Here is a 57,671-nt window from a genome sequence, read left to right as displayed (position 1 = left end):
GGGAAGGCCTAAGGCGCGGTACTCGTAGTACTTGATCGGGTCCACCGAGGTGGTCAGGCGGTTGAGCTTGAACGGGATCAAACCCACCGAAAACGTTGCCATGGCCTCGACTGCACTGGCGTGGGAGCGCTCGGGGAGCAGCTCGATATTGGCAGGCAATACGCAAGGCGGCGGTGTGAAGAGGGGGCCGATCAGCCGGATCCGGTTTCCGGGATTGGCCTGCGCCAGTGCGACGACCAGGTCCCAATCGAACCAGCGTCCCAGCGTGCCGACATAACCCAGCACCTGTTGTTTGGCACCCAGGTCCAGGTTCTCGACCGGCGCCAGTCCGTGCATGTCACAGGCATTGAGGGCCAGTTCTACCTGGTCGGTCATGCCCAGCAGTCTGTCGCGAAGGGCGCTGGAGGACGCCAGTACTGAGGAGACCCGGCGAATGAGCTGCGCCTGTCGACGTTCCATGGAGGCGCGTGACAGGCCCTGATAAAACGCCGGGAAATCGTCCATGGCATCGTAGATAGTATGGCTTGTAGGGACTAGCGCCAGCAGTTGCAAAGCCAGTTCGGAAGGTTTGCCGATACACATCATGCACGGGCCGTCGGCGGAAAATGCCGCGGCCTCTTTGTACAGGTTGTGCCACAGCCGCTTGAGGAGCATTGTCGAGCCCGGAATAGGCTCGATGGGCAGGCTCCGGGGTTTACAGACCCGCAACCAGGGTGGAACGCTGACACTTTGCGGGTCGGCAACAGGCGGATTGCGCCTGAAATCGTTCAGCGTCGGTAAGCGCGTCGGGTACGGATCGATCCAGAGTACCGGCGCCCCGGTCTGGTTGTGATACCAGTTGACGAAGTGATGAGGGCGCTGGCTGAAGCTGGCCCATGGCACCGGGGACAGGTAGATCATGCGCATGGCTGGAAGTACTGCCGTAAAACGTCGACGATGCGCGCTGCGGCCTTGCCGTCGCCATAGGGGGAAACCCCACGTGCCATGCCCTGATAAGCCTGCGGGTCATCGAGCAGACGCTGTGCCTGTTCGACAATGGTGTCTGGGTTGGCGCCGACCAGCTTGACCACGCCGAGGTCGACCGCTTCCGGGCGTTCGGTTTCCTCCCGCAGTACCAGCACCGGTTTGCCCAGGGCCGGGGCTTCTTCCTGTACGCCCCCGGAGTCACTGATGATCAGGTACGAGCGCTTCATTGCCGTAATGAACGGTGCGTAATCCAGCGGCGCGCAAAGGATGATGTTCGGGGTCAGGCCGAGCAACTGGTGCGCGACATCCTTGACGTTCGGATTGGGATGGACGGGATAGAGGATCTGGATGTCCGGGTTGCGCTCGGCCAGGCGCTTGAGTGCCTGGCAGATATTCTGGAACGGTTCGCCGAAGTTTTCCCGGCGATGGGAGGTCACCAGCACCAGGCGTTTGCCAGGGTCCAGCTGGATGCCCAAGGCAGAATCTTGTGCGGCAGTCATCAGCAAGGCATCGATCACGGTATTGCCGGTCAGGGTGATATCGCTGGCGGCGACACCTTCGCGCAGCAGGTTGTCCACGGCGTGCTGGGTGGGCGCGAAATGCCAGCGGGTCAGTTTGCCGGCGATCACCCGGTTGGCTTCTTCGGGGAACGGATTGCAGAGGTCCCCGGTACGCAGGCCCGCTTCGACATGGCCAAAGGGAATCTGCAGGTAGAAACACGCCAGAGCAGCACTCATGACCGTGGTCGTGTCGCCTTGAGCCAGTACGACATCCGGTTGCTCGGCTTGCAGCACACCCTCGAGTTCAACCAGCATGCGTGAGGTCAGCGCCGTCAAGGACTGGTGGGGGCGCATGATGTCCAGGTCCAGGTCGGCGGTGATTGCGAAACCCTCAAGCACCTGGTCCAGTAGGCCTCGGTGCTGGGCGGTGGCGAGCACCCGACAAACGATATGTTCCTCGGCCTGGAGTGCCTTGATCACGGGCGCCATCTTGATGGCCTCCGGACGCGTACCGACGATGCAGAGTACCTTGCGGGTCATGCCTTGTGATTTCCTATCATTGTGACGAGTGAGCGTGCTATCCGGTCCGCGTTGGCCATGAGGGTCAGCGTGTGGGATTTTTCGGTAAGGCTGGGCAGGCAGGCACCGTCGACAATATGCACGCCGCAAAGGCCGGCGACTTCGCCAAGGCGGTCGGTCTGGCCGATCCTGGGGGTCGAGTGCATGGGCAGGGTGGCCGCGTAATGGATATCCGCCCCCGGCCTGCCGACGGTGAAGCTCATGGGCATCAGCAGCGCGCCCATTTTCCAATAGATCCGCCGCAGCTTTGCCTCGGCAGCCTTCATGAGCTCGGGAAGCTCGGGATGCACGTGGCCGCTGATGCGCAACGATCCGTCGGGGCGCAAAACCGCTGTGTTGTTGGACAGGTGCCCGGGAAGGAAGATATTTCCCACGAGACAAGCGCTGAGCAGGTTTTTCAGCAGTTCGATGCTGTAGCGTTTGCCCATGGGGATCCGGCTGACGAACTCGGTCATCGGCAAGCCTGTGGTGCTGAACGTCGAACCGAAAGCCGTTGCGTTGGACGACAACGCCAGGGCGAACGATAGCTGGCCCAGGCCAAATGTCGGCACCCTTGGAGTCCCGAGCATTTTCGGCAGCCATAACAGGAAGGCTGCCGTCGGCGATGACAGCAGTGGCACCGGGGCCCGGTGGTTCAGGCAGTTGAGGGCGAGCCTGGTGGAGGCCAGGGTGCCCGCCGCCAGCAGCAGGCGCGTGGCACGCAAGCGTCGGGCGCAGCGATGATCGGTAATCGCCCAGGCACCGTCCTGTTGCTGCAGATCGTCCACCAAAAAGTCCTGGACGTGCTGGAACCCTGGGTATTGCTTGAGTTTCTGCAGCTCTTGCGACGCGCTATACAACGCCTGGTTCTGACAGCCCCACAAGCAGTTCCCGGACAGATCGCAGGCCTTGCGCTCGTCCAGGGGCTGGCTCAAGACGGCGACCCTGGAGCGGCCAAGGCGAAACCCCAGGTCGGGAAACCCCGGGCGGCGCCGGGTGTACTGATCGAGCAGGCGCTGATGCAGCGTGTCCAGTGGCAAGGGCGGTTGCGACCATTCGTCGAGGCCGAAGTAGCTGGAAAGGTCGTCGTCGATCCCGCCACTGATACCGATCCGGCGAGCGACCGTTTCGTAGGACGCCAGCATTTCGGAATAATCGATGGGCAGCCCGGCAAAGTCACTGGCGCCCAGCGTCGCCACGCCGCAACCCCAGGCATTGGAGAGGCCGCCGGTTGCCAGAGAGCCTATGCCGATAAAGTTGTCGGTCTCGATGCGATTGCGGGCGCTGAACCCCTCGAAGACATGGGCATGGGTCGGCGTCTTCAGCTTGGGCGATACCGCGTCCAGTTGGTTCAGGGCGTGGAAGTTTTCACCGATCATCCATTTCCACTGGTGCTCGTCGTTTGCCCTGGCGCTGAGAAATGGACGCGTCGGCGGCGTCGCCGAGCCTGTATCGGCCTGGGCATCGACCATGAGGACTTTCAGGCCCGCCTTGACCAGCGGATAGGCCGCCGAAGTCCCGGCCGGGCCACTGCCGACAATGATCACATCAAATTCAGGTTTCACGGTGGGCTTCACTTCCAAGCAACAGCCGGCGGGCAAAGGGGCGGCCTAACAGCGCCGTTGTCTTCCCCGCCAGCGCCTTGACCGAGGTGAGTCCCAGCGCAACCAGCGTGGCGACAAGGCTGCGCGGTTGCCGGGCACCGAGAAATACCTGCGCGCCCTGGGTGCTGGCTTCGGCGATACCGAGTGCAACATGAAGGCGCCAGGACAGTTCCCGGCCCTCGGGCTGGAGCAGGACACCCGCATCGTCCAGGAGTGTCAGGAGTATCGGCCAGCGCATCATCAAGCGTGAATGGAGGATGGGATGGGTTTTACCCGCACGCTCCAATGCCCGGGTGTAGCGACTGACCAGGCTTCTTTGCGGCGGGTGTTTGAGCAGGTACTTCAAGAGGATCGCGGCTTCTTGCAGAAGTTTTCGGCGTTGCCCATGGCCGGAGCGATGCATGCCCTGGGCAAGGGGGCGCAATTGGATGCCGAGTTTTCGCAGGGAACGCTCGCTGTCCATGGGCGGCAGGTGGATGAGGGAAAAAATCCGTTCCAGCCCCAGTTTCGCGCCCAAGGATTGCCCGAGTGACAGGCGCAGTAGCCTGAGCAAGGCCACCGGCAGAGGGACTGGCAGGCGAGCGGCACGCACCCGGTGCGTCGCAATCGACATCAGGAAGCGGTCAAAGGCAATCGGCTGCACGGCGCCCAGGTTGAGGATCTCGGCGCGGATGTCGTCGCGCGCCAGGACCGCTAGTATCGAAGCCGCGAGGTCGTCGACATGAATGGGTTGTACGCAAGGCGCCGGCATGAGGATCGGCACAAACGGGCTTCGGCGAACCAGCCCTGATAGCACACCAAAGAGCCCGCGTTCGGGGCCGCCATACACTTGACCGGGACGGATCACGATGCCCCCGGCGGCCAGTACTTCTTGCTCGATACGCCATTTTGTCCGGCCGTAAACGCCAGGGGCCGTGGCTTCGGCGGTTTGGCTGGAGATGAAGACAAACCTGGCCGAGCCTTGTTTTGCGCAACGGATCAGCGCCTGGGCCGCCTGGACTTCGCCGTCTGCGTCGGTGTGAACACCTGTCGAGGTATCGGCAGCCAGATGGATCAGCGCCTGAGTGCCGGCCGGGCACTCGGGGGCCGGGCCTCGCAGGTCGTAAGGAAGCCAGGTATAGGGGGCGTGGCACGGTTGGCGCGTGGCGCAAATGACCTCGTGTCCGCTTGCCGCCGCGAGGGCTGACAAACGTTGTCCGATATAGCCTGTCGCCCCGGTAATCAGTAGCTTCATCGTCATGCGCCTTCGGTGCGGTCAGCGGAAACAGGCGGGCGCGTATCGGCATGAAACACGAACAGTTTGCTGATCCAGTAAGTCAGCACCACGCAGGCCACATCGCAGACAAACTTCACCGCGGCAGGGCTGTTGACGAAATACAGCCCCACGCTGAACAGCGCCGAAGCGAGAGGAATATTGATTGCAAGCAATGAGAAGTAGCGCACCGCTTGAGCCTTGCTGCTGGCGTGGCTCGATTGAAATGTGAAGTGCCGATGCAAGAAGAACGCGAACACACCCGCGACGCCTTTGCCGGCGATGTTGGCCAGGACGGGTTGATCCTTGAACAGCGCCATCAACAGCAAAAAAGTCCCCATGTCCAACCCATAGGCCATGAGCTGGATGGCGCCGTACCTGATAAAGGTCAAGGCTTCCTCCTGATGACCACGATGTGATGCAGCGCCAAGACTCGTTTCAACGGATACAGCAGCTTTTCAACGACCTTGAGCACAGGAATCAGCGCGTCAGGCAACAACTGGCGAAAGTTCAAGCCGCCGGAAATCAGGTAGCGCAGATAATTGCCGCAGATCTCCTGGTGAACGATTTCCAAGCCTGGGTGCTTGCGCTCGAACGCCTGCCTGTCGCGAACGAAGATGATGTAGCTGAGGGCCTGGTTGGCACCGTTCATGGGCCCGGTCGACGGGGTTTCCCAAGACGGGAAGTGCATGTCGAAGCCTTCGGACTTGAACAGGCGCTTATAGAGAAAGGCGGCAAAAGGGCCGTGGAAGGGCTCGATCAGAATGGCGCCGCCGCCGCTCTTGAGTGTTCTTTCCAGCTCTGTGAAGAACCGATCGGGATGAGGAAAGTGGTGAAAACAGTTCTGGCCATAAAAGGCCCGGACCGAGTGATCGTCCAGGCTCATTGCCTCGGCATTGAGCGCCATGTCCAGTCGCTCGGTAGCGACAATGTCCGTAGCCAGTACTTCAGGGTACGAATTACGCATGGGCGCGATGCCCGCCCCCAACTCCACCTCAAGACCCTCGACCTTGAAGTAGCGGTCTGCCAGGCGATGAAACGTGTGGTGGAACTCCACGAAGACTTCTCGAAGCATTCGCTTGCGCTCAAGCACTTTGCCGTGAAGCTCGAGGCGTTCGCTGCCATCGACGTCCAACGTCTTGAGCGAGGGGTCCGATAAAAAATCTCTCAGCGCTTTAATGAGTTTTCTTCCCGCAATGACGTTGCTTTACCACGCCTGGATTGCCGTGGTCGGCTGGGTACGGAGGCGATGTCATAACCGAGGAACGCCATGATCAACTGCAAGCCCATGAGCATGGGCAGCGCGCTGAGCATCACGGTTCCGGCTGGTGTCGCGATGCCATTTTGCGCCGATTCGAACCAGTGGTAACTGCCGAAGAGGATGCCGAACAAGAACATGAGAATCCCGATCGGCAGTTCGATCGAAGCCAGGGACATGTCGCGCAGATAATAGTTGTAGAGCACGCGCTTGGTGAAGTTTCGCAAGTGTTTGAACAGGAATTCACCCACGATTTTCGAGATCTTGAGATGACTGACTTCGTCGCCGTATCGGGCTTCCATCGGAATATCCACCACCACGGCACGCACGGTGTTCAGGCGAAACAGAATGTCGGTCTCGAAAAAGTAGCGTTGGCTGACTTTGTCCAGGGGCAGCAGCCGGGCGACGTCACGGTGAATCGCCGTGTAGCCGTTGGTGGGGTCGAACAGGTCCCAGTAACCCGTCGACAATTTGGCCATCAGCGATAGCACAGCGTTGCCGAACAGGCGAATACGCGGCATCGATTGGACTTCCTCCAGATCGAAAAACCGATTGCCCTTGGTGTAGTCGGCTTCTCCCGCCAGGATCGGTTCGATGAACAGCGGGATCAGGGTTGGGTCCATCTGACCGTCCCCGTCGACTTTGACGATGATACTCGCCCCCTCGGCGAGGGCTGCTCGATAGCCGGTCATGACCGCGCCGCCGACGCCTTTGTTGACGTCATGGGGCAATACTTTGACCCGGGGGTCGTTACAGGACGCCAGGACATGCCCGCCCGAGCCGTCCGGACAGGCGTCGTCAATGACATAGATGCGCCAGACCTCCGGCCCTATGGCCTCTATGACGTCCACTATATGAGCGGTGACCCGATAGCTGGGGATGACGACGGCGACGCGTTGTTCGTCCGTGAAAAGCGCTGTTTTTGAGTTCATCGATATCGCCCACTATTGCCTGAATGAAAGGGACTTGAACTCCAGGGGAGTGTCGGTATGGCCGGACGCATAAATGATCACGGACGTCGCGTTCGCAGGGGCAACCACGTTCATTTCATGGGTCTCCCATTGCGTGGTGCAGTCAAACGTCTCGATGCTGGTGGTAATGAAGTTGCCTTGCTCATCCATCCAATTGGCCTGGATTCTTCCGGCAGTGGCTGTCGTTGCGCAGCGGGCGGACACGCTGTTGATGTACGTCAGCCCTGGCGTCACTTCGACACGCTGTATCGCCGGTGTCTGGACGTTGACGGTCAGGATCTTGCGCGACGGGTCATAGGTCGAGGGTGATGTCAGGCTCCAGCCCTCGAGGCTGGACAGCTCTGGATTGAGCAGGTGTTCGTAGTGTGTGTCATTGAGCTTGCGCAGTTCCACGTCACCCAGCCTGGCATACGACGTGGACACATTGAGCAGCAGGTCCAGGCGCGCCTGGGGAAGAGACTTGAGGTCGATCACCAGCCAGTTCACCTGGCGCTGGCGCAAGCGTTGGGCAAGCTCCGATGGCGAGGCCGCCGCATCGAATTCGTTTTTCCACTTCAGGTTGTACCACGACGCGTAAAGGGCATCGCCATGCAAACCCGCCATCAAGGGTGACGCAAAGACCGCCACGGGCTGATGCCCGGTATTCAAGGCGTTGACAGTGTCGACCATGTTTCGGATGGGCAGCCGTTCCAATAGATAGGCATCCCGACCGGTCTTGCTCAACAGTGCGGAGGGGTTGATTTCGCCATAATAAGTCGCGGCCTGGATGAAACGGGTATTGGTCAGGATCAACATGGCACCGGCCAGGATGGCGAGGCTGCGCGGGAAAATCTTCGCGTCGGAAAAGGGCAGGGCCAGGATGACTGAGAACAGCGCGAAGGAGGGGAATACATAACGCAGGTAGGCGGTTGACTGGAACGTCAAGAACATCGCGCCGGCGCCGACCAGGAGAATGCACAGGGCTTTTTTGTTGCCGCTCAACAGCACGGCGATGGCAGCGGTGGGTAGCAGCAGCCATTGAAAGCCTGCCGCGCCAACTCGCCCCTCGATGAACTGAGGCGACTTGAAGACCATTCGATAGAGGGTGTCCCAGGTCACGCCGGTACCGAAAGTGGCCGGTGGTTCGAAGTTGATGTTCGGCCAGAGCGGCGAATGGAAAATGGCATTGAAAAACGGGAACACGGGGTTGCCGGTCAAGTACCCGGCTGAGAGGTAAGGGGTCGCGCCCGCCAGTATCAGGCCGACACTGCCCAGCAGGAGCGTCTTGACGATCCCTTGGACGGCCCAGGCCTTGCAGTGCAGCAAGAGGATCACCAGCAGGACCGGCAGGACGCTCAGGGTCACGGCTTTGGTCGCCAGGGCGAAACCCAGCAGGAGGCCGGCCAGGAGCAGTTGCGACAAGCGCTCCCTGGGATCGGGCGTGAAGCTTGAGACTTTCAGGATCGCGAGCGTCCCGGCCATCATGAAGGCGGTCCAGGCCGACTCTATATGCAGGCTGCTGCTCTCAGCGAAGGCGAGGGGTGTCGACAGAAAGATCAGGCTCGCCCAGCGGGCGCTGGTGGCAGAGCCGCCGGCCCAGAGGGTCATGTTGCGGATTTGCCAAGCCAGCAGCAAAGTGAATGCGCTGTTGCTCAGGCGCGAGGCCGTTTCGCCGGCCAGCATATAGACAATGCTATAGATCCAGTCGGCCAGCATGGGCATGACCGCCCATACATAAGTGCCTGCGTCGAACGACCATTGATGCCGCTGAGCCAGGTGTGACGGGACGAAAAGGTGCATGGCCAACGCGTCATGCCCGACCTCCGGCATGAAGGCGACCAGCACGTAAAGGCTGGCGAAGCTGCAGATCAGTACGTCGAGACCCGTCTGGAGGGGTGTTTGCACTGAACGACTGGCCTGGATCTGCCTCAGCAGTTCACCCCCTATCGACGTGACATGCCGGTGGCCCAATATGAGCGGCGTTAACAGCAGCGCGCCATACAGCCAGGGGTAGTTGATCGGCAAGTAGGCCGCCAGGCCTGTCAGCGTGCCGAACGTGCCCGCTCCCACCAGCAGGTGGACGCTCCAGTCGATCGAGGCTTCTTGCCTGAGCATCCACCTGCCGAGCACGATGCAAGACAGCGCGAACAGCGCGACGACAATGACCGGCCAGATCTGGGCGCAGGCAACGGACAGGCATGCCAGTAAACCCAGGCAAAGGATGAGCGGTGGTTTGCCAGTGAAGACGGTGAGGGCGGCCATGCCTGCCACTGACAGCAGTATCGTCCGGGCGGCGCTGTTCATGGACGCCAGTTCGAGCGTCGAAAAACCGTACACGCCGACCACCGCACTCGCCAGTAAAACCACCAACACCACTGCGTATTTCAGGCTGTATCTGGGCAAAATATCGTCTCGGCTGTTCAGCACCTCAGTGCCATGCAAAGGGGGTGCTTATACGTCTCGGTACGTGTGCGGGACCCAGGAACCCCATTTGCTCTCGTAGATCGCCCGGTTCTTTTCGAAAAGTGCCTGTTTTTTCCTGGCACCCAAAGTATTGAACGAGGCGGACAGATGGTGGTGGACGAAAACATCTTCGGCGCAGGCTGCGCGCATGCCACGACGCTGCACGCGGCGGCAGTAATCGTCGTCCTCGAAGAACCCCAGGCCGTACTCTTCGCACAGGCCACCGACTTGCTCGTAGGTCGAGCGCGGCAACATTACGCAGAAAAACGCCAGGGTGTTGATTTCGAACCACTCGCCCATGCGGGCGCGGGTCATTTGTGCGGCTTCGGCGGGCATGTCTTCTAGCCGGTCATAGCGGGTGCTGACTTTGGCCTCATTGCCGATGTTGTTGGTGATCGGACCGATGATGCCGATTTCCGTGTTGTCCTGCAGGTGGCGGATCAGGCCTTTGATCCAGCCGGCGGTGACGACCGTGTCGTTGTTCAGGATAACCAGATAGTCGCCACTGGCCGCTGCGAGGCCCAGGTTGTTGCCGGCGGCGAAGCCCTTGTTGTCCGGGTTGAGGATGACGATCCGGTCTGGATGTCCCTTGGCCCAGGCGGTGAGGTAGGCCGGGGTCTGGTCGCTGGAATGGTTATCGACGACGATGATTTCAAGGTTCGGGTATTGGCTTTGGGTCAACAGGCTATCGAGGCAGGCCTTGGTCAGTTCGAGGTTGTTATAGGTCAACACCACGACGCTGACTTTAGGCAGGGGTAACGTCGCGATGGCCTCGCGCAGGCTGGCGGCCCGATGCCGCCAGGTCTGGCTCCGGGCGAACGATTGCCGCGCCTTTAGCGTGGCGCTGGCCTCTGGGAGTGCCTCCAATACATCGCGCAGGGTCGAGATGAACTCAGTCGGCTGTTCAATCGCCCAGACCAGTTCGCCGAACTGGCTCAATTCCGGCAGTTTCACCGACACCACCGGTTTCCCCGCGCTCAGGTATTCATAGACCTTGACCGGATTGGTGGCGAGGGTCAGCGGCATGACCTTGAACGGAAGGAGGCAAACGTCCATGGCGTGGAGGTAGTAGGGCAGGGAGGCATAGGGGACTTCGCCTTCCAGGACCACATTCGGGCAGGCCTTGAAGTATTTTTTTGCCTGGACGGTATCGCTGCCGATCAACAGGATCAGGTGCTGCGGGAAGGACTGGGCGACACGCTTGACCAGGTCCAGATCGAACCATTCGGCAATGACGCCGTAGTAGCCGATGATCTTTCTGTTGGAAGGATCCCGGTAGACCTTGTCGGGACGTTGGCTGAAGAAACTGAACTCGCAGGCGTTGCGGATCACCTCTACGTTGCGGTTTTCCCGCTTGCCGTGCCGTTCGATCCAGTCGGAGGTGGCCACCAACAGATCCGCCCTGCGCATCAGGGCGATCTCAAGGTCGAGCATTTCCTGGGCAACGTTGCCGAAGCCTTCGTGATGGTCCATGCAGTCATAGACTAGCGTGGTGTTGGGGACACGCCTCGCCAACGGGAACCAATAGGCGTGCTGGACGATGCAATCCACGGCACCGACGTTCGCCGATTGCAGGAGCATGGCCAGCCCTTGGCATAACTGGCGGATCGCGGCCGCTGACGGCGGGGCATGATAAATGGCCGGTGCGCCACGTACCTTGAAACGGATCTGGAACAGCCGTTTGGAGCCTTCCAAAAGCTCTGCTTCGAAACCAGGGGCATCATCGTCGATAAAGTGGTTCGAGACATAAAAGGTCGTTTGTCCGGCCCGGGCCAACTCCTTGGCCAGGTTCTGTGGGCGCTGGATGCGGAAGTGCCAGTCAATCACGCCGAACATCAGGATCATGGGCCGCCCGTGACTAGACGGCACGGCAAGGTTTACGGGCGGTGGCAGAGGTTGCAGCGGGATGAGGCCAGCGGGTGCCGCTGATTCGCCTGGCGTTGCCTTGCCGGGTTTCAACCAGCTTCGAAGCCGACTCGCCAGTTTGCTTTTACGGTGTGCGGAGAGGGGCAGCCAGGCGTAGACCCGGCGCGACAACTTATACAGCTGCTTGCGTATCGAATAACGCAGCGGTGCGCGTTCAATGGCGTTGCCCCAGTCCGAAAGCTTGAACAGCTCAGCCTGCTTCGCCGCCAGTTGGGCGCGCAAATCCACCGCCCAATCGGAAAGCGCGACCGCCTCGCTTTCTTTTGTCTGGAGCAATGTCTCGGCGTCTTTCAGGCGCTGTTCGGCCAACCGCAGTTGCTCGCGCAGCCGCCCGGCCTTGCCTTCTTGAAGTGACAGGCGAGTGCGAAGCGCTTGTGAACCCAGGTTCAATTGTTTGATAAGCCGATCTCGATTCTCGATTTCCTTGACCAGCTGTAAGGCCTCAATGGATCTGGATTGTGTTGAGCGATTCAGTTGGTCAATGCAATCAACAAGACGGTTGATCTGGTCCATGCGGTTTTCTGGTCCTTTGGTCAATACGGCAACGCACACTCGGTCTTTCAGGATCGATGACTGGCTTCAATCACCAGCCAGGCCTCCAGCCGTGCAATGAATCAGCATAGCGGTTGCTGGACGGGGTGCCACGCGACAAACGTCATATGACGTCGGCGAAGCCCTTGCGTGTCCTCTGGAACCAGGCAAACCCGCAACAGGCAATCAGCACGGCGATTGCCGAGTAAACCGCCAGGTGCTCCCATTGCGGCGGCCTGCCCCAGAACATTACATCGCGAACCATTTCCACCGGCAGCGTCAGCGGGTTTGCCTGCAAGACGGCCTGATAGCTCTGTGGAAGCGTCGAGAGGGGATAGAAAATCGGAGAAAGGAACAGCATCGCGGTGATGATAATGCCGATGAACTGGCCGATATCGCGCAGGTACACACTTATCGAGGCGAGAAACCAGGAAATACCCAGCGTCAGCAACACCAACGGAAACAGCACCAGTGGCAGCAGAAGAGCGGTGACCGGTGGGGTACCGAACAGGACGATGTAGAAGACCAGCCAGGCCAGGAGGCTGACTGCCATGTGGAACAGCGCTGCGCCGAGGGACACCAGGGGCAGGGTTTCCAATGGGAATACAATCTTCTTGACGTAGTTGGTGTTGGCCAGCACCAGGCCAGGCGCACGGTTGATGCATTCGGAAAACAGGTTGAATACCAGCAGGCCAGCGAACAGCACCAGGGCGAATTCGCTCTTGGACTCACCGCCGCCAGACCAGCGGGCCTTGAAGACGACACTGAACACGAACGTGTAGACCACCAGCATGAAGGCCGGGGTGAAGAACGACCATAAAATGCCGAGCATGGAGCCTTTATAGCGACCGATGACTTCCCTGCGGATCAACACGTAGATCAAGATTCGATTGATCAGGACACTCTTGATCATGGCGACAGGGGACATGCTGAACGACTGCATCGGTGCTTGATCCTTAAGACAATATCGGATGCTTCTTGAGTGGCATCCTCATGAGGGTAGGCCAAGTGTAGATTCATTCGCAGTTTTTTATCCCATCTGTGCTTAACTCATCCGCAGTGCCCAACGAAGGACTGATCCAGTAACGCCGCAATAATGGCCGCGATTCATGGAAGGGTTTTACCGATGTCGTTTGAAGTGGCCATCAGCGCCGAAAACCTGAGCAAGTGTTATCAGATTTATGATGCGCCCAAGGACCGCCTGTTGCAGATGCTGGTGCGCGGCAGGAAGCGTTTCTATCGCGAGTTCTGGGCCCTGGACGATGTTTCCCTGACCATCGCAAGGGGGGAGACCGTCGGTATCATCGGCCGTAATGGCAGTGGCAAATCCACCCTGTTGCAGCTGATCTGCGGAACGTTGATGCCGACCCGGGGCAGCGTCCAGGGGCATGGCCGGATTGCAGCGTTGCTGGAGCTGGGGTCGGGTTTCAATCCGGAATTCACCGGCCGGGAAAACGTCTATGTGAATGCGGCGGTGCTGGGCTTGAGTCGCTCGGAAATCGACGCTCGCTTCGATGACATCGTCGCCTTTGCCAATATCGGCGATTTTATCGACCAGCCCACCAAAATCTATTCCAGCGGCATGCTGGTACGGCTGGCCTTCGCCGTTTCGGTCTGTGTCGAGCCCGAGATCCTGATCGTCGACGAGGCCCTCTCCGTCGGCGATGCATCCTTTCAGTTCAAATGCCTGAATCGGCTGGAGGAACTGGCGGCCAAGGGCACGACGCTGCTGTTCGTCTCCCATGACATGAGCATGGTCAAGCGCTTTTGCCACCGGGTCATCTACTTGCGCGCGGGCCGGGTCGTTGCCAGTGGCTCACCCGACGAAATGGCCGAACTGCACTTGCTCGACATGCGTGACGAGCAACGTCGCTGGGCCAGTGGCGGGGTCATGCCGGTAACGCGCAAGCCATTCATGGGCGAGCAGGAGGGGATGGCCTTTGGGACCGAAGAGGGGCATATCAGTGCCGCCTGCTTTACCAACACCCAGCAGCTTTGCTCCAGTTACCTGTATGGCGACGACATCGAGATTCGCGTCGAGGCCATGCTGCATGAGTCGATCACTCAACCCAACATCAGCTTCACCATTCAGGAAGCCAGGCTGCTGGTGATTGGTGGCGGTAACTTCGCACTGCAACCGGGGCCCGTCGAAAACGGTTGGCGGCGTACGGCGATTACAGTGCGCTTCCCGGCCAACCTCGCCGAGGGCCGCTATCATGTCACGCTCAAACTGTTGCACGGTGCGACGGAAGACACCTCACAACTGATCGAGAAGCAGGTCGCGCCATTGGCGTTCGACATGCTGCCGAACCACAAGCGTTTCCTGGGCATGGTCGACCTGGGGTTGCAGAGGATCGACCCTCGTCCAGCCGAGTCGCTTGCCAAGGCCTGTGGGACCCAAGGAGAGAAGGTTTTGACGGAACAGTTGGACGAGCGCACTTGGCAGGTCGCTATATTCGGTACCTTTGACGTAGAAAACTACGGCGATCTGCTGTTTCCGCTCATTGCCGAGGCGGAGTTGGCCCGGCGCTTGGGTTCAGTCAACCTGCATCGATTTTCCTATCACGCCAAAAAAACACCGCAATGGCCCTATGCGGTGACGTCGCTGACCGAGCTGCCTCATGTGGCGTCCAGCCTGGATGGTGTTTTGATCGGCGGTGGCTTCCTGATCCGCTTCGATAAAGTCGTTGCCCACGGCTATGGTCCGACGACCGCCAGTATCCATCACCCTACCGGTTATTGGCTGACCCCTGCGCTCATCGCGCAGCAGCACGGGGTCCCGGTCATGTGGAATGCCCCCGGGATGCATTGCAACAGTATCCCCGACTGGGCCAGGCCGTTATTGACGATGGCTCTTGAGCAAAGCCAGTACGTGGGAGTACGCGATGCACTGTCACGCGATACTCTCGGCGCGCTCACCCAACAGGCCGAGATCGAAGTGTTGCCCGATACCGCATTTGGCTTGCCCCACCTGATCGACGAGCAGCAGCCCTGCGCCGAGTTCATTCGCCTGCGCGAGCGCGCCGGGTTGATCGGGCCCTACATCGTGATCCATGCCATTCACGTGGTGGAGTCCTTTGTAAAACTGTTCGAAGACCACGCCGAGGCGTTCCAGGGCTATCAGTTTTTGGTGGTGCCGATTGGCCCCGTCCTGGGGGACGATCCGTCGGCCATTGCGGCGCGCCTGCCCCAGGCCATCACCTTGTCGTTCTGGCCGGAACCGTTGCTGATGGCGGAAATTATCAGCCAGGCCCAAGCGGTGATCGGCCACAGCTACCACCTGGCAATCACCGCCCTGGCGTTTGGTGTCCCGGTGTTTTGCTCGGCGGATCTGACGACGGGCAAGTACACGGCACTGGCGAAGTTCGACTCACTCCACGCGTTGCCGGACGTGGCCACGGTCGATCCGCAATGGTTTATCGCCCGTGTCGGCAAGACCCACCCATCGCCCGCGGCGCGTGCGGCGGCGGATCGGTTGGTCGAGCATTGGGATCGGGTCGCGGCGATCATTCGCCAGGGTAAAACGTCTGCCCAGCCGGTGTTGGGGGCCTTTCTACAGCATCTGCCCAACCTGCTCGAAGCCGCCGCCGAGGGCCGCGACCCCTTGCCGGCTGAATGTCCGGCAAGCCCTGTCGTGCCCGAGCCTGAGCTCATCGAGCCGCTGCACGACCCGGCAGTACAAGCGCTTGCCCAGCAGCAACAGATCGTTCAGCTCAGTCAGCAACTGGCGCTCAGTGACGCCAGGATGCTTGAGTTGCAGAACTCCAATTCCTTCCGAATGACCGCACCACTGCGCTCCATTGCCCGTGGTATCAGAAACCTGACAGCGAACAAGAACAGACAATGCTAGATCTCTCTCGTCTCACGCCAGCGGCTCTAAGGGCTCACCCGTTCTCATGGGCTGAAATCGGCAGCCTGTATTCGGTCGAGAACGCCGCCGCGTTGGCGGCCTCCTTTCCTCATGACCACTTCAAGACGGTGAGTGGTTATGGTGGTGAGAAGAACTATGACTATGAGGCCCGTGCCTTGGTGGGCATGGGCTCCAACACCATCGCTTTCCCTGAAGAACTGAGCGAGGCGTGGTTGAGGCTGGCCCGGGATCTTGGCTCGGCGGGCTATCGAGAGGCCATGTCGGAGCTGACCGGGATCGACCTGCGGGCCGTACCGATGGAGGTCAACGTCTTTCATTACGGTCCCGGCGCCAGCCTGGGGGCCCATCCGGACCTGCCCGATAAACTGGTCACCCATATCCTGTATTTCAATGAGTCCTGGGACCGCAATGACGGCGGGTGCCTGAATATCCTGCACAGCAATGACCCCAACGCCGTGGCGGCCGAGATCGAGCCCCTGGTGGGCAACTCGGCGATCCTGGTGCGCTCGGATCATTCCTGGCATGCCGTCACCCCGGTGGTGAGCGGCTGCCATTCTTCGCGCCGCAGCCTGACGGCAACGTTCTACCGACCGGGCTCCCAGAGTTCCATGTGGCCGCCGGGCGACCACACGCCACTGCATGGATACCCACGTGCTTAAGCTCGACAGCACCTTGATCGACCGCGACGCCGCCCTGGCTCAAAGAGACGCAGCCATCCATGAGCGCGATATCGCCTTGGCAAAAGTCGACTTCCTGCAAAATACCCGTTCGTGGCGTTTTACCCGACCCTTGCGTTCGCTTTTTCGGTGGATGCGTTATGGTTTTAGCGCAACGCAGGAATTTCCCGAGATAGCCGCTGCGATCGTCTACCCGACCGCACCGGAGCCGTTGCTGAACCCTGAGGTGGAACCGGATTTCACCACCAAAGGGCACCTGGATATCCTCTGCTTCGCCAACATTGAGTGGGCTGCACGATTCCAGCGACCGCAGCAGTTGATGAGCCAGTTCGCGAACAATGGTTATCGGGTGTTTTACATCGTCCCCTCCAGTGTGCCGGAGCAGGGACAGCCCTATCGATTGACGTCGGTGGCGCCCAACATTTTTGAAGTGGCGCTGCAACGTGATGTGCAAGAGGCGTATTACGAAAAAACAGTGACGCCTGAGAACCATCAGGCTTTGCTGCTCGCCATGACTGCGCTGGTCGCCGATATGCAGATAAGAACCGCCCTCTCGGTGGTACATATCGCCTATTGGAGCCCCGTGGCCCGCAGCCTGCGAGCCATGCATGGCTGGCGCATTCAGTATGACTGCATGGATGACTGGGATGGTTTTCCGAACATCGGTGAGCAACTGCTGAGCGAGGAACAGAGCCTGATTGCCCAGGCGGATCTGGTAACCGTTTCCGCCGCGTTGCTTTACCAGAAGTGGAGCGCCCACAACCCGCGCTGTGTACTGGTCCGAAACGCAGTGGATTTCGCCTTTTTCCGGCAGCATTGTTTCACCAATGATGTGCTCAGCGGGCTTGTCGGCCCGGTGATTGGTTACTACGGCGCCCTGGCGCAATGGCTCGACTATCCGTTACTGGCGGCGCTGGCGGACAGGCGGCCAGAGTGGAACTTCATCCTGGTGGGGGATATTTTCGTCGACGATCTGGCGGGCCTTGAGCACAAGCCCAATGTGCAGTTGCTGGGCAGGAAGCCTTATTCGCAAATGCCGCTTTACCTGGAGCATTTCGATGCCTGCCTGATTCCCTTCAGGCTCTACAACGTGACTCATGCGGTCGATCCGGTGAAGTTCTACGAGTACATCAGTGCAGGCAAGCCGGTGATCTCCACCCCACTGACGGAGATGAGCATCTATAAAGACTTGCTGTACTTCGCAACCGGGGTCGATGAGTTCATCGAACAGATCGAGCATGCCTTGGCCGAGAGCGACCTGGTCCTGTACAAACGACGCGTAGAACTGGCCCGGGCCAATGACTGGAAAGATCGATTCAATAGCATGCAACTGGCGATCGTCGGGCTGTACGAAAAAGTCTCCATCGTGCTTGTGACGTACAACAATCTCAATCTGACCGTTCAATGTGTAAACAGCATTCTGCGCAATACCGCCTGGCCCAATTACCAGCTCATTGTCGTCGACAATGGTTCGCAGGATGGTACGGGTGATTATCTTGAGCGCCTGCGCCAAGAGGTACCGACCGCGAAGGTCATTCTCAACCCGGACAACCGAGGCTTCGCTGCGGCCAATAATCAGGGCTTGCGAGAAGCCGACGGTGACATCCTGCTGTTGCTCAATAACGACACGGTAGTGCCTGACGGCTGGCTGGAACCGCTGGTCAGGCATTTGAGGGACCCGAGTGTCGGCTTGGTCGGACCGGTCACGAATGCGGTAGGAAACGAAGCGAAAGTCGAAGTTCCCTACACCGACATTCAACAGATGCAAGATTTTGCAGACCGCTACACCGAAGCCCACAAGGGACGGTCGTTCGATATCTCGATGCTCGCCATGTTTTGCATCGCCTTCCGCCGTGGGATCCTCGAAGAGGTGGGGTATCTGGATGAAGCATTCGGTATCGGGATGTTCGAAGACGACGACTACAGCCGTCGCGTGCAGGCGGCCGGTTACCGGACTGTCTGTGCCGAAGATGCGTTTATCCATCACTACGGGCAGGCATCGTTCAGGAAGCTGATCGCCAGCGGTGAGTACCAGGCCCTCTGGGACAAGAACCAGGCGTACTTCGAAAGCAAATGGGGGGCTTGGCAAGCCCATGTTCATCGCGCCGAGCCTGGTATCGAGACGCAGGAGAAGGGCTAGGTCGCGTTGGTCGTGAGGCTGTTTACAGTCGACATGAGTGGGAGCGAGCTTGCTCGCGATGACGTCGGCACAGGCAACATCACCGCAAACTGAACCACCGCTATCGCGAGCAAGCTCCCACACTCAATCTTCAGTAGACCCAAAATTCGCCTGAGGCTATTTCAGCGCCCGGGCAAGTCTTCGCCCATCAGGTGAAACGCCCTGGGCGCAAAGCCAAGCCGGTCACTGGCGTCGGAATGGTCGAATACCAGGTCCTGGTTCATGCGCGCCACCAACGCGCCAGAAAGATGTCGGTAGCGTGGCAGGCAGCGCATGATCGAAACGACCTGGGTTAACGCCTTGGCGGGGAGGGGCAGTGTTCGTTCGGGGCATCCCAGGGCCTGGAATATTCGTCTCACCATGGTGTGATAAGGCAACACTTCCCCTCCTGAGAGGTTATAGCCGCCACTGGGCAGGCCAGGCGTACTCAGGGCCGACAGGCACGCCTGGATCACGTCGTCAGCATGCACCGGCTGGCGCAGTCCGGTTGCGCCGTCGATGAGCGGAAAAAAACCGAAGCGTTGGATGAAACGGGCAATTTGCGAGATGTTCTTGTCGCGGCCAAAGCCATAGATCATGGTCGGTCGCAGGATCACCCATTCGATTTGCCGTTCGATCGCCCACTGCTCGAGCTGTTCTTCTGCGCGTACCAAGCGTTGCGCCAACGCCCTTTCCCGGGCGTCGGGCGATGCTTGTTTGGCAAAGCGGCTTGTGGAGGACAGCGCGACAACGCGTTTGACGTGGGCGCTGGCAAGGCGCTCCAGATAATCGGGTAATACCCAGATGGGGGCAAATGACAGGAAGGTATCCAGCGTCAGTCCGTGCCAGTTGTCAGCGTTTCTCCACGTCACATCGGGGCAGGACACCTTGGGCAGACTTCGAGTGAAGGCACTCGTTGGGTGACCGGTTTGTGCCAGCAATGGCAGGGTGCGCTCGCCCAGGAGGCTGGAGCCGCCCAATATTCCTATTCGCAACTGAGGTCTCTTATCAAGGGTTCCATGCATTTTTAAGCCGGGTAGTTGCGTGGCGAAGGATCATCAGACTGAACCGAAACCAGACCGCGATCACCACGCTGACCCATAGGGCTGCAGGGTATTTGCGGCGGAAAAACTTGCGATAGAAACGCAGGATCCCCAAGTGTTTGTGCCATTCGACGAAATAGGGACGATGACGGCTGCAGCCACCGAATACATGCGTCACCTGGGCATCCGGCACGAACAGAACGCTCCAGCCGGCCTGATGGAAGCGCATGCACCAGTCCAGGTCCTCGCAATGAAGGAAATAGTCTTCGTCCCACAACCCGACGCTCTCGATCGCTTCGCGCTTGACCAGCGTGCAAGCCCCGGAGATGGCTTCAACGACAATGGGGGCGCAGGGGAGCGGTTCCTTGTGCAATAAAAAGTCGGAAAACACCGATGGAAAAAATACTGAGAGCCGTGAAAGTCCGAAAGCCCGCATGAAGGCGCGTCTGGGCGTCGGAAACACCCGGCGTCCCCCGGCTTGCTCGCTACCGTCCGGATTGCACAGGAACCCTCCAACCATGCCGATCTCTGGTGAACTGCGTAGCGCCAGCAGCAAGCGGTCCATGGCATCGACGGCCAGCACGCTGTCCGGGTTCAAGAAAAATAAATTGGCGGCCGTTGACAGGCGGGCGCCTTGGTTGCACGCCACGGCGAAGCCGAGGTTGGCGGTGTTGCGTACGATTTGAAGTGAGTCGCCGGCAGCGTGGGTTCGTTCCAACAGCATCAGGCTATCGTCGTGAGAGTCGTTATCCACCACGATCACCCGGGAAGCGCCGGCGGTAAACACCGACCCTACACACGCCACCAAAAGCTCACCAGCGTTGTAATTGACAATGATCACATCACACTCGCCACGTAGAGATGATGTGCTCCATTCATCAATAGCGGGCAGTTCCATTGCTTCCAACTTAATCACTCCATTGCTCAAACCTGGATACGCATGGGATCGCAACTACTCAGGTTGGTATTCAAGATAGCAGGTCCACGGCCTTCGACCAGTTCCGACCAGCATGGTCAGAATGTCTGCCCCAAGGAAAATTGAAACACCTGCGTATCGGCGTTATCCGGGGTTCGGACCGGAAAGGCCACGTTGGCACTCAATGGACCCAGCGGGCTATACCAGGTCACCCCGACGCCTACCGAACTGGCCATCTGGCTGAGGTCGAGCCCGTCGCATCCCTGGGTGGTGCTCAGGTAGCACTTGTCGGAGTAGACGCTGCCGACGTCCCAGAACACTGAGGTGCGCAGGGATTTGTTGTCTTTGATAAAAGGCAGCGGGAACAGGTATTCCACGCCGCCGGTGATGAGTATGTTGCCGCCCAGCGACTCGGTGTCACGGTCGGAGTAGTACGCTTGGCCGGCGCTGGCATAGGTGCCGGTGGCCGGAGTGTTGCGCGGGCCGAGGGTGCCGCTCTCAAAGCCGCGCACCGAGCCTTCGCCACCGGCGGTGTAGTTTTCATAGAACGGCAGGCCGTCTGTCGAGCCGTAGCTGTTGCCGTAGCCGAGTTTGGTGTGCAAGCGCAGCGAAGTAGCGTCGCTGACCGGCAGGAAGGCCTGCCCGGTGTAGTCGATCTTGTAGAAGCTCAGGTCGCTGCCGGGCACGGTCACCATCAGGTTCAGGTTTTGCGAATGTCCGCGGGTGGCCAGCACGCCTTTGTTCAGCGTCGACTCCGACCAGCCGAGGTTGGCCTTGAAGTTGGTGAAGTCCTTGCCTTCACGCTCGATGAAGTCGTAGATCTCATCGGCGCTGTAGGTGCCTGGTTCGATGCTGTCATGTTGCACCGTCAAGCCGAAATTCAGCCGTGAGGTTTCATTGATCGGATAGCCGAGGGTGGTGCCGGCGCCGTAGCTATTGATGGAATAGTACGAATAGTCGTCATCGTAGTATTCGTTGTAGTCGGTGGCGTTGTAGAACACGTTGTAGCCCAGGCTCACTCCGTCCGGCGTGAAGTAGGGGTCGGTAAAACCGATGTTGTACTTGCTTTGGTAGGAGGAGCGGGTCAAGCCCAGGCTGGCGTAGTTGCCGGTGCCGAGAAAATTGTTCTGGGTGATCGAGCCACCGAGGATCAGGCCGGCACTTTGCGAGAAGCCGACACTGGCGCTGATCGAGCCGGAAGCCTGCTCCTCGACGCTGTAGTTCACGTCGACCTGGTCATCGACGCCCGGTACGGCCGGGGTCTCGACGTTGACTTCCTTGAAGAAGCCCAGGCGCTCGAGGCGGGTCTTGGACTGGTCGATCAGGTAGGTCGAAGCCCAGCCACCTTCCATCTGGCGCATTTCACGGCGCAGCACTTCGTCCTCGGACTTGGTGTTGCCACGGAAGTTGATGCGGTTGACGTAGGCACGCTTGCCCGGGTCCACGGCGAAGGTGATGTCGACGGTATGGTCTTCATCGTGGGGCTGTGGCACGCCGTTGACGTTGGCGAAGGTGTAGCCCTCGTTACCCAGGCGGCGGGTGATCAGCTCGGACGTGGTGGTCATCAGCTTGCGCGAGAACACCTGGCCCTTCTGCACCAGCAACAGCGACTTGACCTGGTCTTCGGGGACCTTCAGGTCACCGCTGAGTTTGACGTCACGAACGGTGTATTTCTCGCCTTCGTTGACGTTGACGGTGATGTAGACGTGCTTCTTGTCCGGGGTGATGGACACCTGGGTCGAAGCGATGTCCATGTTGATGTAGCCACGGTCCAGGTAGTAGGAACGCAGGCGCTCCAAGTCACCGGAGAGCTTTTCACGGGCGTACTTGTCGTCGTTCTTGAAGAACGACAGCCAGTTGGTGGTCTTGAGTTCGAACAGGTCGATCAGGTCTTCATCCGGGAAAACCGTGTTGCCCACCACGTTGATGTGCTGGATGGCCGCCACGGTGCCTTCGTTGATGTTGACCTTCAGGCCGACGCGGTTGCGCGGCTGCGGCACCACTTCGGTGTCGACAGTGGCCGAGTAGCGGCCCTGGGCAACGTACTGGCGTTGCAGCTCGTTACGCACACCTTCGAGGGTGGCGCGCTGGAAGATCTCGCCTTCGGCCAGGCCGGACTGCTTGAGGCCCTTCATCAGGTCTTCAGTGGAGATCGCCTTGTTGCCTTCGATCTCGATACTGGCGATGGACGGTCGCTCGACAACGGTGATGATCAATACGTCACCGTCGTGTCCCAGTTGGATATCCTGGAAAAAGCCGGTCTTGAACAGCGCGCGCGTGGACTCCACCAGGCGCCGCTCATCGGCGTTATCACCGACGTTCAACGGCAAGGCCCCGAACACACTGCCTGCGGAAACGCGCTGGAGGCCGTTGATGCGAATATCGGAAATCTTGAACCCTTGGGCGTGAGCCAGTGTGACATTGAGCAGCAGTGCAGCCGAGCAGAGCAGGCGCGAAAAATTCATCAAGATCTTATCCAGGACACATCGACAAGTGGTGTAGGTGGAGGCGGATATCTCACCGCAAGACGAGTCACCGCGGGAGCGAGCGGGCTGGTGGCGAGCAAGCATAAAAGTTCGCCGCGTTTGGTGCGGTTAACCCAATGTCAAGTTAGGTAAAGGTTTGCCCGCGGCGATGACGATGCGTGGCACACGGGCGATAATGGGCCGACACCTACTCAAGAGCGGCCCATGATCTCTGTATTGCTAGTCGACGATGACCAGGAACTGACGGGAATGCTCAGCCAATACCTGGAGCGCGAAGGCTTCGAGGCGACTGCGGTGCATACGGGGGAAGAGGGCGAGGTTCAAGCGCTGTCCGGTCGCTACAGCATCGTGGTGCTGGACGTGATGCTGCCGCGGCTGTCGGGTATCGAGGTGCTCAGGCGCATTCGGGCCGTGAGCCAGGTGCCGGTGGTGTTGCTGACGGCCCGTGGCGACAACATCGACAAGATCACCGGCCTGGAACTGGGGGCCGATGACTATGTACCCAAGCCCAGCTCACCGGGGGAATTGGTGGCGCGTTTGCGGGCGATCATGCGTCGGGTGCAGCCGGCGGATCGGTCAACCAGCGAAGTGATCAGGACCGGGCCGTTGGTCCTGTGGCCCGGCAAGCGCCAGGCGCTCTGGCAAGGGCGCGAGCTGGGGGTGACCAGTACCGAGTTCAGTTTGCTCGAGGAGCTGGCCCGCTGTGCCGGGCAAGTGGTGAGTAAACAGAATCTGTCGCTCAATGCCTTGGGCTGTCCCTTGACGCGTTATGACCGACGCATCGATGTGCACATCAGCAGCATTCGCCACAAGTTGGGGCCGCGTCCCGACGCCAAGGCCTGGATCCAGAGCGTGCGTGGCCTCGGTTACCTGTTGATTGCCGAATGATGAAGCCCAGCCGACTGTTCTGGAAACTGTTCCTGGCGTTCTGGCTCGCCACCAGCCTGACCTTCCTGGTCGGGTTGGGCCTGCTGATGATGGGCAGTTCCAGGCCAGGGGATCCTCATCTGGAAACCATCCTGGCCGCTGAAGGACAGCTCCTGCGCCAGTTTGGCGTGGAGTCGGGCCGGCAACTGCTGGCGGTTTGGGAGCACCCTGCTGACCAGGCCGTTGGCGTGTATGACAGTACCGGTCAATTGCTGGCCGGGGCACCGGTTGCGCAACCGGCTTACACGCGATCGGTCATCGGCAAGGACGGCGCCGCACTGTTGCTCAAGTCGACCCATCCCCTGGCTCAAGAGCGCGACAAAGGGCCAAGCCCCTGGACGCCGTTGATCATCGGCACGGTCATGAGCGCGCTGTTCAGCGGTTTCATGGCGTTCTACCTGGCATGGCCGCTGGCCTATCTTCGGCGCGCCATGAGTGACGTGGCCCAAGGACGCTTCGAAACCCGGGTCAAGCCGATCATGGGCGCGCGACGTGATGAAATCGTCGATCTGGCCGAAGACTGCGACCGAATGGCCAACCAGTTGAAGCTGTTGGTAGAAGCCCAACAACACTTGTTGCACGACATTTCCCACGAACTGCGCTCACCGTTGACCCGCATGCAGGCGGCCATCGGGCTGCTGCGGCAAGATCCGGCTCGCCAGGAAATGGTGGAGCGCATCGACCGTGAGTCGGTGCGCATGGACACGCTGATCGAGGCCTTGTTGACCCTGGCGCGTCTGCAGGGCCGACCAGAGAGTATCGAGCGCGAGCCAGTCGATATCGTCGAGTTGCTGTCGCTAATCGTCGAGGACGCTCGATTCGAAGCGCAGATGAAAGGGTGCCAGGTCAGTCTGCAGGCGTGCCCGGGGTTTGTCAGTCGGGTCAGCGGCGAGCTGTTGTATCGGTGTTTCGAGAACGTCATTCGAAACGCGGTGCGCCATACCCGGCCAAACACCACGGTGATGGTCGTGGCCCAGGTCAATGGCGGCGTAGACGGCCTGACGGTGCAGATCAGCGATCAGGGCCCGGGGGTTGAACACTCGCGGCTACAGAGCATCTTCAATCCGTTCGAGCGTGGCTTGAACGAAGCCAGTGCCGGCTTTGGCCTGGGCCTGGCCATTGCCTCGCGGGCCGTGGAGATATACGGCGGCACCATCCACGCGCGCAATGAGCCGTCCGGCGGGTTGACCGTGGAAATCAGCTTGCCCCGTTGGGCATGATCTTTACACGATATTACATTGGCTTGACGGCTCTGTACGCCCCGCCTCAGTAGACTTTGCGTTCAAACTCAAGCAGCGTTTGCTGACGTTTCAGCGTGGAGGTGGTCATGTTTCTGGTTCATAAGAAGGGCTTCGTCCCCGGCAAGAAAATGGTCGACGGTCTGGTGCCCTACGACTTCTTCTGCGAAGACAATCCGGGCCTCAATCTGTTTGTCTTCACTGGCTCCGCCACGCCGGGCAAAGTGGTCGAGGAACAGACACTCTGGGGGTTTACCCGTCTTGAACGTTTTGAAGCGTTGACCGGCACGCTGGTGTCGAACAAAAAACAGCAAGGCTGGTTCCAGAAGGTCAATGTGCTCACCGGCCCCGCCCAGAACGGTACTCAAGGCGTGAAGTTCCAACGGGTGCTGAAAATCATCAAGCACACCGATGCATCGAGTCGTGTGACCAGCAAGGCCGACTACGAGATCCAGACAGACGAAGGCGACACCTACTTCACTCGTCGGCCTGCTGCGGGGGGCAGTGCGCAAACCATTATCTATTCGGCGGATCAATAGAGACCCTCAGCATCTGTGCCGCTGACCCTCCGCTATCGCGAGCAGGCTCGCTCCCACAGAGGATTGTGGGTGTTCACAGCATCCGCACACGACGCAAGGGCGCTCGTCAAGGCAGCCTGCTTTGGCAGGCTTCAGACGTCGGCAAGCTGAAACCGATAACCCACGCCATACAACGATTCGATGGGGTTTTCCGCCGGGCAGGCCTGTTCGAGCTTGCGCCGCAGATTGCGGATATGGCTGTCGACGGTGCGATCAGTGACCACCCGGTGATCGGAATAGATCCTGTCGAGCAACTGATCCCGGGAAAACACCCGCCCCGGGGACTGTGCCAGCGTGCTGAGCAGGCGCAGTTCCAAGGGCGTCAGGTCCAGGGCGATGCCATCGAGTGACGCTTGGTAGCGGTCTTCGTCAATCAGCAGGCGCGCGGGTTGGTTGACCACCAGTTGCGGGCTGCGGCGCAGGATCGCCTTGACCCTGGCCACCACTTCCCGAGGGCTGAAGGGTTTGCAGATGTAGTCGTCGGCCCCCAGGTCCAGCCCGAGCAGGCGATCCACTTCCTCCACGCGGGCGGTGATCATGATGATCGGCACGGCACTGAAGCTGCGTAGCTCCTGGCACACTTGCAGGCCGTCGCGCCCTGGCAGCATCAGGTCGAGCAGAATCAGCCGCGGTTCGTGGGCCCGGACTGCCGGCACCACCTGTAGCCCGTTGTCCAGGCATTGAACCGCATAGTCGGCGGCGACCAGGTAATCACGCATCAGTGCGGCCAGCTTGGGTTCGTCTTCGACGATGAGGATCGGGCTGTCATTGACCATGCTTCAGGCGCTCCGTGGCAGGCGCAGGGTCAGCCAAAGGCCGCCCAGCGGCGAGTGATCGGCGCTGAGGCTGCCGCCATGGGCCAGGGCGATGCTGTGACAGATGGCCAGCCCCAGGCCAGCGCCACCACTGGCGCGATTGCGTGAGGTTTCGCCGCGGTAAAAACGCTCGAACAACCGTGATAACTGGGTGGCATCGACCCCGGGACCGGAGTCCAGGAAGTCGACGCGCACGGTGTCGCCCTCGTCGGCGGCTCGAATACGCAGCACACCGCCCTCGTCGGTATAACGCACGGCATTTTCCAACAGGTTGCTGAACAGCTGCTGCAAGCGCTTGGGGTCGGCCTCCAAGCGTAGCGACGGGGCTGGCAGTTCCAGCTCCAGGCTCAGGTGTCGGGCATTGCAACGCTCCTGGAACATCGCCACGCAACTTTCCAACAGCTCGTTGAGATCGCATTCGCTCTTGCGGTAGGTCAGCGCGCCGACATCGGCCAGGGACAGTTCGTAGAGATCATCCACCAGTTTACTGAGCATGCTGACTTCGCCTTGCAGTGACTTCATCGAGGACGGGTCGAGGGTGCGTACGCCGTCTTCGATGGCTTCCAGTTCACCGCGCAGCACCGACAACGGGGTACGCAGTTCGTGGGACACATCGGCCATGAATTCCCGACGCATTTTTTCGTTGCGTTCCAGCGTATACGCCAACTGGTTGAAATCCCGGGCCAACTGACCGACTTCGTCATTGGACGCCACCGACACTCGGTTACTGTATTCACCGGCGGCCAACCGGTGGGTGGCGGCGGCCACGCGCTTGACCGGGTCAAGCAGGGTGCGGGCGATCCACCAGGCAATCAGCATTGCCAACAGTAACGAGAGTACGCCCACCGCCAGGCTGGTGCGCACCAGGTATTGACGAAAGCGTTCGCCGCCAGCTTCGGTCACGTTCTGGAACGGCGTCACCGCCAGCCAGCCGACAGTCTTCCCTGCGACTTGCACCGGGCGCATCAAGGCGTCGTTGGCAATCGCCGAGTAGCCCATTACCAACTGTTTCTGCTGATCCAGCAGGGCGATACGAAACACCGCGCCGGTCAGATCGGACATCGGCATGGGCGGCCGTTCTGGGTGGGTGGTGTTTTCGCCCGGCTCCGGACGCAGCAGTTCGAACCAGCGATCGGGCTGGTTGCGCAGGAATTCCCAGTTGCCTTCGCGCTCATAGGCGCTGGCCAGGCGCGGCAATACCGGCGTCATGCGCAACAGGGCTTGTTCGTTGAGGTAGTCGAGAAAGCCTTTGCCAAAGCTCCAGCCGTTGGCCACGCCCATGCTCAGGATGACGAACAGCACGCTGGCCAGTACGGCAATAAACAGCTTGGTGGAGATGCTCAGTTTCATGGGCTCGGGCAGGTCGGTGAGTGGCCCGTCCATTTAGGCCCTGGCGCCACGAAGATTCAAGGGCGGCGGGCAATCTTCAATTTTCCTGCACATTTGCCTCGCAGTATGGCGCCTGGCTTGAACCATCCGTCTTGCAGAGGCATTTATGTCGACCAAATTATTCGCCAAATCCCTGGTGACCGCCGCCTTCCTGGTGTGCTTGATCGTGTTGTTCATGTTGGGCGGTTGCTCCGGCGAATCCGCGCCTACACCCGAACCGCCCAAGGTCTCGGTGATCACCGTGCAACCGCAAAGCCAGGCGCTGACCACTGAGTTGGCCGGACGTACCCAGGCGTTCATGGTCGCCGAGATACGCCCGCAGGTCGGCGGTATTGTCCAGCAGCGGCTGTTTGTCGAAGGGGCAGAGGTCAAGGCCGGGCAGGCGCTGTATCAATTGGACGCGGCGTCCTACAAAGCCGCCTTGGCGCAAGCCCAGGCGAGCCTGGCCAAGGCCCGCGCCACTCTGAAGTCGGCCCAGGCCACGGCCAGGCGTGACGCGCAACTGGCGAAAATCGATGCCATCAGCCAGCAGGACAACGAGGATGCCCAGGCCAGCCTGCTGACCGCCGAGGCGGAGCTGCAAGTGGCCCAGGCCGATGTCGACACCGCACGCATCAACCTGGCGTATACCCGCATCAGTTCCCCTGTCAGCGGGCGCATCGAAACCTCGACGGTCACTCCGGGGGCACTGGTAGTCGCCAACCAGGACAGCGCACTGACCACGGTGCAGCAGTTGGACCCGATGTATGTAGACGTCACCCAGTCGACCACCGAGCTGCTGCGCCTCAAGCGCGACTTGGCCAGCGGCGTGCTGCAAAGCAACGGTGAAGGCGAGACGCGGATCAGCCTCAAGCTCGATGACGGCAGTCTCTACGCCCATGAAGGGCGCTTGAAGTTCAGTGGGGTCAGCGTCAACGAGGGCACCGGCACAGTGACCTTGCGCGCGCAAATCGCCAACCCGGACCGGCTGTTGCTGCCGGGCATGTATGTGCGGGCGGTGCTGGAGCAGGCGCGGGATGACAAGGCCATCCTGATCCCACAGAAGGCGGTGACCCGCAGCGCCAGCGGCGCGACTTCGGTACTGGTGGTGGTCAATGGCAAGGTCGAGCAGCGCGTGCTGAGCATCGATCGCGCCGTGGATAACCAGTGGTGGGTCACGGCTGGGCTTAACGCGGGAGACCAGGTGATTGTCGAGGGCGGGCAAAAAGTCCGGGTCGGTGACGCCGTGGTGGCGCAGAACGCCGGCACCCGCAGCCGTACGCAGAAAGCGACCCCTGTCGCCATCGCGCAGGAGGGCTGAACATGGCACGTTTCTTCATCGACCGGCCGATTTTCGCCTGGGTCATCGCCATCGTCATCATGCTTGCCGGCGCGCTGTCGATCAGCCAGTTGCCCCTGGAACAGTACCCGGACATCGCGCCGCCGACGGTGCGCATTTCCGCGACCTACACCGGCGCCTCGGCCAAGACCGTGGAAGACTCGGTGACCCAGGTCATCGAGCAGCAAATGAAGGGCCTGGATAACCTGACCTACATGTCGGCCTCCAGCAGTTCGGACGGCAGTGCCAGTATCAGCCTGACCTTCACCGCCGGCACCAACCCGGACGTGGCCCAGATGCAAGTGCAGAACAAGCTGCAACAGGCCGAGTCGAGGCTGCCGCAGTCGGTGCAAAGCGAGGGCCTGACCGTGACCAAGGGCGGCTCGGATTTCCTGATGATTGCCGCCCTGGTGTCCGACAACCCGAGCGTCACTGGTACCCAGATCGGCGATTACATTTCCAGCACCTTGCTCGATTCCATCAGCCGCCTCGACGGTGTCGGCGATGTGCAGACATTGGGCTCCGGCTATGCCATGCGTATCTGGCTGGACCCGGCCTTGCTGGAAAAATATGCGCTGATGCCCTCGGATATCAGCAGTGCCCTGGAGGCGCAGAACACCGAGGTTTCCGTCGGTCAACTGGGGGCCATGCCGGCGGTGAAGGGGCAGCAGTTGAATGCCACGATCAGCGCCCGCAGCAAGCTGCAAACCGTCGAAGAGTTTCGCAATGTGGTGGTCAAGTCCTCCAGCGACGGGGCCGTGGTGCTGCTTGGGGATGTGGCGCGGGTCGAGTTGGGCAGTGAAAGCTACGACGTCAGCTCTGCCCTCAACGGCAAGCCTGCTGCCGCCATGGGCGTCCAGCTCGCCGCCGGGGCCAACGCCCTGAGCGTGGGGGAAGCGGTGAAGGCCAAGCTCAAGGAACTGGAGCCGTTCTATCCGGCGCAGATGCAACTCAAGAACGTGATTGCCTACGACACCACGCCCTTTGTCAGCCTGTCCATCGAAGAAGTGGTCAAGTCACTGGGCGAGGCCATTGTCCTGGTGGTGCTGATCATGTTCCTTTTCCTGCAGAACCTGCGGGCCACGCTGATCCCGGCGATCACCGTACCGGTGGTGCTGCTGGGCACGTTCGGCGTACTGGCGCTGTTCGGCTATTCGATCAATACCCTGACCATGTTCGCCATGGTCCTGGCCATCGGCCTGCTGGTGGACGATGCGATCGTGGTGGTGGAAAACGTCGAGCGGGTAATGGGCGAGCGACGGTTGTCGGCCCTGGACGCCACGCGCCAGTCGATGGATGAAATCACCAGCGCCCTGGTGGGCATCGCCTTGGTCCTGAGTGCGGTGTTTATTCCCATGGCGTTTTTTGGCGGTTCCACGGGCATCATCTACCGGCAATTTTCGGTCACGATCGTCTCGGCCATGGTGCTTTCGGTGTTGGTGGCCATGACGCTGACGCCGGCCTTGTGCGCGACGCTGCTCAAGCCGTCCGACGGTCATGGTGCCCAGGGCGGTTTCTTCGGCTGGTTCAACCGTACCTTCGAACGTGGTGCCGAGGCCTATAAAGGCCAGGTAGGCGCTATTTTGCAACGTGGGCGCCGCAGTTGGCTGGTGTATGGACTGTTGGTGCTGGCAATGGCGCTGGGGTATGCCAGCCTGCCGACCTCGTTTCTGCCCGATGAAGACCAGGGCATCCTCATGGCCCAGGTGCAGTTACCGGTGGGGGCTACGGACAGTCGCACCCAGGCGGTCGTCGAGCAGTTCGAAAGCTACCTTCTCGAGCAACCGGAAGTCGAGGCGCTGATCAGCATTTCCGGTCTGGGCATGAACGGCAACAGCCAGAACGCGGCCCGCGCCTTTATCCGGCTCAAGGACTGGAGTGAACGCACGGGGGCGGGGCAGGATGCGGCCGCCATCGCCCAACGGGCGACCCTGGCACTGTCGAGCATCGCCGATGCCAATGTGTTCGTCATGCAGCCACCGGCCATACGGGGCCTGGGGCAGACGTCCGGCTTCGATCTGCAACTCAAGGACCTCGGTGGCCTGGGACATGATGCGCTGGTGGCGGCGCGGGAGAAACTCATCGATCTGGCCAACAAAGACCCGCGCCTGCTGGGGGTACGCAGCAATGGCCTGGACGACGCACCGCAGCTCAAGGTCAGTATCGATGATCGCAAGGCCGGCGCCTTGGGCCTGAGCACCAGCGACATCAACACCACTTTGTCCACGGCGCTGGGCGGCACCTACGTCAATGACTTCCTCAACCAGGGCCGGGTGAAGAAAGTCTACGTCCAGGGTGAGGCCTCGTCGCGGATGCAGGCGGCCGACCTGGAGCACTGGTTCGTGCGCAACAGCAATGACGAGATGGTGCCGTTTTCCTCGTTTGCCAGCAGTTCGTGGAGCTATGGCTCGCCGTTGCTGGAGCGCTATAACGGCAACGCTTCGCTGGAGGTGGTTGGCGACCCGGCGCCCGGGGTCAGTTCCGGGGACGCCATGGATGCGGTGGAAGCCATCGTCAAACAGTTGCCCGAAGGCATCGGTTACGAATGGACCGGGCAGTCCTATCAATTGCGTCTATCCGGTTCGCAAGCGCCGTTGCTGTACGGGATCTCGGTGCTGTTCGTATTCCTCTGCCTGGCCGCGCTCTACGAGAGTTGGTCGGTGCCTTTCTCGGTGTTGCTGGTGGTACCGCTGGGAGTGGTGGGGGCGGTGCTGGCGACCCGTTTCAGTGGCTTGAGCAACGACGTGTACTTTCAGGTCGGGCTGTTGACCACCGTGGGGTTGGCGGCCAAGAACGCGATTCTGATCGTGGAATTCGCCAAGCACCTGCAAGAACAGGGCAACAGCTTGCGCGAGGCGACGCTGATTGCCGTGCGGCAACGCTTGCGGCCCATTCTCATGACGTCCCTGGCGTTCATGTTCGGCGTCTTGCCCCTGGCCCTGAGTACCGGTGCCGGTTCCGCCGGGCGCCAGGCCATTGGGACCGGTGTGCTGGGAGGGATGTTTTGCGCCACGGTGCTGGGGATCTTTTTCGTACCTCTGTTCTTCGTGCAGATCCGTCGGCGTTTCGAGCGCGTTTCCCCGGTTTCGACCTCTGTTCCATCCGCTCAATCAGGTGACGCATGATCAAGTTCCGCTGGCCCTTGCTGGCCATTCTCACGCTGCTCGGTGGCTGCATGAACCTGGCGCCGCAGTATGAACGCCCAGAGGCACCGGTCTCCGAGCAGTGGTTGCCAACCACCAGTACGCCCAAGGGGGAGGTGAGTGCCGACATCGAGTGGCAGCACTTCTTCACCGACAGTCGCCTGGCGCGCTTGCAGGCCCTGGCGCTGAGCAATAACCGCGACCTGCGCCTGGCCGTCCTGAACGTTGAAAAGGCCCAGGCGCAATACCGCATCCAGCGAGCCGAGTCGCTGCCTTCGATCGATGCCAGCGTCAGTGGTACCCACAGTCGCACGCCCGGTTCGTTGTCCAACACGGGCTCGGCGGCCACCACCCATGACTACAGTGCGCAACTGGGGTTGAGCAGTTATGAAGTCGACCTGTTCGGCCGGGTGCAGAACCTTCAGGACGAAGCGCTGGAAGACTACCTGGCCTTGACCGAAACCCGGCGCAGCACGCAGATCAGCCTGGTGGCCGAGGTGGCGACCGCCTGGCTGACCCTGGCGGCCGACAACGAGCGTCTGCACCTGGCCCAGGAGACCTTGCGCAGTCAGCAGGCGACCTACGAACTGACCCAGCGCAGCCACGCCCTGGGCGGCTCCTCCGGTCTGTCCGTGGCCCAGGCGCAAACCACCGTGGAGTCGGCCCGGGTCGACGCGGCGGCGTATGAAAGCCAGATCCTGCAGGATCGCAACGCCCTGCGCCTGCTGGTAGGCAGCGACATTCCCGAAGAGCTGCTGCCGGGCGCGAACCTGGAGTCGGCCGCGGCGCTGGTGCAGGTGCCGGCAGAACTGCCCTCCAGTCTGTTGCAACGCCGCCCGGATGTGCTGGCCGCCGAGCACTCGCTCAAATCCGCCAATATCGACATCGGCGCGGCCCGTGCGGCGTTCTTCCCCAGCATCAGCCTGACGGCCAATGCCGGTTCCTCAAGCTCGGCCTTGTCCGGTCTGTTCAAGTCCGGCAGTGGTGCCTGGACGTTTGCCCCGAGCATCAGCCTGCCGATCTTCGATGCCGGCAGTAACCGCGCGACACTGGACTCGGCCAAGACCGAGCGCGAGATCCAGGTGCAGACCTACCAGCAAACACTGCAGAACGCCTTCAAGGAAGTGGCCGATGCCCTGGCGGAGCGCAGCACGTTGGATCGTCGCATCGAGGCCCAGCAGGCATTGACCGACGCCAGCCGCAAGAGCTTCGAGCTCTCCGACGCCTTATACCGCGGCGGTTCGCAAAGCTATCTCGAAGCGCTGGATGCCCAGCGCTCCCTGTACAGTGCGCAACAGGACCTGATCACCTTGCGCCTGACCGAGCAGAGCAACCGCGTGACGTTGTACAAGGTGATGGGCGGAGGCTGGAATCAAGGGTAGGGCGGGGGCGTAAAGCCAATGACCCGGACCTGTGGGAGCGAGCCGGCTCGCGATAGCGCCGGCCCATTCAACAGCATTGCAAGCTGATCCACTGCCATCGCGAGCAAGCTTGCTCCCACAGGGGATTTTGGGTGGATGCTGTACCTGAGAACCACGCGGAAAAAATTGTGGGAGCGAGCCTGCTCGCGATAGCACCGGCCCATTCAACCGCATTGCAAGTTGACCCACTGCCATCGCGAGCAGGCTCGGTTCCCACAGGGCTGAATGGGCAACAGCCTCAAGCCGCTGTCGATTTCTCCCGGCTGTCGCTCGCGGTGTCGCGAAACAGTCGAGGGGACATGCCGAAGGTCGATTTGAAATGCCGGCTGAAGTGGGAGCTGCTGCCATAGCCCCAGGCGTAGGCGATATCGGTGAGCGAACGATGGGCATGTTCCCGGTTGCGCAGGTCTTCGGCACAACGCGACAGGCGCCGCTGCCAGATGTATTCGCTGACACTGCACCCCAGTTCATCCTGGAAGGCGCGGTGCAGGCTGCGTACCGAACACTGTTCGGCGTTGGCGATGCGTTCGATGGTCAGGTCGCGGTCAGCCAGGTGGCGCTCGATGTACGCCTTGAGACGGTTCTGCTTGAAGAAGCGAAAGTCGTGTTCGAGTTGCTTTTCTTCCTGTTTGTTCTTCAGCGCGTTATCCAGCAGCCCGGTGATGCTGTCGCCGATCAGCCCGGCCGAATGGTTGTTCAGCAAGGGGTATTGGTTGTAGGCATCGCTGATCAGGTGCATCAGCATCCGCCCCAGTCCATTGCGACCGTTAAGGTGCATGTCGCCGGTTTGCGCGAGTTGCCCGGGTGCGCCTTGGAACAGCAGGATGAAATGTTCGCAGCCTTGCGTGCTGGTCACGTTGAAAGGTTTGCCGCAGTCGACCAGGAGCATTTCGTCAGGGGCCAGCACGCTGCTTTGTTGGCCCTGATCGAAATGACTGACGCCAGCCACCTGCATGATCAACATGCGCGGCGTGTCGAGGGCGTCGACCGCTTTGCTCAGGTGGCGTGAATAGCGATGGGCGCTGGCAGTCATTCGACAGAAGCGCAATTGGCCCAGGTCTCCGTACTCCAGCCGCCCCTGGAAGTTGCTGTCATGCAACGGATCAATGAAGGTCGATTCCAGCCGTTTTATATAGTCCGGCGTGCGCCCCAGATGATCGCTCATGAACTCTTTCCACTTCATCAGGCGATCGGAGCGAACAACCTGATCGGTGGACACGCAGGCTAGATGGTTCATTTTTCGCCTCTGTTTTTTATTGTTTTCTGGCGGACCGGGCCAAGGGTCGACTGGCCCGATCCGGGTCTGACCAAGGGTGCCACAGGCTCAGAACGGGTAGTGATGGCCTCCGGGCTGCCAGGTTACCCAATGGGCACGGGTAAACTCATCCAGAGCATAGTGACCGTTGAAGCGACCGAGGCCGGAGTTCTTTTCGCCACCGAACGGGGCATTGGGTTGGTCATCGACGGTGATGTCGTTGATGTGGGTCATGCCCGCCACGATGCCACGGGCGAAGTTCAAGCCACGGGCCATGTCCCGGGTGAACACGGCGCTGGACAGGCCATACTCGCTGGCGTTGGCCAATGCCAATGCATGGGTTTCGTTTTCGGCGACCAGCAACGGCAGCAGGGGGCCGAAGGTTTCATCGCGGGCCAGTTCCTGATCGGCGTCTACTTCACCGAAGACATGGGCGGGCAACACCAGCCCGGATGCCGGGCCGCCACAAAGGCGCTTGAGGCCGGCGCTGCGGGCCCTGTCGATTTTATGCAGCAGGCCGTCGAGCTGGTTCTGATTGACCACCGGCCCGATCACCGTATCCGCCAGGGCGGGATCGCCGGTCTTGAGATTGCGCACGCGCTCGACCACCAGCGCCGCGAAGTCGGCATACAGCGAGCGGTCGACGATCACCCGGTTGACGCTCATGCAGATCTGGCCCTGGTGCAGGAAACGCCCGACCACCGCGGCGTGCGCGGCAACTTCAATGTCGGCGTCATCCAGGACCACCAGCGGCGCGTTGCCACCCAGCTCCAGGGCCACGCGCTTGATGTGTTTGCCGCCAGTGGCAATCCGGCCGACATTGCGCCCCACATCCGTCGAGCCGGTGAAGGAAATCAGGCTCGGCACCGGGTGCTCGACGAAGGCATCGCCGATTTCCGAGCCCGCGCCGACCACGACGTTGAGCGTCCCCTGCACAAAGCCTGCTTCTTCAAACAGATGGGCAATCAGCAATCCGCCGGTCACCGCGGTGTCGCTGGCGGGCTTGAGCACAATCGTGTTGCCCAGGGCGAGTGCCGGCACCACCGAGCGCATGCTCAGGTACAGCGGGAAATTCCATGGGCTGATCACGCCCACCACACCCAAGGGCTCGCGAAAGACAAAACTCTGTTCGCCGGGCTTGTAGCTGGTCAGGATCCGACCTTCGACCTGCATCGGCATCGTCGTGCATTCACGCACCAGGTTCAGTGTGAATTGCCATTCCATGCTTGCCTTGATCCGGGTACTGCCGGACTCGCGGATCAGCCAGTCGATGATTTCTTCGCGGCGGTTCTGGATGACCTGGGCGAGCTTTTCAAGTTGTGCACCGCGCTGGGTGGGGTGCAGTTGTGCCCAAGCCGCCTGCGCCTGGTGCGCGGCCTGATAGGCGTCGTCGAGATCGGCAACCGAGGCCAGGGGCATCTCCAGCAGCGGTTCGCCATTGAAGGGGTTGCGGTCGTCCAGGCGGCGCGTGGAGCGCCCGGTACGCCAAGTGCCGTTGATGTATTGGTCGCCGTTGATGGCGTAGGGGGCGAGCGGTTGAGTCGTCATAATCTTTTACCCTTGGAGGCAGGTGGTCGCGTCGTTCCGACGTAAAGGTGCAGGCGTCGATGAAAACTGCTCAGCTTCTGATCCAGGCGCGGCCCCAGGAGTTGAGTGTGTATTCCTCCTGTGCCCAGACACCGGGCTGACGGCTGGCATCGGTGACTTCGAGTTCGGCCGAGAACTCCAGGCGGTTGCGATCGGCATCGACCACCATGAAGAACAGATTGTTGCCCGGCCCATGTCGGCCGGGGCCGAAGAAAATGGTGATGCGCTCCTTGGCGAAGCGATCCCCCCAGTCGCGGATGTCATTCCATTCGTTGGTTTCGTAACAGTGGTGGTCCCATTCGTTTTTCGAACCGCGGAAAAACGCCAAGGTGTGGTGCTCGTCGTCCGAGCGCAGGAAGCACGTCATGAGTTGGCCGGTCTGCTCATCCACGACGTTGTCCGAAACAGTGAAGCCCACCGTGTTGACGTAGAAATCGATCATGGCTTCCAGCTCTGTGGTCTGGAATACCACGTGCTGCAAGCGCCCCGGCATGCCTGGGCGAGAGGTCTGGCGAGCGGGGCGGGCGACGCCAAATATCGTTTGCCGGCCCTGGGGATCACGGATCAGGAAGGCTCCCGGCTCGAGCAGCGGCGAGTCGACCTCTTCGATGATGCCGCCATTGCCGAGCAGGCGAACCCGCAGTGCTTGCAGGCGAGGCTGATTGCCCAGGTCGAACGCCGCCGCGAGCAGGCCGCTGTGGTCGGCGGGCGACACGAGCATGGCGCGTTGCGGACCGCTGAGCACCCAACTGCCATCGGCTTGCGCCTGGCTATCCATGTCCAGCATCCGCCGATAGAAGTCGATTTGTCGCTGCGCGTCCTTGCTCGCCAGGTGCAGGTAGCACAGGCGTGCAGGTGTGGAAGTCTGGAGTGTTTGCATAACCACCTCTGTGCGTGAAGGTTCAATGAAAGACGGGCGCGACGCTTGGCTCGATTTCGCTGCTGTGGGCCAGGGCGATGCCGAACAGCGACTGCAACGATTCGGCGGCCTGGGTTTCGGTGGCCTTGTCGAAAATCGCCGCGATGTAGCGATCCGGGCGCAGCAGCACAAACGGGTGGGACTCGCCCAGCAAGGGCTTGAGCAGGCCTTCACGGTCCTGGAGCACCGTGCAGCCTGGGATCGCCGGCATGGCCTGGACAGACTCGGGCAGGATCAGGATGCGTCTGGCTTCAAGGTGGCTCCAGAGGCCATGCTTGAGCTCATCGACACGCTGGCGGGTCGGGTCGCCGTATTGAATCAAGGCGAAGCCGGCACCGATGGCGTCATCGAGCAGGTGTTCGTGGCCGTGGGCATCGGTGAGCATCGGTTGCGGGAACATCTGTCCGCAGGACAATGTGCCTGCCTGCCCCTCGGCCAGCACCAGGCCTCGGGTGAAACGAGGTTTGGGCTTGAAGCGCATTTGCAGGAAGTAATCGCGCAACGGCGGCAACAGGCCGATCAAGGCGAATGCCCCACTGATCAGGCGAGCGCGCAGGACGGTGGCCGGCGCCATGACCACGCCGAGGTTCAAGGCCAACTTGATCAAGGCCCACGCATGATCGCGACGCTCGCTTTCGTAGGACAGCAGTGCGCTTTGCGCCATTTTGCCCTTCAGCACGCCGATCAGTTTCCAGCCCAGGTTATGGGCATCGCGAACGCCGCTGTTCATGCCTTGCCCGGCATAGGGCGGGGTAAGGTGTGCGGCGTCGCCGGCGAGGAACACCCGCTGCACCTGCCACTTCTCGGCGACCCGGGCGTGGAAGGTGTAGACCGTCTTGCGCACGAGGGAAACCGGCGCGTCACCCTTGAAGGGGCGCAGCAAGGTTTGCAGGTGGGTTTCGTCGAGCGCCTGTTCGTCCGTTTCATCGGGCTTGAGCAGGAACTCGAATCGGCGTGTACGGTGGGGTCCGGGCACTTCGACCACCGGACGCCTGGCATCGCAATATACGCGGGTCTGCCAGAACGGGTCGTCGTCCTGGTCGGTATCGACCACCAGCCAGCGTGAGGAGAAGCTCGAGCCGACCATTTCGATCCCGAGCTGCTTGCGCACCGGGCTACGACCGCCGTCGCAGGCCACCAGGTAAGCCGCGTGGACTTCGATCATCTGCCCCTCGGCGTCACGAATCCGCGCACACACGCCGTGTTGGTCCTGACTGAATTCCACCAGCTCGTGGCTGAACCGTGCCGTCAGGCTGGCAAACCGTTCGAGGCCCATCCTCAGGGTGTTTTCAAACAGCGGTTGGCGAAACGCGTTGCGCTTGGGGAACCCATACAGCTTGCCGGTCGGTTCGACCTTGCCGAAGCAGCGCCCTCCGGGCCGGGTGTAGTAATGCACGCCGTAGCCAGGCACGACATCACGCAGCACGGCGGCATCCAGCCCGATGGCCTGCATGGTGCGCAAGGATTCGTCGTCGATTGAAACCGCCCGTGGTTCGGTCACGGTGCCCGGCTTGCGATCGATGATCAGGGTGTCCACGTCGGCTTGGCCGAGCAGGTTGGCCAGGGTCAGTCCGGTAGGACCGGCGCCGATGACCAGGACCTGAGTGTTGATGCGTTTGAGGGTTGTCATTGTTATTCCCTTGCGAATGGCTCAGCCCAGTGGCTTGGGGCGATTGGCGAGCGCGGCCATGCGTTGCGACAGTTCCTGTCCCAGGGCAAGGATCTGTTGCCCTTGCGTCTCTTCCTGGGCACTGTCGCGTTCTTGCACCGGGCGCACGCAACTGATGCTGCCGACGACTTTGCCATCGCCGTCGAAGATCGGCGCGGCCAGGCCATAGACGCCCGCGTCGACTTCGCCTGCGCTGGCTACATAGCCCTGGCGACGCAGTTGCTGCAGTGCGCGACGAAACGCCTCCCAGGTCTGGCCAAGTTGGCTGGCGCGAACCTCATCGGGATGGTCGAGAAACAGCTGGCTGTGTTGGCGCGAGGTCATGTTGGCGAGGATCGCCTTGGACGTCGCTCCCAGGAACAGGGGCCTGGGCGAACCGCGGGAGTAGCTGACCTCACTGAACAGATTGCCGTGCTGGTGAATGCACACGACCTGATCCTTGAACAGTCGGCAGATCAGCCAGACCTGTTGTTCGCTCCACTGCGGGAAGCTGGGCTCAAGCGATTGGGCGGCGCGCACGAGAGGGTCGCTCAGGCGCAACTGGCGGTCCCAGGTAATGATTCGTGCGCCCAGCGCATAACGGCCGGCTTCGACCTGGAACAACAGGTTGGCCTCGGCCAATTCGCGCACGTAGCGGTAGATCGTCGAACGGGTGAAGCTCAAGGCGCCGCCCATGTCATCCACTGCCCAGATCGGGTGCTGTTCGGTGAACAGGTCGAGTACCCGCAACATGCGCTCCAGGCTCGAGCCTTTGCTGTCGCCATCCTGCTCGGGCAGGTGTTCAGGAGTGTGTAGGTTTTCCATGTTCACTGCTCGTCCACGATGCTGTTGCGCAGGGTGCCGATGCCAGCGATCTCGACCTCCACCTGATCGCCCGGCTTCATCCACACCGGCGGTTCGCGGAACGCACCGACGCCGCCGGTGGTGCCGGTGACAATCACGTCGCCGGGGGCCAGTTCAGTGAAGGTGGAGCAGTATTCGATCAACTGGCGCACATCGAAAATCATGTCGCTGGTGCGGGTGTGTTGCATCACTTCGCCATTGAGGCGGGTGGTCAGCTCCAGGTCCTGTGGGTCGCCGATCTCGTCGCGGGTCACCAGCCAGGGACCGAAACCGCCGGTGTTCGGGAAGTTCTTGCCAGGCACGAACTGAATGGTGTGCTTCTGCCAATCGCGGACACTGCCGTCGTTGTAGCAGGCATAACCGGCGACGTAATCCAGCGCGTCGGCGTGCTTGACGTGGCGGGCCGCTTTACCGATCACCACCGCCAGCTCGCCCTCGAAATCAAGCTTGTGGGAGGCCGTTGGGCGAACGATGGGTTGCAGGTGGGCGGTCTGGCTGTCTGCGAAGCGGGTAAAGATCATGGGGTAGGTCGGCATCTCTCGACCGGTTTCGCGCACGTGGGTGGCGTAGTTGATGCCGATGCACAGCACTTTGCCCGGGTTGGGGATGACCGGCAGGAACGTCACGTCAGCCAAGGGAAGACGCGGCAGGCTTGCCAGGGGCTCGCGGGTCAGTTCGCCCAGGCGGTCGTTGGCGATGGCCTGTTTGAGGTCGTGGCCGAGGGTTGGCTTGAGCGATTCCAGGTCGATGACGTGATCACCTTCGACCACACCGTAGCTGCTACGACCTTGGACAACAAAGCTTGCGAGTTTCATGAAGGCTCCTGGGAAGAGGGAGGGTGCAATGAGGGTCAATCTAGTCTTGCTATAAAATCCTGTAAAGTGGGATTTATACAAAAATCCTAAAATATGGAATTTATGTTTTTTTTTGGCGAGGCTGTACCTTTGGCGGACCTGGGGAGCAGAGGGAGAGGCAGCAGGCAACCAACCGCAGATGGCTGGGTGTCGTAAGAGGTACGGAAAAGGGATCTAAATCTGTGGGAGCGGGCTTGCTCGCGAAGACGGCGTCACAAGCGACATTGATGTCGACTGTACTACCACCTTCGCGAGCAAGCCCGCTCCCACAGGGGATTTGCGTTTAATCGATTGGTGCCCAGCAGCCATGCAGCGACATGCGCATCCGGAACGGAATCCTGATCCGGGCAATGGGACCGCTGGCCATGTCACGGGAGTCCAGCACCACCAGCTCACTGCGCCCCTCTGCGATGAGGTTGAGCAGGGCAACGACGTAGCCATCGGCTTCCTCTGCATCCGCCGAGCGGGGAATGAAGATGGGCTCCTGGAAGCAGCCGCTGTCGCCAGGAAACCAGGCGTCGGTGCTGCCTGTCTTCAGGTTCAAATGGACCAGCAGGTTGAAGAATTGAAAGGGTATCGGGCCGTTCGCCGGGTTGTAGGGGCGCTGCGGATCGAAGGCGAGCAGGAAACCATGCTGGTACTTGCGACTGATGTAGCGGTCATCACACCTTGGAAACTCGCAGGGGTAATCCGTCAGCGGTTGCGGTTCAACGTCCTCCCCGGCGCCGTTCAGGTCAAAGGTCCAGCGCATCAGGCTGGCAGCCAGGGTTTCCGGCGGCGGGACATAACCATTGGCCTGGGGAAAGAAATAGAAGATGTTCCCGCCGGTGACCGGCATGTCGACATAGACCTTGTCGCCCTCATCGAATGCATTGAGCGTATGCCCCTGGAAACCGTCCTTGGGCCCCTTGAACCAACGCACATCTTGCGCATGCCCATTGCGCGGCACGACGGCGAACAACTGAGGCAGGTCGGGTTGCCACTGGAAATGCGCTCCACCGTTTTTCATGCGCTCGACGTCCACTGTCAACGGAATCAACGGGAACACAACGTACCGTTCGGTCACCGCGAAATCGTGCACCATTGCTGCATAAGGGGCCTGGAACCAGATCTCGTGCAGCAGTTTTCCGTCCGGTGAAATTTCGAAGTAGGCCAGGTCAGGCGTACCGTCGCCTTTGGCTTCATAACTGAAGGCCAGGAGATTGCCCGTCATCGGGTCGAGCTTGGGGTGGGCGGTGAATGTCGCGGATTTGATCTGCCCGTCAAAACTCCATTCGCCCAGGGTTTCCAAGGTCTCGCGATCCATCGCCCAGGGCAGGGCATCTTCCTTGAGTGCCAGCAGCACGCCGTTGTGTGGGATGACGGTGGTGTTGGCCGTGGTGTTGTTCTTCGCCGCGAGCGGGTCGTTGGTGAAGGCGTTGCGATAGACGCCATTGAGCGAGCGACCTTCACGGCGCTGGGCCAGCAAGCGATCGGTCTTCACGTAGCGACGGCGCAGCGATGCCTTGCCGTTGGCAAAGTGGAAGCGGCTGACCATGCCGTCACCGTTGAAAAAGATATCGGTGCCCAGCATCGGGGGATACTGCGGGTCTGGTGCGACTTGATAAAACGTCCCGTGGATCGAAGCGGGAAGGCAGCCTTCAATTTCCAGGTCGAACACGTCTGCTTCCACCCGGCTGGGCGTGTAGAGAGCGCCGGAAAACTCAGGGGTTTGAGGGAATGGAATACTCATCGGGCAATCTCGTCAATGTGCGGGTTCGTTGATGTTCAGGCCGATTGCGGGGACATCGCCGGCCCGGAAGGCTTCACGCCGCGGCGAAAGCGTGCAACGACCAGGCACGAGATCACCAAGGCTAGCAAATAGGCTGAAGCTGCCAGCCATCCGACCGCTCGGAAGTGGCCCTCGCCGACGACCAGTGCGGCCCCGAATGGTCCCAGCCCCTGGCCGATGAAAATCGCAGCGTTACCCAGGCCCGCCAATCGGCCGGAAGGGTCCAGTTCCGCCGCCATGGAAAGCAGGTACGGCAGGCTGAAAAACCAGACCATATGGATCAGGCAAGCCGTGCTGACAAACGCCACGGGGCTGGTGCCATAGACCATGATCAAGGTCGCCAGCAGCGCCGTGCCAAAGCTCAACAGTTGTGGAAACAGCAGGCCCAGGCGCCGTCCGATCAGCCCGGCCAGCCCGGCGCCCAGGGCACCGGCAAGGATGCTGCCACCGAGGATGCCGCCAATCTGCTGAGGCTCCAGGCCGATGCTCTTGCCGATACGTTCCTGGTAAACCCATAGGGCAGAGTGACCGAAAAACAGCAGCGCAAAGAGCATGATCAACAGGATCGACGTGAGGCCGAATGGCGGGATCGCGCCGCTGGTTGCGCGATGGGTTTGCGGGTAGCGTTCAGGCACCCTCCAGCAACCCGTCGCCGCGAGCACACTGGTGATCGCCAATAGTAGAAACGCCCCGTTAACACCGAATGACTTGAGGATCAGCGGCATGGACGTCACCAGTAACATCCCCCACAGCAGGTTACCGATGTTGATGACCGCGAAGGTCGCATCCTTGGACGTGCGCAGCGCCGCGGTGGCGTAGACGACCGCCATGACCGCGCCGCCGCTGGCGCCACAGATCATTCTGGAAACAAGCAGCCCGGCCTGGCTGTGAAGCTGCGTGCTGAGCAGATTGCCCAAGGCCAGGATCAACAGGGCCACCAGGGCGAAGCGGCAGCGGTCGACGCTGGCCATGAACAGGGCGCAGACGCCGCAGGCGATGGCCATCGCAATGAGTTCCGCGGCGAAGATAGCGCCGATTGCATTGAGTGGCAGGCCGAGCTGGTCGATCAAGGCACCGCCCAGGATCGGCTGGATCTGCAGCGTCCCCAGGGAAATGACCATCATCAGACAGATGGCGCCCAGTGATTTCTTGCTGTCGATGGAATCGAGTGCGTTCATGAAGCATCACCTCGGGTAATGGGCCCGCTCATGGGTGAGCAGGCGCATACGTCAATCAGAACGTGTGGACGTAGCGAGCCTGCACCTGGTAATCCGCCCGGGAGCGATTCTCGACGCCGGTTTCTTTATAGGTATTGAGCCAGAAGGCCTTGTCTTCGGTGATTTTCCAGAACAGGCCCGGGCCAATGCCCAGCACCTTTTCCCGGGAGTCGGTCAGGGTGTTGCCGTTGACCTTGTCATCGGAAATCTGCCGGAAGTAGTAGCCGTTGACGCCGACCGAGACCGTCGGGAACACTTCGTACGAGGCGGTGAAGTTGGCCCACGCCGACTGTCCCGACTGGGTGTCGCGCACCGATTGCCCTTCGAAGAACTGCGCCGAACTGCTGGCCGGATCATCGTTCTTGAAGTTGTACAGGTAGTTCAGCCGCCAGCTCACTTCCCAGCGAGGCGCGGGCATCCAGGTCGCTGCCCAGTAGGGGTTCAGGGAGAAGTAATTGGAGCCTGGGTTCAGGTCTTTGTGTTTGTCGTACTTGCCCGTTGGCAGGATGGTATCGAAGGCCATGCGCTGCACGAAGACCGGCCTGCCGCTGGCGTCGACGATCGGATCGAACTGGACCTGGGGCCCGACCGTGACGTCGCCCAGGCCTGTGGCGTTGTCCTTGAGCTTGGCACCGTTGTCACCGAAGTCGCCGTCCAGGGACACGACGGGCACCAGCAGGCTCCAACCCAGGTGCGCCCCGCCTGCGAAGGTGTCGGGTGAGTAGTAGCTCAGCTGGTTGATCATCGTAATGACGTTGATCTTCGGGTCATCGAAGGCGCCGTTCTTCTTGCCGCCGTTGGTCCTGATGCTGCTGGCGGTACTGAACTTCAAATAAGTCTGATGAGTCAGCCCGGGTGGCCCGGCAAAGCCGTCGTAGAAACTGGTGCCACCCAGGTTGATACCGCTGGGTTGGCTCACCGAAGGTGGAGGAGGGCCATCGGCTGCAAAAGCGGCCAATGACGCGAAGCTGAGTGCCAGGCACGCTGGCAGGGTTTTGGTCAGGCTCATTGAAGTGGCTCTATTCTTGGAATTGTGAGCGGGGGAATATCCCCTGGCACTTCGACTTTAAGTCCCGGTCGTGGGTGATGCTTGAGCGCAACGGCCAGAGTTGACTGGGAGCGCCAGCAACCGGGAGAAAACCGGTACGAACTTCTCAGCCGTCAGCGCCAACGGCGCGCCAGGCGGCCTCGGCCAACTGCTGCCGGTAGAGTTCAGGGCTGCGTTTGACGCGGCCAGAGAGCCAGGCGCGGCAATAGCTCTCTGCCGAACCGATGATCAGGGACGGGATCAGCTCAAAAGGCAGTTCCTGCAAATCCTGCTGGTGGGCCGGGTCGCTGAACCATTTCTTGAGTTCGGCGTTCCTGGCCAGATTCGCCTCGGCAAGCCGCTCCTTGAAGCTGCTTTGTGCGACCGCAAAGCGTGCCTGGTACTGGAACCGCGCCCAATCGGGTTGGCTGACCACCCAGTCCACGTAGCTGTACACCAAGGCCTGGACCCATTCCTGGGTCGACGTGACGGTGCTGAGGTAGCTATCCCTGAGCCGCGCCTGATCATCCAGGGCGGTCATGTACAACGCCGCGACCAAGCCTTCCTTGTTATCGAAATGGTGATAGATCGCCCCCACGCTCATCTGGCTTTCGGCACGGATGATATCGATGGTGGTCGCTTCGATGCCTTGCTGGTTAAACAGTGCCAGGGCGCATCGGAGGATGTGCCGCTTGGACTCGGCACGACGCCCTGGGTAGCAGCGCTCGAGGAGATCGACAGGTTCCATTTTTCGGCCCAGGCAAAAAGGGGCCATGGTAATTGAAACGAAGGCTCGGGACGAGAGATTGACAGGCTGCGTATTTACAGAATAATGTTCTGTAACAGAGCGATATTCTGTAATCGAGTAATGCTCTGTCCATGACTCCAGCCCACCCGACCAGAGATATCCCATGAGCCAGACTCTCAGCATGTACCAAAGCGTTGGCGCTTCCGCTTTCAGCAATATGGCCTGCCAGATGGCACCATACTTCGGCACCATCAACCCGGAAATTTCTGTATTGACCCCCGGCCGCGGCGAAGTGAAGGTGCCGTTTCGCAAGGAAATCACCAATCACCTGGCTTCCGTTCACGCGATCGCGCTGTGCAATGCGGCAGAGCTCGCAGGCGGCATGATGACCGAGGTGTCCATCCCCAGCGGCGCTCGCTGGATTCCCAAAGGCATGACCGTCGAATACCTGGCCAAGGCCAAGACTTCCATTCATGCGATTGCTGATGGCAGCGAAATCGACTGGGCGACCTCGGGCGACAAGATTGTCCCGGTCGATATCTTCGACGAGGGTGGCGTGAAGGTCTTCACGGCGCGCATCACCATGAACGTGAAAGTCGGCTAGGTCGCCCGCTCCATCATGCGTCGACCGTTTCTGCCAGATGCGCCATCAGCCACTGGCGGAAGCGGTTGACGCTTTGTCTGTTGGGGGCCCGGCCTTGGGGCTCCAGCAGGCAGAACTGCGCGTCGGTGCGCAGGATGGTTTGCGTCGGCCGCACGAGGCTGCCGGTTTGCAAATGGTTGCTGAGCAGGCCCGACCAGGCCAGGGCGATCCCCTGGCCTGCCAACGCCGACTGGATCAGCATGGAGTAGCTGTTGATATTGATGCGCCGCCGAGGTTCTGGCGCTGGGTAGCCAAGGCGTTGGAACCATTCTTTCCAGCCAATCCAGTCCCGGTGCTGGTCTTCCAGCCACAACCAGGTGCATCCACCCAACTGTTCCAGCGATTCGATCCCCGGGTGTTGCGCCAGATAGGCGGGGCTGCATACCGGGAAAATCTCTTCGTTGAACAACGGCGTGACTTTCATGTTTTTCGGTGGCGTGCTGCAGTAATAAAGCGCCAGGTCACAGTCCAGCCGGGAAAAATCACTGACTTGATCCGTCGCGATGATGCGCAGGTCAATCTCTTCATTCTGGCGTTGGAACTCCGATACCAACGGCAGCAGCCACAATGAGGCCATCGCCGTGCTGGTGACGACAGTGACCTGCTGTGCTCCTTGCCAATGGCGCATTCCCGCAGTGGCCTGGGCGATTTGCTGCAACGTATCGCGGATGCTTTCGTAATACTGGCTGCCCGAGGCGGTGAGGTTGATCTCACGGGTCGTGCGGGTGAACAGCGCGGTGCCCAGATAGTCTTCTAGCAAGCGAATCTGACGGCTGATGGCGCCTTGAGTGACGTTCAGCTCGCGCGCCGCCACGGTGAAGCTCAAGTGGCGGGCGGCGGCCTCGAACGCCACCAGGCTGTTGAGGGGCGGCAAGGGTTGCAGTTTCATCAGGCTGGGTCACTGTCTTATAAGGGTTGAGCGCACGGAGATTGTTCAGACGCCAGTGTGCAGTGACTACCTTATTAGCGATGCAAGGCTAAAGATCAAGGACCAGGTCAGACGTGGGCTTGCTGCAGCACAGCAAACGCAGGCCTTTGTCGATTTCCCGTTGCCGGATACCGCCGTTGTGGTTCATGTCCACCGTACCCTGTAGCAGGGCGGTCTTGCAGGTGCCGCAAACGCCTTGGCTGCAAGAAGAAGGTACGATTGCGCCGGCCTTTTTCGCGGCGCTCAGCACGGTCTGGTTGCCCGGCATGCTGAAGGTCTTGCCCGAGCGCGACAGGGTCACCGTGAACACGTCCTGCTGGTCGAGCGAAGGGGCTTGTTCGATCAGCGGCTCTTCGTTCAGTGCCGCAATGTCGAAGCTTTCCTGATGGTAGTGGCTGAAATCGAACGCCGCTTCCCTGAGCAGCGACTTGACCGCTTCCATATACCCCTGGGGCCCGCAGGTGAAGATTTCCCGTTCCTGGAAGTCCGGTACTTGCTGGCTTAACAACGGTAAATCGAGCCGACCTATCGGTTGCTGCCATTGAGCGGTATCGCCCAGACCTTCGCAAACACTGATGACCCGCAGTCCCGGCATGGCGGCCTGCATGCGCCTCAACTCGGCGTGGAAGATGATGTCTGCGGGGGTGCGAGCGCTGTGCACAAAAACGATGTCGAGGTTACCGGCCATGTCGCAGGCAGCCCGGGTCATCGACATCAAGGGTGTCACGCCCGAGCCGGCGGACAGGTACAACAACTTGCTCGCAGGATGGCCGACCGGGGTGAAACTGCCAGCAGGGCCGGAAGCCTTCAGGTGGTCCCCTGGCTTGAGGTTGTCATGCAGCCAATTGGACACCGTTCCCCCCGGCACGCGCTTGACGGTAATGGAAAACGCAAAGGGCCGGGTGGGGGATGACGACAGGGTGTAGCAGCGGGCGATGGTCTGCCCGCCAATGACCGGCGAGATCGTGATGAACTGGCCAGGCTCGAAGCTCAGTGCGCTGAAGTCCGCACACCGAAAGATGAAGGTCCTGACGTCATGGGTTTCCTGGCGCACCGCGCAGCATTGCAGGTTTTTCTGTTCACCGCTGTGCCATTGCGAGCCGAATGTGCCCCAGGTTATCGGGTCGGTAAAACGTTGAACCGCGCTGGTGGTTGCGGGGCGCGTCAGGTTTTCGTAAGTCGTCATGTTCATTCCTCACACGCCATGGGCGGCCAGACGCGCCGCGTACCAGCGAGAGAACTGGTCGACATAGGTTTCGGTAAAGGCCGAGAACGGCCCGGGCGTGTAGGCAGGGTCCTGGGTGCCGCTGTGGGTGATGCCGACGAGGCTGGCGTCCTGCAGGTTTGTCGCAGCCCAGACTTCGGTCAGCTTATCCACTTGGTAGTCGACGCCTTCGATGGCATCGGCATGGACCAGCCACTTGGTGCGCACCAGGGTTTTATCGGGCGCCAGTGGGATGATGTAGGACACCACGGCATGGTCGCTCATGACATGGGTCCACGAGTTGTGCGTCCAAAGATGCACGTCGCCCAGGTCGCGACGGGTGAGGTCGCCAAACAGCCGGGTGCAGGCCACGCGGGTATCGAGGGTCTGGGATTCGCCGTTGCCGGCGATGACCAAGCGTTGGGAGCGAAACTGAGTGACGGTGTCTTCCCCCAAGTATTCGACGGCGTCGCAGATATAACCTTCGCTCTCCCAGTTGTTCTTGGTGTCGGCATTGCGGCGGTGATACTCGTCCAACGCTTGAAGTGAATCCTCCCCCAGCCCATCGGTGCAAAAACCGAAATCTTCAGGCAGGAACGACGCGGTCAATTCAGGATGGGTGGCGGCGCAGTGGTAACACTCGCGGTTGTTTTCTATCACCAACTTCCAATTGCCGTTCTCGATGATTTCCGATTCGTAGGCGATCTTCGAGTGGCTGATGTCGTATTGGGCGAAGCGCGGTGTCATGACCTGGTCAAGGTACAGGATGTCTTCTGGCGGTTCGTCGCCCAGGCAGACGAAAACATGGGTGCCGATGACCCGAGTATGCACGGGGATCAGGCTTTTGCATTTGGGGTCGAAACCCTGGCCCATGTGCGCCGCATGTTTGAGGCTGCCATCCAGGTCGTAGCTCCACTGGTGGTAGGGGCAGACCAGCATGCCCACCGTCGATTTGCCGGCCTGTTTCAAGCGAGCCCCGCGGTGACGGCAGACATTGCGAAATGCCTGCACATGCTCGTCATCGTCGCGCACCAGGAGGATGGAAGATTTGCCGATATCGAGAGTAGAGACATCACCGGGTTCGGGTATGTCGCTGGTCACGCCCACCAGAATCCAATGTTTGGTGAAAAAGATATCGACGTCGGTTTCGAAAATATCCTGGCGGCCAAACAAACCGCCAGGCATGCCATGGCCGGGCATGCGGTCGGTCAGAAGTTCTCGATGGGTTTTCACGGCATTAATAGTCATTATGGGTCTCGCTCAAACTCAAAGTTGATCAGGCGGCAGGTACAGTTTGGAAAGGTGGAATAAGACCGTCAACGCGCTTTATTTTCACGCTCGCATAACTTTGCGTTATACGTATAAGTGGTATTTAAAGTCTTTTTTATCAGTGGTTTAGATAACTGTCGTCGCGCAGCCAATCGACCAGTGCCTGGGTAATGGGCTCAAGTTTTCGACCGCTGGGAATAACCAGGTAATAAGCGTCTTTTGGCTTGACCATGTACGGCGTGATTCTTATCAGTTCACCGCTATTGAGCCGGTGCGCGATCAGCCGACTCCATCCCAGTGCTATGCCAAGGCCTTGAATGGCCGCCTGGATTGCGTCGTTGTAGGAACTGCAGCGAAATGAATAATTAAGCTTGGGGCGCATATCGCCGAGTTCCCGGCACCAACGGTTCCAGGTCATCCAGCCTTCGAGGGTTGAATCCGAGTCAATCAACGCCGCGTCCAAAAAATCGGTAATGGATGAAGGTGCCGGGTTGCCAGCGAGCCAGGCAGGCGAACAGACGGGAAACACTTCTTCATCGAACAGGAAAACCGAACTTCCATCTTCCCATTTTCCATCGCCGAAACGGACGGCCAGGTCGACGTCATCCCGGTATGAACCTGGCGAGACCTGCTGCGTCATCAAGCGCAACTTCAACTTCGGTTGAAGGGTGCGCAGTGCGATCAACCGGGGGAGTATTCTCAGGTGAGAAAACGCCTCGGTACAGGCGATGGTGATCTCCTGTTCACCGATGCCCTCGACAATTTTGTCGAAGACACTGGCCATGCGATGAATGGACTCTGCGACGACCAGATGCAGGACATAGCCTTCGTGAGTCAACTTGATTGCCCGATGAAGCCGATGGAACAGCTTGGTTTCCAGCGTATCTTCCAACAGCCTGATCTGTTTGCTGACGGCGGCCTGAGTCACGCCCAGTTCCTGGGCGGCCAGGGTAAAACTGGCCAGCCGCGCCACGGCCTCGAATTCCAGCAAAGCCGTCATCGACGGTATCAACCGCCGATAGCCCTTGACCTTTTTATCGATATCGCTGGGTTGCATAGGTGTGTTCCAACGCCGTGCCGGGTGAATCAAGCCACCGAAGATTGTCTTGCGGGTTCAGAACGCGCTGGGTGTGACAGGTTATGCCCCAGCAGTGCCCGATACAGTTCACCGTCGCCCAATATGCCCAGGACGGTGCCGGCCTCCTCCTGCACGATCAGGGGGTGACCGGTTTCGTAGCGAATCTGCAAGGCGTCGCGCATGCTGGTCGCCGGCGGCACGCAAGTGGGACGTCGAGCCAGGGTCTCGATTCGCTTGGTCGGATCCCATGGCTGGACGTGTGCGGTCGTGGCACCTTTTCGAACGCTGGTCAGATGCCGCTGCGGGTTGACCACCATCCACAGGTTTTGAGCCGTATCCAGGCAATATTCGTCGCGGGCGAAAACGCACTGTTGCAGCGGGGTCATCAAGCTTTTCGCACACAACACATTCAACGGGTTGGTGTGGGCGACGAAGTTACGCACGTAGTCATCCGCCGGGTTCAGCACGATCTCTTCGGGCTTGCTGTACTGAATGATCTTGCCGTCTTTCATGATGGCGATACGCGTGCCCAGTTTCAGGGCTTCATCCAGGTCATGGCTGACGAACACGATGGTCTTGTGCAGCTTGCGCTGCAGATCGAGCAGCTCATCCTGCAAGCCTTGGCGAATCAGTGGGTCGAGGGCCGAGAAGGGTTCGTCCATCAGCAGGATGTCGGCGTCCATTGCCAGGGCGCGGGCCAGGCCGACCCGTTGCTGCATGCCGCCGGACAACTCGTCGGGCTTCTTGTTGCGCCACTGGGTCAGGCCCACCAGCTCAAGCTTTTCATCCACCAGCTTGCGCCGTTCCTTTTCCGGGCGGCCCTGCATTTCCAGGCCGAAGCTGATGTTCTCGCGCACTGTCAGCCAAGGCATCAGGGCGAACTTCTGGAACACCATGGCGATGCGCTGGGTGCGCATCATCTTCAGTTCGGCGGGGGTGCAGGAAGCGATGTCGATCTGCCGGCCTTCGTGCTCGACGAACAGCTTGCCGCGACTGACGGTGTTCAAGCCGTTGATGCAGCGCAGCAGGCTGGACTTGCCGGAGCCGGACAGGCCCATCAGCACGCAAATCTCACCTTTGTTGATCTCCAGGTTGGCCTTTTCCACACCGACGATCAAACCCGTCTTCTGGAGAATCTCCGGACGCGAAAAGCCTTGGTCGAGCAGATCCAGGGCGGGCTTCGGACGGGCGCAGAAAATCACGTCGACGTCTTCGAAACGGATGATGCTCATACGTCACCTCTTTTCAGGGTTTCACGTTGCTTGCAGATGCGGTCGAGGGTGATCGCCAGCAGCACGATCGCCAGGCCCGCTTCAAACCCCATCGAGATATCGGCGGTGTTCAGCGCATTGACCACTGGCTTGCCAAGCCCGTCGGCACCCACCAGGGCGGCGATCACCACCATGGACAGCGACAGCATGATGCATTGGGTGATGCCGGCGGCGATGCTGGGCATGGCATGGGGCAGTTCAATGCGCGCCAGTAATTGGCGGCGCGAACAGCCAAAGGCCTTGCCGGCATCCATCAACTCTTCGGGCACATCACAGATACCCAGGTAGGTCAGGCGAATAGGGGCGGCGATGGCGAATACCACCGTGGATATCAACCCCGGAACGACCCCCAGGCCGAAGAGTGTCAGGGTAGGGATCAGATAGACGAAGGTGGGCACGGTCTGCATCAGGTCGAGGACGGGTCGCAAGGCCGCATAGAACCAGGGGCGATGTGCCGCGACGATGCCCAGCGGTACGCCGATGACCACGCACACGAGCGTGGCGAAGGTCACCTGGGCAAGGGTCTCCATGGTCTCCTGCCAGTAACCGAGATTGAGTATTAGCAGGAACGAAAGGGCCACGAAAAGGGTGAGGCTCACCTTGCGTTGGATGTAATAGGCAAGCAGGGCAAATACTGCGATCAACGCCAAGGGATTGAACCAAAGGAGCGCGTTGGTAAATGCGCTGATGATGTTGGAGAGTGACAGCGATATGGCGTCGAAAAGACCTGCGCCATGTTGAGTCAACCATTCGACGTACCGGGCGATGTGTTCGCCCAGTGGAAGCTTCTCTTGTGTAATCCACATATCACTGATCCGGCTGATGGAAAGAAACAGCACGCAAGCAACTGCCCGGGTGCAGCTCTATGCGCCAGGTTTCCAGGCAACACAAAGCGACTGCGAGAGGCTTTCGCGTGAGCAGTTATCGAAGTTTGGGCAGGGGATGAGTAACAGAAGTGGTGTGTGTCAAAGCCAGTCGCCCCGGCGTTCTTTGGCCGGATGTCGAAGGTCTTTCAGATGTGTGCACTGCAAGGTTCATAGTGGCGGCTCGTTGTTGTTTTGGTCTGGAGTCCGTTGCCTGTGGGAGATATTTATCCAGGTGCCTTTTGCTGACAAACCATTTTATGTCAGCCTCTCATGAGTTTTTGTCATTAATTATTGGCCGCTTCAAGGGAATCGACGTCGATAAAGTCAATAAAATGTACTCCGATGTACATTTGGCGGTCATCCGAGTACATTCGCGCTACGCATTGTTTAAAGAAGGTAGGCAGGATGTCCCAGGTAGGGAAGGCACGCGGCAAGGCTCAGGACGCAGGCTGGCGGGGCTCGCCGGAGGGATGGCTGGAAGCGGCCTACGAGGCTCTGAAGGAGTCGGGCATCGATGCGGTTCGGGTCATGCCGCTGGCCAAGCGCCTGGGGTTGTCACGCACCAGCTTCTACTGGTTTTTCGAGGATCGCGAGCAACTGCTGGCGGCTTTGCTGTCTCGTTGGCGGGAGACCAATACGGGGGGCCTGATCCGGCAAAGCGAAAGCTATGCCGAAAGCATCTCCGAGGCGATCCTGAATGTGTTCGAGTGCTGGCTCAACCCGCAATTGTTCGATTCGCAGTTCGAGTTTGCCGTACGCAGTTGGGCGCTTCAGTCCGCTGAAGTGGCCCAGGAGGTCGCTGTCGTGGACGAGCAGCGAATGAACGCCCTGGCGAGCATGTTCAAGCGCTTTGGCTATGACAGCCAGGGGGCTGATGCGCGGGCCCGAACGATCTATCTGACGCAGATTGGCTACATCACCATGAACACGACTGAGTTGATCACCGTGCGCTTCCAGCGCATTCCTCATTACGTGAGCATCTTCACCGGCAAAGTCCCCAAGCAGCGTGAGCTGGATCGGTTCTATGGGAAGTTCGGCTATGCCGAAAAAGAGCCCGGCGTCTTCGTTCCCTTGACGGACACTTTCGAAGGTAACACCGATGATTAATGAGACCGTGGGAATCATTGGTGGAACCGGCTGGCTGGGTGGCGCGATTGCCAAGGCGGTCTTGGCGAAGGGACTGGTGCCGACGGGAAACCTGATAATTTCCAATCGTTCGGGGAGCCACCCATTGGCGCAACAAGGCGCCTGCCTGGTCACGGACAACCAGGACCTGGTGGATCGCAGCGACGTCGTGATCATCGCCGTTCGCCCCGAGCATTTCGCCAGCCTGAACATCAACGCGGCTGGCAAAACCGTTATTTCCCTGATGGCCGGGATGACCGCACAGACGATTGCCGCACAGACCCAGGCTTCGGCGGTGGTGCGGGCGATGCCCAATGCGGCGGTGGAGATCGGGGAGTCTTTTACGCCTTGGTATTGTTTTGCACAGACAGCGGCAACGACGAAAAGCCTCGTGCAGCGATTGTTCGAATGCGTGGGTACGGCGGCAGAGGTTCAGCAAGAAGACTACATCGATTACCTCTCGGCGCTTTCGGGTACGGGCCCGGCTTTTCCTGCCTTGTTGATGACGGCGTTGGCCAATCAGGCGATGGCTGCCGGCATTCCCCCCGACATCGCACAGCTCGCCGCGAAGAATGTCGTGGTCAACAGCAGTCAACTGCTGGCCAGTCACGATGCTCAACAGATGATCGACGCCTTGGTGGCCTACCGTGGGGTGACGGCTGCTGCCTTGCAAACCATGATTCAGGGGCATTTCGAAGAGCAGATTGGAAGGGCGTTGCAGTCAGGCGCCGCGGTTGCTCGCAAGGGCCTTCAGGCCTGATAAGGCAATGTGTATCCGTTGCTGCGGTAACGGTAACGCCGCTATCGCGAGCAGGCTCGCTCCCACAGGGGAGTGGAGCCAGACACAACTTCTGCGCATGACCCGGAAAAACTGTGGGAGCGGAACCACCTCAGCAGAGGGGCTTGGATGAGCAACGTGTGCTATTCAGCCTTGAAGCAATACACCGCCAGCTTGTTCCCGTCCAGATCCCGAGCATAAGCCGCGTAGGCGTTATCAGCCCAGTTACGAGGGCCTGGCAGGCCTTCGCATACGCCACCGTTTGCCAAAGCGGCAGTATGGAACGCCAGGACCGCAGAGCGATTCGGTGCTTCGAAACTCACGGTAACACCGTTGCCGATGGTCGCCGGACCGCCGTTGGCCGGGTTGAGTACAAAGAACGAAGGCTTGTCGACGCCCCAGATGGAGCCGGCTTCGTCGAGATCGGCAACGCGCTTGAGGCCTATCTCTTTCAAGGTGGCGTCATAAAACGCACGTGCTTTTGCCAGGTTGTTGGTGCCGACGGTGACATGGGTAAAAACGGACATCTTGGTTTCCTTTCTGTGGGGTAATGGGGTTTTCCGACCGACTCTCAGAAGTGAATGACGGTACGAATGCTTTGCCCTGTATGCATCAACTCGAAAGCTTCGTTGATCTCTTCCAGGGGCATGTTGTGGGTGATGAAAGTCTCCAGCGGAATCTCCCCGCGGCCAGCCTTCTCGACGTAGCTGGGCAGCTCCGTGCGGCCCTTCACGCCACCGAAGGCGCTGCCGCGCCATACGCGACCGGTGACGAGCTGGAACGGGCGGGTGCTGATTTCCTGGCCGGCACCGGCGACGCCGATGATGATCGACTCGCCCCAACCCTTGTGGCAGCACTCCAGTGCCGCGCGCATCAGTTGCACGTTGCCGACGCACTCGAACGAGTAATCCACGCCACCGTCGGTGAGTTCGACGATGACGTCCTGGATGGGCCGGTCATAATCCTTGGGGTTGATGAAGTCCGTCGCGCCCAACGACAGGGCGACATCGCGCTTGGCCGGGTTGATATCGATGGCAAGGATGCGTCCGGCGTTGGCCATCTTTGCGCCGATGATCGCGGCCAGGCCGATACCGCCCAGCCCGAAGACCGCAACGCTGGCGCCAGACTCGACCTTGGCAGTGTTGAGTACCGCGCCAATCCCCGTGGTCACCCCGCAGCCAAGCAGGCACACCTGCTCCAGCGGGGCCTCCTTTGAAATCTTCGCCAGGGAAATTTCCGGCAGCACCGTGTACTCGGAAAAGGTCGAGCAGCCCATGTAGTGGAACAGCGGCTGGCCTTCGTAGGAAAAACGCGAGGTGCCATCGGGCATCAGGCCTTTGCCCTGGGTAGCCCTGACGGCCTGGCAGAGGTTGGTCTTGCCAGAGAGGCAGAATTTGCACTGACGGCATTCGGCGGTATAGAGCGGTATCACGTGGTCGCCGACTTGCAACGAGGTCACGCCTTTGCCAATGGACTCGACAATGCCACCACCTTCATGCCCCAGCACCGTGGGGAAAATACCTTCTGGATCACTTCCCGAAAGGGTGAAGGCGTCGGTGTGGCAAACGCCGGTGGCGATGATGCGAACTCGCACCTCGCCGGCCTTGGGCGGTGCAACATCGATAGTGACCAGTCGCAGTGGTTCATTGGGCGCGAACGCGACCGCAGCCCTGGACTTCAAGGTCTGTGCTGACATGGAAGAGCCTCGTGTTGAATATGAAAAATTGCCCCTGATCCCAGGACCAGGGGCATGACTTCAGATGTCCTTGACCAGCCGCAGCGCATCGTAGATGGCGGCGTGGGTATTACGTGCCGACACCGCGTCGCCGATCCGGAACAGCTGGAAACGACCCTCGGGGTTGGTCACGATATTTTGGGTTTTCCCGGCGATCAGATCGTGCTGTTCAACCGCACCGTTGTTACTCGAATGCGGGCGCAGTTCGAAGTACAGATCGTCCAGGGGCAGGGTGCCGTGGTTGATCACCACCTGATCGACCACGCGCTGCTTGTGCACCTGGCCATAATCGCTGCCGAAGCTGGCCACCAACTGACCGTCGCGCTTCTCTACGGAGTCGACGCGATAGGTGACCGTGAAGGTGACGTTCAGGTCTTGCAGGCTGCGCATGTAAGGCACCAGGTTCATCGCCATCACCTCCGGCGCAAACGAGCGGTCCGGCGTGACGATCTCCAGTTTTGCGCCGCTGTTGGCGATGACCTCGGCCGCTTGTAGCGCCGCGTGGTCGCCGGCGTCATCGAAGATCAGCACGTTCTGGCCGGGCTTGACGTCGCCGGAAATGATGTCCCAGGTCGACACCACCAGTTCATTGCCTTGCTTGAGCACCTCGGTGTGGGGCAAGCCGCCGGTGGCGACGATGACCACGTCCGGCTCCTCGGCCATGACGGTCTCGGCTTCGGCCCAGGTGTTGAAATGGAACTTCACCCCCAGCCGTTCGCATTGCGCCATGCGCCAATCGATGATGCTGATCATCTCGCGACGCCGCTCGCTCAGGGCAGTCAGGCGGATCTGCCCACCGGGCTGATCAGCCACTTCGAACACCGTGACGTCGTGCCCGCGTTCCCCGGCCACCCGTGCCGCTTCCAGGCCCGCCGGGCCGGTGCCGATCACCACGA

At 60.4% G+C, this 57,671-nt stretch carries 46 protein-coding genes and 1 pseudogene (2 of these 47 running past the window's edge); 13 read left to right on the top strand and 34 right to left on the bottom strand.

Going from position 1 to position 57,671, the window contains the following annotated elements:
* The 10 genes from PSH86_RS20145 to PSH86_RS20100 all read right to left on the bottom strand — a co-directional run.
* Positions 1–906, bottom strand: the 5' portion of a protein-coding gene (locus tag PSH86_RS20145; RefSeq protein ID WP_305484533.1) for a glycosyl transferase. It extends 201 nt beyond the left edge of the window; the window shows 906 of its 1,107 coding nt (coding positions 1–906); the start codon lies at positions 904–906; its stop codon lies beyond the left edge, outside the window.
* Entirely contained in the window at positions 897–2,006 is a 1,110-nt protein-coding gene (gene wecB / locus PSH86_RS20140) for a non-hydrolyzing UDP-N-acetylglucosamine 2-epimerase (protein WP_305484531.1), read from the bottom strand. Before wecB ends, PSH86_RS20145 begins: the two co-directional genes overlap by 10 nt.
* Positions 2,003–3,589: an FAD-dependent oxidoreductase gene (locus PSH86_RS20135; RefSeq protein ID WP_305484529.1), complete on the bottom strand. Its 1,587-nt coding sequence runs from the start codon at positions 3,587–3,589 to the stop codon at positions 2,003–2,005. The genes wecB and PSH86_RS20135 overlap by 4 nt, the downstream gene beginning before the upstream one ends.
* A complete protein-coding gene (locus tag PSH86_RS20130; protein ID WP_305484528.1) occupies positions 3,579–4,862 on the bottom strand; it encodes an NAD(P)-dependent oxidoreductase in 1,284 nt (427 codons plus the stop codon). Before PSH86_RS20130 ends, PSH86_RS20135 begins: the two co-directional genes overlap by 11 nt.
* 2 nt (positions 4,863–4,864) lie before the next feature.
* The gene (locus PSH86_RS20125; protein WP_109754721.1) at positions 4,865–5,272 is read right to left on the bottom strand and encodes a GtrA family protein; all 408 of its coding nucleotides are present in this window, start codon (positions 5,270–5,272) and stop codon (positions 4,865–4,867) included.
* The gene (locus PSH86_RS20120) at positions 5,269–5,955 is read right to left on the bottom strand and encodes a class I SAM-dependent methyltransferase (RefSeq protein WP_233459493.1); all 687 of its coding nucleotides are present in this window, start codon (positions 5,953–5,955) and stop codon (positions 5,269–5,271) included. The genes PSH86_RS20125 and PSH86_RS20120 overlap by 4 nt, the downstream gene beginning before the upstream one ends.
* 92 nt (positions 5,956–6,047) lie before the next feature.
* On the bottom strand, positions 6,048–7,070 hold the full coding sequence (locus tag PSH86_RS20115; protein WP_116832909.1) for a glycosyltransferase family 2 protein: 1,023 nt from the start codon (positions 7,068–7,070) through the stop codon (positions 6,048–6,050).
* 12 nt (positions 7,071–7,082) lie between these two features.
* The gene (locus tag PSH86_RS20110; RefSeq protein ID WP_305484521.1) at positions 7,083–9,491 is read right to left on the bottom strand and encodes a phospholipid carrier-dependent glycosyltransferase; all 2,409 of its coding nucleotides are present in this window, start codon (positions 9,489–9,491) and stop codon (positions 7,083–7,085) included.
* 48 nt (positions 9,492–9,539) lie between these two features.
* Entirely contained in the window at positions 9,540–11,990 is a 2,451-nt protein-coding gene (locus PSH86_RS20105) for a glycosyltransferase (RefSeq protein ID WP_305484519.1), read from the bottom strand.
* A gap of 142 nt (positions 11,991–12,132) precedes the next feature.
* Complete coding sequence (locus PSH86_RS20100; RefSeq protein ID WP_232199693.1) at positions 12,133–12,951, bottom strand: ABC transporter permease; 819 nt, start codon at positions 12,949–12,951, stop codon at positions 12,133–12,135.
* 183 nt (positions 12,952–13,134) lie between these two features.
* On the opposite strand from PSH86_RS20100, the pseudogene PSH86_RS20095 reads away from it, so the two are divergent.
* The 4 genes and pseudogenes from PSH86_RS20095 to PSH86_RS20080 form a co-directional block, all read left to right on the top strand.
* Positions 13,135–14,358 (top strand): annotated as a pseudogene (locus PSH86_RS20095) (ABC transporter ATP-binding protein); the annotation flags it as partial.
* Positions 14,338–15,858, top strand: a complete 1,521-nt coding sequence (locus PSH86_RS20090) for a polysaccharide pyruvyl transferase family protein (protein ID WP_305490380.1) — start codon at positions 14,338–14,340, stop codon at positions 15,856–15,858. The pseudogene PSH86_RS20095 and the gene PSH86_RS20090, both read left to right, overlap by 21 nt.
* Complete coding sequence (locus PSH86_RS20085) at positions 15,852–16,538, top strand: 2OG-Fe(II) oxygenase (protein WP_305484515.1); 687 nt, start codon at positions 15,852–15,854, stop codon at positions 16,536–16,538. The genes PSH86_RS20090 and PSH86_RS20085 overlap by 7 nt, the downstream gene beginning before the upstream one ends.
* Entirely contained in the window at positions 16,531–18,696 is a 2,166-nt protein-coding gene (locus tag PSH86_RS20080; RefSeq protein ID WP_305484513.1) for a glycosyltransferase, read from the top strand. The genes PSH86_RS20085 and PSH86_RS20080 overlap by 8 nt, the downstream gene beginning before the upstream one ends.
* 161 nt (positions 18,697–18,857) lie before the next feature.
* Here the strand turns inward: PSH86_RS20080 and PSH86_RS20075 are convergent, their stop codons facing one another.
* From PSH86_RS20075 to bamA, 3 genes are all read right to left on the bottom strand, one after another.
* On the bottom strand, positions 18,858–19,709 hold the full coding sequence (locus PSH86_RS20075; RefSeq protein WP_305484511.1) for an SDR family oxidoreductase: 852 nt from the start codon (positions 19,707–19,709) through the stop codon (positions 18,858–18,860).
* A 13-nt stretch (positions 19,710–19,722) separates the two neighbouring features.
* A complete protein-coding gene (locus PSH86_RS20070) occupies positions 19,723–20,655 on the bottom strand; it encodes a glycosyltransferase family 2 protein (RefSeq protein ID WP_305490379.1) in 933 nt (310 codons plus the stop codon).
* 116 nt (positions 20,656–20,771) lie between these two features.
* A complete protein-coding gene (bamA, locus tag PSH86_RS20065) occupies positions 20,772–23,138 on the bottom strand; it encodes an outer membrane protein assembly factor BamA (RefSeq protein WP_163857865.1) in 2,367 nt (788 codons plus the stop codon).
* 225 nt (positions 23,139–23,363) lie between these two features.
* Here bamA and PSH86_RS20060 point away from each other — a divergent pair, with 225 nt between their 5' ends.
* The 3 genes from PSH86_RS20060 (at position 23,364) to PSH86_RS20050 (ending at position 25,863) form a co-directional block, all read left to right on the top strand.
* A complete protein-coding gene (locus tag PSH86_RS20060; RefSeq protein ID WP_109755635.1) occupies positions 23,364–24,047 on the top strand; it encodes a response regulator transcription factor in 684 nt (227 codons plus the stop codon).
* A complete protein-coding gene (locus tag PSH86_RS20055; protein ID WP_305484509.1) occupies positions 24,044–25,306 on the top strand; it encodes an ATP-binding protein in 1,263 nt (420 codons plus the stop codon). Before PSH86_RS20060 ends, PSH86_RS20055 begins: the two co-directional genes overlap by 4 nt.
* Before the next feature lie 107 nt (positions 25,307–25,413).
* Positions 25,414–25,863: a hypothetical protein gene (locus PSH86_RS20050; protein ID WP_109755633.1), complete on the top strand. Its 450-nt coding sequence runs from the start codon at positions 25,414–25,416 to the stop codon at positions 25,861–25,863.
* Between the two features lie 131 nt (positions 25,864–25,994).
* On the opposite strand, the gene PSH86_RS20045 is transcribed toward PSH86_RS20050, so the two are convergent.
* The gene (locus PSH86_RS20045; RefSeq protein ID WP_305484507.1) at positions 25,995–26,678 is read right to left on the bottom strand and encodes a response regulator; all 684 of its coding nucleotides are present in this window, start codon (positions 26,676–26,678) and stop codon (positions 25,995–25,997) included.
* A 3-nt stretch (positions 26,679–26,681) separates the two neighbouring features.
* The gene (gene baeS / locus PSH86_RS20040; RefSeq protein WP_109755631.1) at positions 26,682–28,100 is read right to left on the bottom strand and encodes a sensor histidine kinase efflux regulator BaeS; all 1,419 of its coding nucleotides are present in this window, start codon (positions 28,098–28,100) and stop codon (positions 26,682–26,684) included.
* A 112-nt stretch (positions 28,101–28,212) separates the two neighbouring features.
* Between baeS and PSH86_RS20035 the strand changes: the two genes are divergently transcribed.
* From PSH86_RS20035 to PSH86_RS20025, 3 genes are read left to right on the top strand one after another with little or no spacing between them, the layout of a single operon-like run.
* Positions 28,213–29,406: an efflux RND transporter periplasmic adaptor subunit gene (locus tag PSH86_RS20035; protein WP_305484506.1), complete on the top strand. Its 1,194-nt coding sequence runs from the start codon at positions 28,213–28,215 to the stop codon at positions 29,404–29,406.
* Between the two features lie 2 nt (positions 29,407–29,408).
* A complete protein-coding gene (locus tag PSH86_RS20030) occupies positions 29,409–32,549 on the top strand; it encodes an efflux RND transporter permease subunit (protein ID WP_305484505.1) in 3,141 nt (1,046 codons plus the stop codon).
* Positions 32,546–33,949 carry an efflux transporter outer membrane subunit gene (locus PSH86_RS20025; RefSeq protein WP_109755628.1) on the top strand — a complete coding sequence of 468 codons (1,404 nt, stop codon included), beginning with the start codon at positions 32,546–32,548 and terminating at the stop codon, positions 33,947–33,949. Before PSH86_RS20030 ends, PSH86_RS20025 begins: the two co-directional genes overlap by 4 nt.
* Positions 33,950–34,226: 277 nt before the next feature.
* Here PSH86_RS20025 and PSH86_RS20020 read toward each other — a convergent pair whose 3' ends face one another.
* The 10 genes from PSH86_RS20020 to PSH86_RS19975 form a co-directional block, all read right to left on the bottom strand.
* Entirely contained in the window at positions 34,227–35,225 is a 999-nt protein-coding gene (locus PSH86_RS20020) for a helix-turn-helix domain-containing protein (protein WP_109755626.1), read from the bottom strand.
* 87 nt (positions 35,226–35,312) lie between these two features.
* Positions 35,313–36,791 (bottom strand): aldehyde dehydrogenase family protein, encoded by a 1,479-nt coding sequence (locus PSH86_RS20015; RefSeq protein WP_305484502.1) that lies wholly within the window; start codon positions 36,789–36,791, stop codon positions 35,313–35,315.
* 70 nt (positions 36,792–36,861) lie between these two features.
* Positions 36,862–37,710 (bottom strand): VOC family protein, encoded by an 849-nt coding sequence (locus PSH86_RS20010; protein ID WP_109755624.1) that lies wholly within the window; start codon positions 37,708–37,710, stop codon positions 36,862–36,864.
* A gap of 22 nt (positions 37,711–37,732) precedes the next feature.
* Entirely contained in the window at positions 37,733–39,379 is a 1,647-nt protein-coding gene (locus PSH86_RS20005) for a bifunctional 3-(3-hydroxy-phenyl)propionate/3-hydroxycinnamic acid hydroxylase (protein ID WP_163857871.1), read from the bottom strand.
* A 21-nt stretch (positions 39,380–39,400) separates the two neighbouring features.
* Positions 39,401–40,222 (bottom strand): IclR family transcriptional regulator, encoded by an 822-nt coding sequence (locus PSH86_RS20000; protein WP_232199701.1) that lies wholly within the window; start codon positions 40,220–40,222, stop codon positions 39,401–39,403.
* A gap of 2 nt (positions 40,223–40,224) precedes the next feature.
* A complete protein-coding gene (locus PSH86_RS19995) occupies positions 40,225–41,076 on the bottom strand; it encodes a fumarylacetoacetate hydrolase family protein (RefSeq protein ID WP_116832891.1) in 852 nt (283 codons plus the stop codon).
* Between the two features lie 322 nt (positions 41,077–41,398).
* Positions 41,399–42,847, bottom strand: a complete 1,449-nt coding sequence (locus PSH86_RS19990) for a carotenoid oxygenase family protein (RefSeq protein ID WP_232199703.1) — start codon at positions 42,845–42,847, stop codon at positions 41,399–41,401.
* A gap of 35 nt (positions 42,848–42,882) precedes the next feature.
* The gene (locus PSH86_RS19985) at positions 42,883–44,064 is read right to left on the bottom strand and encodes an MFS transporter (protein WP_249015307.1); all 1,182 of its coding nucleotides are present in this window, start codon (positions 44,062–44,064) and stop codon (positions 42,883–42,885) included.
* Between the two features lie 55 nt (positions 44,065–44,119).
* Positions 44,120–45,112 (bottom strand): transporter, encoded by a 993-nt coding sequence (locus PSH86_RS19980; RefSeq protein WP_305484494.1) that lies wholly within the window; start codon positions 45,110–45,112, stop codon positions 44,120–44,122.
* Positions 45,113–45,257: 145 nt separating this feature from the next.
* On the bottom strand, positions 45,258–45,878 hold the full coding sequence (locus PSH86_RS19975) for a TetR/AcrR family transcriptional regulator (protein WP_109755617.1): 621 nt from the start codon (positions 45,876–45,878) through the stop codon (positions 45,258–45,260).
* 163 nt (positions 45,879–46,041) lie between these two features.
* On the opposite strand from PSH86_RS19975, the gene PSH86_RS19970 reads away from it, so the two are divergent.
* Positions 46,042–46,482: a hotdog fold domain-containing protein gene (locus PSH86_RS19970; RefSeq protein WP_109755616.1), complete on the top strand. Its 441-nt coding sequence runs from the start codon at positions 46,042–46,044 to the stop codon at positions 46,480–46,482.
* Positions 46,483–46,495: 13 nt separating this feature from the next.
* Here the strand turns inward: PSH86_RS19970 and PSH86_RS19965 are convergent, their stop codons facing one another.
* The 6 genes from PSH86_RS19965 to choW all read right to left on the bottom strand — a co-directional run bounded on the left by PSH86_RS19965 (position 46,496) and on the right by choW (position 53,077).
* Complete coding sequence (locus PSH86_RS19965; protein ID WP_109755615.1) at positions 46,496–47,410, bottom strand: LysR substrate-binding domain-containing protein; 915 nt, start codon at positions 47,408–47,410, stop codon at positions 46,496–46,498.
* A gap of 88 nt (positions 47,411–47,498) precedes the next feature.
* Positions 47,499–48,635, bottom strand: a complete 1,137-nt coding sequence (locus PSH86_RS19960) for a hybrid-cluster NAD(P)-dependent oxidoreductase (protein WP_305484490.1) — start codon at positions 48,633–48,635, stop codon at positions 47,499–47,501.
* 9 nt (positions 48,636–48,644) lie between these two features.
* A complete protein-coding gene (locus tag PSH86_RS19955) occupies positions 48,645–49,901 on the bottom strand; it encodes an SRPBCC family protein (protein WP_232199707.1) in 1,257 nt (418 codons plus the stop codon).
* A 139-nt stretch (positions 49,902–50,040) separates the two neighbouring features.
* On the bottom strand, positions 50,041–50,979 hold the full coding sequence (locus PSH86_RS19950; protein WP_305484488.1) for a LysR substrate-binding domain-containing protein: 939 nt from the start codon (positions 50,977–50,979) through the stop codon (positions 50,041–50,043).
* A gap of 29 nt (positions 50,980–51,008) precedes the next feature.
* Positions 51,009–52,232 (bottom strand): choline ABC transporter ATP-binding protein, encoded by a 1,224-nt coding sequence (gene choV, locus PSH86_RS19945; protein ID WP_305484486.1) that lies wholly within the window; start codon positions 52,230–52,232, stop codon positions 51,009–51,011.
* Complete coding sequence (gene choW / locus PSH86_RS19940) at positions 52,229–53,077, bottom strand: choline ABC transporter permease subunit (RefSeq protein WP_109755611.1); 849 nt, start codon at positions 53,075–53,077, stop codon at positions 52,229–52,231. Before choW ends, choV begins: the two co-directional genes overlap by 4 nt.
* A gap of 465 nt (positions 53,078–53,542) precedes the next feature.
* On the opposite strand from choW, the gene PSH86_RS19935 reads away from it, so the two are divergent.
* Both PSH86_RS19935 and PSH86_RS19930 read left to right on the top strand, forming a co-directional pair.
* Complete coding sequence (locus PSH86_RS19935) at positions 53,543–54,244, top strand: TetR/AcrR family transcriptional regulator (protein WP_109755610.1); 702 nt, start codon at positions 53,543–53,545, stop codon at positions 54,242–54,244.
* The gene (locus PSH86_RS19930) at positions 54,237–55,022 is read left to right on the top strand and encodes a pyrroline-5-carboxylate reductase (protein ID WP_116832885.1); all 786 of its coding nucleotides are present in this window, start codon (positions 54,237–54,239) and stop codon (positions 55,020–55,022) included. The genes PSH86_RS19935 and PSH86_RS19930 overlap by 8 nt, the downstream gene beginning before the upstream one ends.
* 161 nt (positions 55,023–55,183) lie before the next feature.
* Here PSH86_RS19930 and PSH86_RS19925 read toward each other — a convergent pair whose 3' ends face one another.
* The 3 genes in view from PSH86_RS19925 to PSH86_RS19915 are tightly spaced (at most 60 nt apart) and all read right to left on the bottom strand, a layout consistent with a single transcriptional unit that may run on beyond the window.
* Positions 55,184–55,567 carry a VOC family protein gene (locus tag PSH86_RS19925; RefSeq protein WP_109755608.1) on the bottom strand — a complete coding sequence of 128 codons (384 nt, stop codon included), beginning with the start codon at positions 55,565–55,567 and terminating at the stop codon, positions 55,184–55,186.
* Between the two features lie 44 nt (positions 55,568–55,611).
* Positions 55,612–56,736 carry an S-(hydroxymethyl)glutathione dehydrogenase/class III alcohol dehydrogenase gene (locus PSH86_RS19920; protein WP_305484482.1) on the bottom strand — a complete coding sequence of 375 codons (1,125 nt, stop codon included), beginning with the start codon at positions 56,734–56,736 and terminating at the stop codon, positions 55,612–55,614.
* Between the two features lie 60 nt (positions 56,737–56,796).
* Positions 56,797–57,671 carry the final stretch of an NADH:flavin oxidoreductase gene (locus PSH86_RS19915; protein ID WP_109755606.1) on the bottom strand. The gene runs 1,162 nt beyond the window's last position, so only the last 875 of its 2,037 coding nucleotides appear in the window; the start codon falls outside the window, past its right edge — the gene reads right to left on this strand; its stop codon occupies positions 56,797–56,799.

This window comes from Pseudomonas sp. FP2300, from assembly GCF_030687595.1.
GTDB lineage: Bacteria > Pseudomonadota > Gammaproteobacteria > Pseudomonadales > Pseudomonadaceae > Aquipseudomonas > Aquipseudomonas bijieensis.
Note: the sequence above shows the minus strand (reverse complement) of the source record. Positions and strands in the feature narration are given on the sequence as shown.

What these genes read in the sequence shown, in the direction of transcription:
- wecB (WP_305484531.1), bottom strand. Translation starts at nt 2,006, where the DNA reads ATGACCCGCAAGGTACTCTGCATCGTCGGTACGCGTCCGGAGGCCATC.
- PSH86_RS20130 (WP_305484528.1), bottom strand. Translation starts at nt 4,862, where the DNA reads ATGAAGCTACTGATTACCGGGGCGACAGGCTATATCGGACAACGTTTG.
- PSH86_RS20120 (WP_233459493.1), bottom strand. Translation starts at nt 5,955, where the DNA reads ATGCTTCGAGAAGTCTTCGTGGAGTTCCACCACACGTTTCATCGCCTG.
- PSH86_RS20115 (WP_116832909.1), bottom strand. Translation starts at nt 7,070, where the DNA reads ATGAACTCAAAAACAGCGCTTTTCACGGACGAACAACGCGTCGCCGTC.
- PSH86_RS20105 (WP_305484519.1), bottom strand. Translation starts at nt 11,990, where the DNA reads ATGGACCAGATCAACCGTCTTGTTGATTGCATTGACCAACTGAATCGC.
- PSH86_RS20100 (WP_232199693.1), bottom strand. Translation starts at nt 12,951, where the DNA reads ATGCAGTCGTTCAGCATGTCCCCTGTCGCCATGATCAAGAGTGTCCTG.
- PSH86_RS20090 (WP_305490380.1), top strand. Translation starts at nt 14,338, where the DNA reads ATGGTCGACCTGGGGTTGCAGAGGATCGACCCTCGTCCAGCCGAGTCG.
- PSH86_RS20085 (WP_305484515.1), top strand. Translation starts at nt 15,852, where the DNA reads ATGCTAGATCTCTCTCGTCTCACGCCAGCGGCTCTAAGGGCTCACCCG.
- PSH86_RS20070 (WP_305490379.1), bottom strand. Translation starts at nt 20,655, where the DNA reads ATGGAACTGCCCGCTATTGATGAATGGAGCACATCATCTCTACGTGGC.
- bamA (WP_163857865.1), bottom strand. Translation starts at nt 23,138, where the DNA reads ATGAATTTTTCGCGCCTGCTCTGCTCGGCTGCACTGCTGCTCAATGTC.
- PSH86_RS20060 (WP_109755635.1), top strand. Translation starts at nt 23,364, where the DNA reads ATGATCTCTGTATTGCTAGTCGACGATGACCAGGAACTGACGGGAATG.
- PSH86_RS20055 (WP_305484509.1), top strand. Translation starts at nt 24,044, where the DNA reads ATGATGAAGCCCAGCCGACTGTTCTGGAAACTGTTCCTGGCGTTCTGG.
- PSH86_RS20050 (WP_109755633.1), top strand. Translation starts at nt 25,414, where the DNA reads ATGTTTCTGGTTCATAAGAAGGGCTTCGTCCCCGGCAAGAAAATGGTC.
- PSH86_RS20045 (WP_305484507.1), bottom strand. Translation starts at nt 26,678, where the DNA reads ATGGTCAATGACAGCCCGATCCTCATCGTCGAAGACGAACCCAAGCTG.
- baeS (WP_109755631.1), bottom strand. Translation starts at nt 28,100, where the DNA reads ATGGACGGGCCACTCACCGACCTGCCCGAGCCCATGAAACTGAGCATC.
- PSH86_RS20035 (WP_305484506.1), top strand. Translation starts at nt 28,213, where the DNA reads ATGTCGACCAAATTATTCGCCAAATCCCTGGTGACCGCCGCCTTCCTG.
- PSH86_RS20030 (WP_305484505.1), top strand. Translation starts at nt 29,409, where the DNA reads ATGGCACGTTTCTTCATCGACCGGCCGATTTTCGCCTGGGTCATCGCC.
- PSH86_RS20025 (WP_109755628.1), top strand. Translation starts at nt 32,546, where the DNA reads ATGATCAAGTTCCGCTGGCCCTTGCTGGCCATTCTCACGCTGCTCGGT.
- PSH86_RS20020 (WP_109755626.1), bottom strand. Translation starts at nt 35,225, where the DNA reads ATGAACCATCTAGCCTGCGTGTCCACCGATCAGGTTGTTCGCTCCGAT.
- PSH86_RS20015 (WP_305484502.1), bottom strand. Translation starts at nt 36,791, where the DNA reads ATGACGACTCAACCGCTCGCCCCCTACGCCATCAACGGCGACCAATAC.
- PSH86_RS20010 (WP_109755624.1), bottom strand. Translation starts at nt 37,710, where the DNA reads ATGCAAACACTCCAGACTTCCACACCTGCACGCCTGTGCTACCTGCAC.
- PSH86_RS20005 (WP_163857871.1), bottom strand. Translation starts at nt 39,379, where the DNA reads ATGACAACCCTCAAACGCATCAACACTCAGGTCCTGGTCATCGGCGCC.
- PSH86_RS20000 (WP_232199701.1), bottom strand. Translation starts at nt 40,222, where the DNA reads ATGGAAAACCTACACACTCCTGAACACCTGCCCGAGCAGGATGGCGAC.
- PSH86_RS19995 (WP_116832891.1), bottom strand. Translation starts at nt 41,076, where the DNA reads ATGAAACTCGCAAGCTTTGTTGTCCAAGGTCGTAGCAGCTACGGTGTG.
- PSH86_RS19990 (WP_232199703.1), bottom strand. Translation starts at nt 42,847, where the DNA reads ATGAGTATTCCATTCCCTCAAACCCCTGAGTTTTCCGGCGCTCTCTAC.
- PSH86_RS19985 (WP_249015307.1), bottom strand. Translation starts at nt 44,064, where the DNA reads ATGAACGCACTCGATTCCATCGACAGCAAGAAATCACTGGGCGCCATC.
- PSH86_RS19980 (WP_305484494.1), bottom strand. Translation starts at nt 45,112, where the DNA reads ATGAGCCTGACCAAAACCCTGCCAGCGTGCCTGGCACTCAGCTTCGCG.
- PSH86_RS19975 (WP_109755617.1), bottom strand. Translation starts at nt 45,878, where the DNA reads ATGGAACCTGTCGATCTCCTCGAGCGCTGCTACCCAGGGCGTCGTGCC.
- PSH86_RS19970 (WP_109755616.1), top strand. Translation starts at nt 46,042, where the DNA reads ATGAGCCAGACTCTCAGCATGTACCAAAGCGTTGGCGCTTCCGCTTTC.
- PSH86_RS19965 (WP_109755615.1), bottom strand. Translation starts at nt 47,410, where the DNA reads ATGAAACTGCAACCCTTGCCGCCCCTCAACAGCCTGGTGGCGTTCGAG.
- PSH86_RS19960 (WP_305484490.1), bottom strand. Translation starts at nt 48,635, where the DNA reads ATGACGACTTACGAAAACCTGACGCGCCCCGCAACCACCAGCGCGGTT.
- PSH86_RS19955 (WP_232199707.1), bottom strand. Translation starts at nt 49,901, where the DNA reads ATGACTATTAATGCCGTGAAAACCCATCGAGAACTTCTGACCGACCGC.
- PSH86_RS19950 (WP_305484488.1), bottom strand. Translation starts at nt 50,979, where the DNA reads ATGCAACCCAGCGATATCGATAAAAAGGTCAAGGGCTATCGGCGGTTG.
- choV (WP_305484486.1), bottom strand. Translation starts at nt 52,232, where the DNA reads ATGAGCATCATCCGTTTCGAAGACGTCGACGTGATTTTCTGCGCCCGT.
- choW (WP_109755611.1), bottom strand. Translation starts at nt 53,077, where the DNA reads ATGTGGATTACACAAGAGAAGCTTCCACTGGGCGAACACATCGCCCGG.
- PSH86_RS19935 (WP_109755610.1), top strand. Translation starts at nt 53,543, where the DNA reads ATGTCCCAGGTAGGGAAGGCACGCGGCAAGGCTCAGGACGCAGGCTGG.
- PSH86_RS19930 (WP_116832885.1), top strand. Translation starts at nt 54,237, where the DNA reads ATGATTAATGAGACCGTGGGAATCATTGGTGGAACCGGCTGGCTGGGT.
- PSH86_RS19925 (WP_109755608.1), bottom strand. Translation starts at nt 55,567, where the DNA reads ATGTCCGTTTTTACCCATGTCACCGTCGGCACCAACAACCTGGCAAAA.
- PSH86_RS19920 (WP_305484482.1), bottom strand. Translation starts at nt 56,736, where the DNA reads ATGTCAGCACAGACCTTGAAGTCCAGGGCTGCGGTCGCGTTCGCGCCC.